48 protein-coding genes and 1 tRNA gene (1 of these 49 running past the window's edge) are annotated in these 57,671 nt (G+C 36.0%); 35 read left to right on the top strand and 14 right to left on the bottom strand.

Features of this window, described 5'->3' with window-relative positions; translation table 11 throughout:
• The 3 genes from B3P23_RS02305 to B3P23_RS02295 form a co-directional block, all read left to right on the top strand.
• A protein-coding gene (locus B3P23_RS02305; protein ID WP_293924200.1) for a malate dehydrogenase crosses the window boundary here: on the top strand, positions 1–383 show its 3' portion. It extends 556 nt beyond the left edge of the window; only the last 383 of its 939 coding nucleotides appear in the window; the start codon falls outside the window, past its left edge; it ends in the stop codon at positions 381–383.
• A gap of 29 nt (positions 384–412) precedes the next feature.
• The gene (locus B3P23_RS02300; RefSeq protein ID WP_248755841.1) at positions 413–958 is read left to right on the top strand and encodes a helix-turn-helix domain-containing protein; all 546 of its coding nucleotides are present in this window, start codon (positions 413–415) and stop codon (positions 956–958) included.
• A 62-nt stretch (positions 959–1,020) separates the two neighbouring features.
• Positions 1,021–1,464, top strand: a complete 444-nt coding sequence (locus B3P23_RS02295) for an aspartyl protease family protein (RefSeq protein ID WP_045753711.1) — start codon at positions 1,021–1,023, stop codon at positions 1,462–1,464.
• On the opposite strand, the gene B3P23_RS02290 is transcribed toward B3P23_RS02295, so the two are convergent.
• On the bottom strand, positions 1,450–2,670 hold the full coding sequence (locus B3P23_RS02290; RefSeq protein WP_045753710.1) for an MFS transporter: 1,221 nt from the start codon (positions 2,668–2,670) through the stop codon (positions 1,450–1,452). The two genes, B3P23_RS02295 and B3P23_RS02290, sit on opposite strands and share 15 nt — an antisense overlap.
• Before the next feature lie 169 nt (positions 2,671–2,839).
• Between B3P23_RS02290 and fsa the strand changes: the two genes are divergently transcribed.
• The 3 genes from fsa to rnr all read left to right on the top strand — a co-directional run bounded on the left by fsa (position 2,840) and on the right by rnr (position 6,702).
• Complete coding sequence (gene fsa, locus B3P23_RS02285) at positions 2,840–3,499, top strand: fructose-6-phosphate aldolase (protein ID WP_021188478.1); 660 nt, start codon at positions 2,840–2,842, stop codon at positions 3,497–3,499.
• A 100-nt stretch (positions 3,500–3,599) separates the two neighbouring features.
• Positions 3,600–4,058 carry a Fur family transcriptional regulator gene (locus B3P23_RS02280; RefSeq protein ID WP_045753709.1) on the top strand — a complete coding sequence of 153 codons (459 nt, stop codon included), beginning with the start codon at positions 3,600–3,602 and terminating at the stop codon, positions 4,056–4,058.
• Between the two features lie 514 nt (positions 4,059–4,572).
• Entirely contained in the window at positions 4,573–6,702 is a 2,130-nt protein-coding gene (gene rnr / locus B3P23_RS02275) for a ribonuclease R (protein WP_045753708.1), read from the top strand.
• Positions 6,703–6,813: 111 nt separating this feature from the next.
• On the opposite strand, the gene B3P23_RS02270 is transcribed toward rnr, so the two are convergent.
• Positions 6,814–7,380 carry a DUF1572 family protein gene (locus tag B3P23_RS02270; protein ID WP_045756102.1) on the bottom strand — a complete coding sequence of 189 codons (567 nt, stop codon included), beginning with the start codon at positions 7,378–7,380 and terminating at the stop codon, positions 6,814–6,816.
• Positions 7,381–7,627: 247 nt separating this feature from the next.
• Here B3P23_RS02270 and B3P23_RS02265 point away from each other — a divergent pair, with 247 nt between their 5' ends.
• The 5 genes from B3P23_RS02265 to rpsJ all read left to right on the top strand — a co-directional run bounded on the left by B3P23_RS02265 (position 7,628) and on the right by rpsJ (position 13,138).
• Positions 7,628–9,478 carry an acyltransferase family protein gene (locus B3P23_RS02265; protein WP_293924193.1) on the top strand — a complete coding sequence of 617 codons (1,851 nt, stop codon included), beginning with the start codon at positions 7,628–7,630 and terminating at the stop codon, positions 9,476–9,478.
• A 131-nt stretch (positions 9,479–9,609) separates the two neighbouring features.
• Entirely contained in the window at positions 9,610–10,023 is a 414-nt protein-coding gene (gene rpsL, locus B3P23_RS02260) for a 30S ribosomal protein S12 (RefSeq protein WP_002993550.1), read from the top strand.
• Positions 10,024–10,042: 19 nt separating this feature from the next.
• Complete coding sequence (gene rpsG / locus B3P23_RS02255) at positions 10,043–10,510, top strand: 30S ribosomal protein S7 (RefSeq protein WP_045756100.1); 468 nt, start codon at positions 10,043–10,045, stop codon at positions 10,508–10,510.
• A 128-nt stretch (positions 10,511–10,638) separates the two neighbouring features.
• Positions 10,639–12,756, top strand: a complete 2,118-nt coding sequence (gene fusA / locus B3P23_RS02250) for an elongation factor G (RefSeq protein WP_045756103.1) — start codon at positions 10,639–10,641, stop codon at positions 12,754–12,756.
• A gap of 76 nt (positions 12,757–12,832) precedes the next feature.
• Positions 12,833–13,138 (top strand): 30S ribosomal protein S10, encoded by a 306-nt coding sequence (rpsJ, locus tag B3P23_RS02245; protein ID WP_013667229.1) that lies wholly within the window; start codon positions 12,833–12,835, stop codon positions 13,136–13,138.
• 263 nt (positions 13,139–13,401) lie between these two features.
• Here rpsJ and B3P23_RS02240 read toward each other — a convergent pair whose 3' ends face one another.
• Positions 13,402–14,511: an AI-2E family transporter gene (locus B3P23_RS02240; protein WP_293924186.1), complete on the bottom strand. Its 1,110-nt coding sequence runs from the start codon at positions 14,509–14,511 to the stop codon at positions 13,402–13,404.
• Positions 14,512–14,637: 126 nt separating this feature from the next.
• Positions 14,638–15,291, bottom strand: coding sequence for a porin family protein (locus B3P23_RS02235; RefSeq protein WP_293924185.1), 654 nt, complete (start codon positions 15,289–15,291; stop codon positions 14,638–14,640).
• Positions 15,292–15,578: 287 nt separating this feature from the next.
• Between B3P23_RS02235 and B3P23_RS02230 the strand changes: the two genes are divergently transcribed.
• Together B3P23_RS02230 and B3P23_RS02225 are read left to right on the top strand one after the other, a co-directional pair.
• A tRNA-Cys gene (locus B3P23_RS02230) sits at positions 15,579–15,649 on the top strand.
• Between the two features lie 32 nt (positions 15,650–15,681).
• Positions 15,682–15,861: a hypothetical protein gene (locus B3P23_RS02225; RefSeq protein ID WP_045754327.1), complete on the top strand. Its 180-nt coding sequence runs from the start codon at positions 15,682–15,684 to the stop codon at positions 15,859–15,861.
• Between the two features lie 42 nt (positions 15,862–15,903).
• On the opposite strand, the gene B3P23_RS02220 is transcribed toward B3P23_RS02225, so the two are convergent.
• On the bottom strand, positions 15,904–16,620 hold the full coding sequence (locus B3P23_RS02220) for a copper homeostasis protein CutC (RefSeq protein ID WP_293924183.1): 717 nt from the start codon (positions 16,618–16,620) through the stop codon (positions 15,904–15,906).
• Positions 16,621–16,986: 366 nt separating this feature from the next.
• Between B3P23_RS02220 and B3P23_RS02215 the strand changes: the two genes are divergently transcribed.
• The 6 genes from B3P23_RS02215 (at position 16,987) to B3P23_RS02190 (ending at position 20,796) form a co-directional block, all read left to right on the top strand.
• Positions 16,987–17,391: a hypothetical protein gene (locus tag B3P23_RS02215; RefSeq protein WP_293924181.1), complete on the top strand. Its 405-nt coding sequence runs from the start codon at positions 16,987–16,989 to the stop codon at positions 17,389–17,391.
• 65 nt (positions 17,392–17,456) lie between these two features.
• Positions 17,457–17,750, top strand: a complete 294-nt coding sequence (locus B3P23_RS02210; RefSeq protein WP_248755834.1) for a Smr/MutS family protein — start codon at positions 17,457–17,459, stop codon at positions 17,748–17,750.
• Positions 17,751–17,802: 52 nt separating this feature from the next.
• Entirely contained in the window at positions 17,803–18,474 is a 672-nt protein-coding gene (locus B3P23_RS02205) for a response regulator transcription factor (protein ID WP_248755833.1), read from the top strand.
• A 68-nt stretch (positions 18,475–18,542) separates the two neighbouring features.
• Positions 18,543–19,826: a sensor histidine kinase gene (locus B3P23_RS02200; RefSeq protein WP_293924178.1), complete on the top strand. Its 1,284-nt coding sequence runs from the start codon at positions 18,543–18,545 to the stop codon at positions 19,824–19,826.
• A 69-nt stretch (positions 19,827–19,895) separates the two neighbouring features.
• Positions 19,896–20,327, top strand: coding sequence for a PepSY-like domain-containing protein (locus B3P23_RS02195; protein WP_248755831.1), 432 nt, complete (start codon positions 19,896–19,898; stop codon positions 20,325–20,327).
• 13 nt (positions 20,328–20,340) lie between these two features.
• A complete protein-coding gene (locus B3P23_RS02190) occupies positions 20,341–20,796 on the top strand; it encodes a PepSY-like domain-containing protein (protein WP_248755830.1) in 456 nt (151 codons plus the stop codon).
• A gap of 43 nt (positions 20,797–20,839) precedes the next feature.
• Here the strand turns inward: B3P23_RS02190 and B3P23_RS02185 are convergent, their stop codons facing one another.
• On the bottom strand, positions 20,840–21,841 hold the full coding sequence (locus tag B3P23_RS02185; protein WP_293924175.1) for a 3-keto-disaccharide hydrolase: 1,002 nt from the start codon (positions 21,839–21,841) through the stop codon (positions 20,840–20,842).
• A 277-nt stretch (positions 21,842–22,118) separates the two neighbouring features.
• On the opposite strand from B3P23_RS02185, the gene B3P23_RS02180 reads away from it, so the two are divergent.
• The gene (locus B3P23_RS02180; RefSeq protein WP_293924173.1) at positions 22,119–23,264 is read left to right on the top strand and encodes a calcium:proton antiporter; all 1,146 of its coding nucleotides are present in this window, start codon (positions 22,119–22,121) and stop codon (positions 23,262–23,264) included.
• Between the two features lie 91 nt (positions 23,265–23,355).
• Here the strand turns inward: B3P23_RS02180 and B3P23_RS02175 are convergent, their stop codons facing one another.
• From B3P23_RS02175 to B3P23_RS02165, 3 genes are read right to left on the bottom strand one after another with little or no spacing between them, the layout of a single operon-like run.
• The gene (locus B3P23_RS02175; RefSeq protein ID WP_293924171.1) at positions 23,356–25,824 is read right to left on the bottom strand and encodes a phosphocholine-specific phospholipase C; all 2,469 of its coding nucleotides are present in this window, start codon (positions 25,822–25,824) and stop codon (positions 23,356–23,358) included.
• Positions 25,824–27,323, bottom strand: a complete 1,500-nt coding sequence (locus B3P23_RS02170; protein ID WP_293924169.1) for a SusD/RagB family nutrient-binding outer membrane lipoprotein — start codon at positions 27,321–27,323, stop codon at positions 25,824–25,826. Before B3P23_RS02170 ends, B3P23_RS02175 begins: the two co-directional genes overlap by 1 nt.
• Before the next feature lie 12 nt (positions 27,324–27,335).
• The gene (locus B3P23_RS02165; protein ID WP_293924168.1) at positions 27,336–30,563 is read right to left on the bottom strand and encodes a SusC/RagA family TonB-linked outer membrane protein; all 3,228 of its coding nucleotides are present in this window, start codon (positions 30,561–30,563) and stop codon (positions 27,336–27,338) included.
• A 223-nt stretch (positions 30,564–30,786) separates the two neighbouring features.
• Between B3P23_RS02165 and B3P23_RS02160 the strand changes: the two genes are divergently transcribed.
• From B3P23_RS02160 to B3P23_RS02145, 4 genes are all read left to right on the top strand, one after another.
• Positions 30,787–32,181: an aminopeptidase P family protein gene (locus B3P23_RS02160; protein WP_293924167.1), complete on the top strand. Its 1,395-nt coding sequence runs from the start codon at positions 30,787–30,789 to the stop codon at positions 32,179–32,181.
• Positions 32,182–32,197: 16 nt separating this feature from the next.
• On the top strand, positions 32,198–34,366 hold the full coding sequence (locus tag B3P23_RS02155) for a S9 family peptidase (protein ID WP_293924165.1): 2,169 nt from the start codon (positions 32,198–32,200) through the stop codon (positions 34,364–34,366).
• Between the two features lie 355 nt (positions 34,367–34,721).
• On the top strand, positions 34,722–37,904 hold the full coding sequence (locus B3P23_RS02150; RefSeq protein WP_293924163.1) for a SusC/RagA family TonB-linked outer membrane protein: 3,183 nt from the start codon (positions 34,722–34,724) through the stop codon (positions 37,902–37,904).
• 4 nt (positions 37,905–37,908) lie between these two features.
• Positions 37,909–39,456, top strand: coding sequence for a SusD/RagB family nutrient-binding outer membrane lipoprotein (locus B3P23_RS02145; RefSeq protein WP_293924162.1), 1,548 nt, complete (start codon positions 37,909–37,911; stop codon positions 39,454–39,456).
• Between the two features lie 138 nt (positions 39,457–39,594).
• On the opposite strand, the gene B3P23_RS02140 is transcribed toward B3P23_RS02145, so the two are convergent.
• Together B3P23_RS02140 and B3P23_RS02135 are read right to left on the bottom strand one after the other, a co-directional pair.
• Positions 39,595–39,870, bottom strand: coding sequence for a hypothetical protein (locus B3P23_RS02140; protein ID WP_293924160.1), 276 nt, complete (start codon positions 39,868–39,870; stop codon positions 39,595–39,597).
• Between the two features lie 66 nt (positions 39,871–39,936).
• On the bottom strand, positions 39,937–40,632 hold the full coding sequence (locus B3P23_RS02135; RefSeq protein WP_293924158.1) for a hypothetical protein: 696 nt from the start codon (positions 40,630–40,632) through the stop codon (positions 39,937–39,939).
• Between the two features lie 374 nt (positions 40,633–41,006).
• Here B3P23_RS02135 and B3P23_RS02130 point away from each other — a divergent pair, with 374 nt between their 5' ends.
• The 4 genes from B3P23_RS02130 (at position 41,007) to B3P23_RS02115 (ending at position 47,542) form a co-directional block, all read left to right on the top strand.
• Positions 41,007–41,606 carry a TetR/AcrR family transcriptional regulator gene (locus tag B3P23_RS02130; protein WP_293924156.1) on the top strand — a complete coding sequence of 200 codons (600 nt, stop codon included), beginning with the start codon at positions 41,007–41,009 and terminating at the stop codon, positions 41,604–41,606.
• A 78-nt stretch (positions 41,607–41,684) separates the two neighbouring features.
• On the top strand, positions 41,685–42,881 hold the full coding sequence (locus tag B3P23_RS02125; RefSeq protein WP_248755815.1) for an efflux RND transporter periplasmic adaptor subunit: 1,197 nt from the start codon (positions 41,685–41,687) through the stop codon (positions 42,879–42,881).
• Between the two features lie 19 nt (positions 42,882–42,900).
• Positions 42,901–46,089 carry an efflux RND transporter permease subunit gene (locus B3P23_RS02120; protein ID WP_293924151.1) on the top strand — a complete coding sequence of 1,063 codons (3,189 nt, stop codon included), beginning with the start codon at positions 42,901–42,903 and terminating at the stop codon, positions 46,087–46,089.
• Positions 46,090–46,114: 25 nt separating this feature from the next.
• Complete coding sequence (locus tag B3P23_RS02115; RefSeq protein ID WP_293924149.1) at positions 46,115–47,542, top strand: TolC family protein; 1,428 nt, start codon at positions 46,115–46,117, stop codon at positions 47,540–47,542.
• A gap of 228 nt (positions 47,543–47,770) precedes the next feature.
• Here the strand turns inward: B3P23_RS02115 and B3P23_RS02110 are convergent, their stop codons facing one another.
• Entirely contained in the window at positions 47,771–48,349 is a 579-nt protein-coding gene (locus tag B3P23_RS02110; RefSeq protein ID WP_293924147.1) for an NAD(P)H-dependent oxidoreductase, read from the bottom strand.
• Between the two features lie 172 nt (positions 48,350–48,521).
• Complete coding sequence (locus tag B3P23_RS02105; protein ID WP_293924145.1) at positions 48,522–49,547, bottom strand: hypothetical protein; 1,026 nt, start codon at positions 49,545–49,547, stop codon at positions 48,522–48,524.
• Positions 49,548–49,830: 283 nt separating this feature from the next.
• On the opposite strand from B3P23_RS02105, the gene B3P23_RS02100 reads away from it, so the two are divergent.
• Entirely contained in the window at positions 49,831–50,580 is a 750-nt protein-coding gene (locus B3P23_RS02100) for a lysophospholipid acyltransferase family protein (RefSeq protein WP_293924143.1), read from the top strand.
• A gap of 52 nt (positions 50,581–50,632) precedes the next feature.
• Positions 50,633–51,016: a DUF6268 family outer membrane beta-barrel protein gene (locus tag B3P23_RS02095; protein WP_293924140.1), complete on the top strand. Its 384-nt coding sequence runs from the start codon at positions 50,633–50,635 to the stop codon at positions 51,014–51,016.
• A gap of 51 nt (positions 51,017–51,067) precedes the next feature.
• Here the strand turns inward: B3P23_RS02095 and B3P23_RS02090 are convergent, their stop codons facing one another.
• Entirely contained in the window at positions 51,068–51,634 is a 567-nt protein-coding gene (locus B3P23_RS02090; RefSeq protein WP_045752134.1) for a Crp/Fnr family transcriptional regulator, read from the bottom strand.
• Between the two features lie 336 nt (positions 51,635–51,970).
• On the opposite strand from B3P23_RS02090, the gene B3P23_RS02085 reads away from it, so the two are divergent.
• The 5 genes from B3P23_RS02085 to B3P23_RS02065 all read left to right on the top strand — a co-directional run bounded on the left by B3P23_RS02085 (position 51,971) and on the right by B3P23_RS02065 (position 57,037).
• The gene (locus tag B3P23_RS02085) at positions 51,971–52,750 is read left to right on the top strand and encodes an alpha/beta fold hydrolase (RefSeq protein ID WP_293924137.1); all 780 of its coding nucleotides are present in this window, start codon (positions 51,971–51,973) and stop codon (positions 52,748–52,750) included.
• 225 nt (positions 52,751–52,975) lie between these two features.
• On the top strand, positions 52,976–53,677 hold the full coding sequence (locus B3P23_RS02080; protein WP_108158627.1) for an ABC transporter ATP-binding protein: 702 nt from the start codon (positions 52,976–52,978) through the stop codon (positions 53,675–53,677).
• Entirely contained in the window at positions 53,658–54,605 is a 948-nt protein-coding gene (locus B3P23_RS02075; protein WP_293924131.1) for an HlyD family secretion protein, read from the top strand. Before B3P23_RS02080 ends, B3P23_RS02075 begins: the two co-directional genes overlap by 20 nt.
• 1 nt (position 54,606) lies before the next feature.
• Positions 54,607–55,740: an ABC transporter permease gene (locus B3P23_RS02070; protein ID WP_045755063.1), complete on the top strand. Its 1,134-nt coding sequence runs from the start codon at positions 54,607–54,609 to the stop codon at positions 55,738–55,740.
• Between the two features lies 1 nt (position 55,741).
• Positions 55,742–57,037 carry a TolC family protein gene (locus B3P23_RS02065; RefSeq protein ID WP_293924129.1) on the top strand — a complete coding sequence of 432 codons (1,296 nt, stop codon included), beginning with the start codon at positions 55,742–55,744 and terminating at the stop codon, positions 57,035–57,037.
• Positions 57,038–57,671: the final 634 nt, after the last annotated feature.

Below are 57,671 nucleotides of genomic sequence, written 5' to 3'. Positions count from 1 at the left end.
ATGCTACTTGGAACAGTATTCCTGTAAGTGATTTTTTGAACGAAGACGAGCAAGATGAAATCGTACAAAAAACAATGGTGGGAGGTGCTACATTGACAGCTTTAATTGGTACATCGGCTTGGTATGCTCCAGGAGCAGCAACTGCAGCTGTCGTCGAGAGTATTGTTCGTGATCAAAATAAACTCTTCACAGCTAGTGTATTTTTAGATGGAGAATTTGGACTATCAGATATCACTTTAGGTGTCCCTGTTATCATTAATAAAAATGGTTGGGATAAAATCGTACCTTTGAACTTGTCGGAAGAGGAAAAGCAAAAATTACATAAAAGTGCTGAGGCGGTCCGCAACATGAATAATGTATTAAAAGAAATTAACGTTTTATAAAAAATTATATGCAACTCTTTATTAAAAATATGGTCTGCAATAGATGCAAGATGGCTGTAGAAAATATATTTAAAGAGTTGCATATCCCTTATAGTGATCTTCAATTAGGTGTCGTTACCTTAGAAGGAACCTTGAAACCCGCACAACGCGAACATATACAAGAAAGCTTGCATGCTATTGGATTTGAATTGATAGATGATAAAAACACGCGTGTTATTGAGAAAATAAAACTAGTGATCATCGATTACACGCGTCAGCCATACCAATATTTAAATAGAAACCTTTCAGAGATATTATGTGATAACCTATTTCTGGAATATAGTACTCTGAGTGCATTATTTTCATCTGTAAGCGGAACGAGTATTGAAAAATATGCTATTTTTCAAAAGATAGAATACATCAAAGAGTTGTTAATTTATGATGAACTAACTTTGGCGGAGATCGCGGAAAAACTCAATTATTCGAGTACTGCTTATCTCAGCAACCAATTTAAAAAAAATACAGGTCTTACACCGACTCAATTTAAAAACCTGAATAACCCAACCGCACTTAGGCGAACCTTAGATCAGGTATAATAATTATGTTAAAAATATAATTTATCCTTTCGGTAAGCATATATTTTTTCTATGTTTGAAGTATGGCAATTATCCCACTAAGGCTTTTACAATTACAAGAACAAGGTACTCATATCCTAGTTGAAGTTACATTATTCAATACTGCTCATCTTATGGTCCTGGATACTGGAGCGTCAAAGACTGTATTTGATAAAAATCAATTGGAAACTATACATTCGGATCAATTTCAATTGGAAAGTACAGATACACTTTCATCTGGATTGGGCACTAATACCATGCAAAGTTTTTTGATCCATATACCGCATCTTAGTATGCAGGACTGGACCATCAAAAACTACAAAGCTGCTGTACTAGACCTGAGCTCAATCAACTATGCCTATGAACAGATGAATTTACAACCTGTAATTGGAGTGTTAGGAGGAGACATTTTAGCTCGTTATGGTGCTGTGATTGATTATAAAAAGAAGACGCTCAAACTGCTTAAAAGAAGGTTAAAACTTAAATAGTCTTTTATGGATATGCATCCTTAAATACAAATAGTAAGCGATAGCAATCAGTATTCCTGCTCCGCCCATAAAATATAAAACACTTCGCAACCCAAAATAGCTTGCTAATGCTCCTATTAGTAAACTTCCTATTGGAAAAACACCTTGGAACGCCATCACATAATATGATATTGCTCGAGCGCGGTACATGGGCATCGCATGCGTCTGTATATAAGTGTTGATACTAGAGTTCTGCATCATCATAGCAAAAGAAACGACTGCTGTATAGACTAAAGCCAAAACCAACACAGAGGAATGACCTAATAAGAATAAAGCCGCACCCATTAATAAGGCTGCACCCATTACTTGATAGCGCATATTTGTACCCGACTTCAATCTGGCCATATTAATCGCGCCAATCATTGCGCCAAGACCTGCAGCGCTTTCAAACCAGGAAAAGGTACCTGCATCACCATGGAACATCTCCTTGGCTACAGCAGGCAGCAACGAGGTATACGGAATGACCAATAGACTTGAAAAAGTCATGACAATGATGAGCGAAAAAATATGTGGAGATCGCTTCAAATAGAAAAAACCCTCAACTAATCCTTGCCAATTGCTTCCTTTACTTAAACTAGCAGTATTTTCAGTCACATTCATCATCCATAGCGTAATCAGAACAGGTATAAAACTCAAAAAATTGCTGCTAAAACACATCATTTCTCCATAAGTGCTCAAAAGGATCCCTCCTATAGCTGGACCGACCATACGCGCAGCATTGAATATAGAAGAGTTAAGTGCGATAGCATTAGGTAAATCTTTTCTATTATCAACTAGATGTACCATCAGTGATTGTCTGCCTAATACATCAAATGCATTGATTACCCCCTGTGCAAATCCCAAAATAGATAGCCATAAAACCGTTTCCATTTTTAGATATACCAATAATGTGAGAATCCCTGCTTGGATCATCAAACCTATCTGAGTCATAAACACAAGCCTATATTTCTTGTGCTTATCGACAAAGCTTCCTATAAAAGGTGATAATACTAAAGAAGGAAGCAACGATATAAATGAAACAAAACCTAGCCAAAATACCGAGTCCGTTAATTTATATACCAACCAACTAATGGCAACACGCTGCATCCACGTCCCCATCAATGAAATCGCTTGACCGATTATATGTAATCGAAAATTCGGGTATTCAAGAGAACGAAATATCTGCATATCAACATGTAATAGAAGTAAATGAAAATGGTAAGCTATTATGAACAGTTCATATTAAGCAATATTTGTGCAGTAATTTCAATTCAGCACAAGATTAGTGAATTTTAATCGATAACTTTGCCCCTTAAAGGTAAATAAACCAAACAATTAACAATCAATTCAATACGAGATGAAATTTTTTATTGACACAGCAAACTTAGAGCAAATCAAAGAAGCACAAGATTTAGGTGTATTAGATGGGGTAACAACAAACCCAAGTTTAATGGCCAAAGAAGGAATTAGTGGTGACGAAAATGTAATCAATCATTACAAAGCCATATGTGCTATCGTAGATGGGGATGTAAGTGCAGAGGTAATTTCTACAAATTACGAAGAAATGATCAAAGAAGGAGAGGCGCTTGCAAAACTAGATGACAAGATTGTTGTTAAAGTTCCAATGATCAAAGATGGTATTAAAGCAATTAAATATTTCAGTAAAAAAGGAATCAAAACAAATTGTACTTTGGTTTTCTCTGCTGGTCAAGCATTACTAGCTGCAAAAGCTGGAGCAACTTATGTTTCACCTTTCATCGGACGTTTAGATGACATTTCGACAGATGGCCTAGGGCTTATTGAAGAGATCCGTTTGATCTACGATAATTATAGTTTCCCTACACAAATCTTAGCAGCATCAGTACGTAATAGTGCACATATTTTAGGTTGTGCTAAAATTGGAGCTGATGTTATGACTGGCCCATTATCAGCTATCACTGCTTTATTGAAACACCCTTTAACAGATAGCGGTCTTGCTACTTTCTTAGCTGATCACGCCAAAGCTGCGGGTAAATAATTTGAGATAAAGCATTTTTATAAAACGGTCAAAAAGCAAGTAACATAAACTTGTTTTTTGACCGTTTTTTTATATAGGAATAATGATGTATTTTTGTATTATGAGTAAAGATCAACAACATGAAAAAGCAGTACTTGAGCCTGTCGATTTTACAGCTTTGCTAAAGCAATATCATTTAAAAGTAACGCAACCTAGACTCCGAACTTTAGAAACAATATCGACTAAGAAATCAGCAATTTCACAACCAGAATTGGAAAAATTAATTGGTAAAGAAATTGATCGGGTTACGCTATACCGTGTACTAGCTTCTTTTGAAGAGAAGGGTATATTGCATAAAATTTTTGATCTCAATGGAACGGCAACTTATGCCCTTTGTTCCACAAATTGTTCCGAACATAATCACCACGATCAACATGTTCATTTCATCTGCAGGCGGTGTAATTCTGTCTATTGTATGGAAGAAATCAATCTTCCAAAATTTAATCTTCCACAAGGTTACAAACTAGAAACAGTAGCTATAAATGCACTTGGGCTCTGTGATCATTGCACGGAAAACTAAACACGATACTGCTTCCAAATCGATGGTATTTGCTGGTTTTACTTTCTTTATGGAAATATCATTTTCCTCTAATTTATAGCAATGATCAAAGCTAATTATTTAATATATTTAAATGCTAAAATTTAGCAATTAAAAAAATAACCCACTCATTAAAAGGTTATTAAAAAACTCCATTAAATAATTTTTTTACAACTTATATTTTAGCAAAATATAAAAAGATCAGCTTAAAATATAAATACAAACGTCCGAAAAATTTCTTCATCAGAATAATTAAGCAAAAACAAATATAAACACCTATTTATCAACAGTATAACAAAGCTAAAGCAAATTAAAAATATACTCAAAAGAAAACATGAAACAAACAAAATACTATTGCCTCATTTTTCAGATTAATATGTGTATATTGTAAGTGATACAGGGATACAAAACAGCAATAATTTATGATCACAAATTTCAAGATCAACTACATGGCTCTCCCCTATTCAAAACATAATAAAAAGTAAAAAAAACACGTATGACGACAAAAAAAGAAAACCCATACCAAGAGGTTTTGACACAGCTCATCATCGACATCTTTGAGAAGTCAAACAACAAACCCCTCAACTATAAACAAGTCGCATCAAAATTGAATGTTCACGATTCCGATTCCAAAATAGCCATCGCCAATATCCTGACTGAGCACCCAAAAAATAGTCCATTTTTAGAGGTTGAAAAGGGAAAATTTAAGCTACGTCAACTCAAAGTTTACGTAACTGGGAAAGTTGATATGACTGCCGAAGGATCTGCTTATATTATACCTGAAGATGAATTCGAAAATGACATCTTTGTAGCGCCGAGAAAATTACGACAAGCTCTTCATGGAGACATCGTTAAAGTGCACACTTTTGAAAAAAGTAGAGGACGTAAAAAAGAAGGTGAAGTCGTAGAAATCATCCAACGTGCAAAAACAGATTTTACCGGTATCATCAACCTTTCTCAGAACTTCGCATTTTTCATTGCTGATGATCGCAAAATGTTACATGATATCTTCATTCCATTGGATAACCTTGAAGGTGCAAAAGATGGTGAAAAGGTAGTCGTCTCTATTATTGATTGGCCACAAGGGGCAAAAAATCCTATTGGAAAAGTAAAGACAATTCTTGGTAAAAAAGGAGAAAATAATACGGAGATGAATGCCATCTTGGCCGACTATGGATTTCCTTTAAAATTTCCGACAAAAGTCGAAGAAGAGGCAAATGCACTGCCTGATAGCTATTCCAAAGAAGAGATTGCCAGAAGAAGAGATTTTAGAAATATTACTACTTTTACCATTGATCCTGTTGATGCAAAAGACTTTGATGATGCGATATCTTTTCAAGAACTTGAGAATGGCAATTATGAAATTGGTGTACACATCGCCGACGTCTCACATTTTGTCATCCCAGACACTGAACTAGATAAAGAGGCCTACGAAAGAGGGACCTCAGTATATCTAGTTGATCGGGTGATTCCAATGCTTCCTGAAAGACTTTCCAATGGAGTTTGTTCACTTCGTCCACATGAAGATAAACTATGTTTCTCTGCAGTCTTTGAGCTCGATGAGAAAGCCAATATTGTAAACCAATGGTTTGGAAGAACTATCATTCACTCCGACCGGAGATTTTCTTATGAAGAAGCCCAAGAGGTCATTGAAACAAAATCAGGAGATTTTACTGCAGAAATACTAAAATTAAATGAGTTAGCCTATATTCTGCGAGAACGCAAATTTAAAAATGGCGCAATTGCGTTTGAAAGCGAAGAAGTAAAGTTCACTTTGGATGAAAATGGTAAGCCAACGGGAGTCTACACCAAGGTGAGAAAAGATGCACATAAACTTATTGAAGATTTCATGCTTCTTGCGAATAGAAAAGTAGCAGAATATATTGGTAAACAAGGTAAGGGTAAAAATAAATTACCATTTGTATATCGTTTTCATGATGTACCCAATCCAGAGACACTAGCAACATTTTCTCAATTTGCATCTCGATTTGGACATAAGCTAACTATAAAATCAGATAAAGAGACCGCGAAATCATTAAATGCGCTAATGACAAAAATTGAAGGTAGCAAGGAGCAAAACATGCTTACCTCTCTTGCAATAAGATCAATGGCAAAAGCGATCTACACGACAAAAGGAACAAGTCATTATGGACTTGCTTTTGATTATTACACGCACTTCACTTCCCCCATCCGTCGATATCCTGATGTAATGGTCCACCGATTATTGGCACATTACTTAGATGGTGGTAATAAAATCAATGTAGACCATTATGAAAAAATGTGTGAGCACGCTTCACAGATGGAGAAGAAAGCTGCTGAAGCCGAACGTGCTTCGATTAAATATAAACAAGCTGAATTTTTACAAGAACAAATTGGAACTGAATATACAGGAATTATATCTGGCGTAACTGAATGGGGAATGTATGTCGAAATCGAAACGAATAAATGCGAAGGTATGGTTAGATTACGAGATATTAACGATGATTTTTATGTCTTAGATGAAAAGAATTTTGCGATTATTGGTCAAAGAAAGAAAAAGAAATATCAATTAGGTGATGAAGTACAGATCAAAGTTAAAAAAGTTGATCTTGACAAACGTCAAATTGACTTTACTTTAATCAGTTAATCAAATCCTGAAACAATAACAACTACAGCCTCCAAATTGAGTTTCTTACTCTTTTTGGGGGCATTTTTCAACTAACTAACTAACTAACTAACTAACTAACTAACTAACTAACTAACCATCTAAATGGCGCAATATTTCATCTGTAAAATGTTCTGTTCGTTTTGATTGTATGAATCTAACCGAGTTATATACATCAGACTCTCCTCTTGGGATAGATAGAGAGCGCCAATCATTCCCTTTCATCATCTTCCCTAACATAACAATCTGTCCAACATGATAGGGATAGTGTGACAGTTGCCTATTAATAGCCTCTACAACAGTATGGCCTTGATTTCGAATATAAATTGTCTTACCCAAGTCTTCAAACTGCAAATTTTTCAACGTGACAAATAAGTTTTTCCAAGCTTCCTCCCATTCTTGCAACAGTCTCATTTTATCCTGATCAGCCAACTCAAACTCAGCATCTCGGTTACGCCATTCTTTTTCACCATCCGAAGTTAGAAAATCTGTAAATCGTGATTTCATATTCCCTGATATATGCTGAATCAATATCGCGACACTATTACTCTCTTGATTATACTGCCAAAACAACTGATTATCAGTTAATTGGTTTATAGTGCTATCAACTAAATGTTTATAGTACAAAAACAATTTTTGAACATCTTCTAAATAATTCATAACACAGCTATTTTACTTGATAAAAAACTCCTCCTATTTACTCTTTTTTGACAGATGTTTAAATTTAGTTAGAAAAAATCATCTTTTCTCAGCTATATTATAAAAATTGACAATTCATTGAAAAAAATCTTACTATAGATGCTTACTTAGATTTTTCAATACTGATTCGATAATAGATGAAAAAAATTAGTAGGTGAACTAAATTATTTTGCTCAGATTTGCAGCTTACAACAGGTCATATTTAATAATGAAATTTAGAAATGATATTGGAGCACTACGTGCATTAGCTGTATTAGCGGTACTTTTTTTTCATTTCAAAATCCCCTATTTTGATGGTGGATTCAGTGGAGTAGATATCTTCTTTGTCATCTCGGGATATTTAATGACGCATATTATTCTTAAAGGATTTGAAGACCACATATTTTCTTTCCGGCAGTTTTATATCAAGCGGATTGTACGCATCATCCCTGCCCTTCTTTTTCTAATTATTGGTCTAGCGATAATTGGCAATTTAATTCTCTTACCCAACGATTTACAACAACTTGGAAACAATTCCTTTTTCAGTATTCTTTTTATTTCTAATATAGATTACTACATCCATAGTGGCTATTTTGATCTCGCTTCGCAAAACAACATATTATTGCATACATGGTCTTTATCTGTCGAATGGCAATTTTATCTACTATATCCCGTACTCCTCTATCCATTTCGAAATTACTATCTGACAAACAAAAGGCAGTTCATTTATTTATTTATAAGCTTGATCATCCTTTCGTTCGGTCTGAACCTTTATTTTAATCATAGAGATCAATCATTCAGCTTTTATATGTTCCCAACACGCGCATGGGAAATGCTATTTGGTGGACTTGCATGCCTATGGGGGGCAGATATCCCCAAAAAAATACCAAAATTGTGGAGAAAATTATTTGCGTTCTTTGGATATAGTACCCTAATAGGATGCATTATTTTACTCAAAGAGGACGATATCAGTTGGCCGTCTTATTACACTCTTATTCCGGTAGTGGCTACATTTATCATCCTCCTTGTACAATATGACTTTAAAGCACTATCTTTCAAACCACTTCAATGGATCGGCAAGATATCGTATTCGCTATATTTATGGCATTGGCCAATCTATGTATTTACGATCTATTTGGGACTAAATCAGTCTTACACTATTATTACCATCCTTACTCTTTCCTTTATTTGTGCGTGCATCTCATTTTACACCATTGAGTCTAATAAAAAATTCAATCAAGTACGTTTCACTTTAGCTTCAGCGGTAGGAATTACTATAGCAGCCGCAGTCATGATGCTATTCCCATATGATCAATTGAAAATTAATAAGGAGATTGAACACCTCACTAATTACAATACAAATTATAGAAAACAACATCTTCCATTTCAGTTTAGAAAGGGAATCTGCCATCTGGATATAGACAATACATTCAGTCAATATAATTTTGACATCTGCGCTAACATTGCCCCTAATAAAAAAAATATACTTTTATTGGGTGATAGTCACGCTGGCGTTTTTGCACAAAGTTTAAAAGAGCAACTCGCAAAACAAGATATCAATCTGTTGCAAGCAACAGTATCTACAACCTATCCGTTATTAGATACAAAGGGGCCTAAAGCATCTTGTGAACTCATAGACTATATGTATCAGAAATTTATCCCTCAAAATGCAGCGCATATAGACGAGGTTATCCTTGTTGGTTTTTGGGGTTCACAACAATATCCAGATGAAACTTTAAAGTTCAAACTTCAAAAAGTAATACAATATTTTAAAGAAAAGAATATTGTACTGAAAATGATCGGACAAACACCTAGCTATTCTATCATTTTCCCCAATATATTGGCGTTACAAACTAAAAATAGCGCGGTAAAAGAAGCGAACTATCTTGATCCGAAGTCTGCCCATGTCAATAATTATCTTCAAACTTTTATTTCTAAAGATATTTATATAGATGTTTATAATCTACCTGAAGTAAATAAATATAACGGTCAAGACCCGTATATGCATGATGACGACCATTTGTCAAAATATGGAGCGGATCAGATTGTTGCTTATTTACTTAAAAACAAGTTGATCTAAAAGCTAAGTCAAAGATATTCAAGCAAAATGTGGAAAACTAATTGGCGAGGTGCTACGATTTAACAATAAAATCGTTATCTTTGCGAACTTATAATAATTTAAGAATTAAATTAAATAACAAAATCAGGTAAATGCCTACTATTCAACAATTAGTTAGAAAAGGTAGAGTAGCTCTGGTTGACAAGAGTAAGTCACCAGCGTTGGACTCATGTCCACAGCGAAGAGGTGTATGTACACGTGTATATACTACTACCCCTAAAAAACCAAACTCAGCAATGCGTAAAGTAGCTCGTGTACGTTTAACAAACGGTAAAGAGGTCAACGCTTACATCCCTGGAGAAGGTCACAATTTACAAGAGCACTCAATCGTTTTGATTCGTGGTGGTCGTGTTAAAGATTTACCAGGTGTACGTTACCACATTATCCGCGGTGCATTAGATACTTCAGGTGTAGCAGGTCGTAACCAACGTCGTTCTAAATACGGAACTAAACGTCCTAAACCAGGACAAGCAGCGGCTGCGCCAGCAAAAGGTAAAAAGAAATAATTAAACGGAGGAAAGAAAAATGAGAAAATCAAAACCAAAAAAGAGAATCATTTTACCTGATCCAAAGTTTAACGACACTCAGGTAACTCGTTTTGTAAACAATATGATGTATGATGGTAAAAAATCTACAGCATATGATATTTTTTACAACGCGATTGAATTAGTAGAGCAAAAAACTAGCGAAAGCGGTTTAGAAGCTTGGAAAAAAGCTTTAAACAACGTTATGCCAGCTGTAGAGGTTAAATCTCGTCGTGTTGGTGGTGCTAACTTCCAAGTTCCTATGGAAGTTCGTCCTGAACGCAAAATTGCTTTGGGTATGAAATGGTTAATTTCATATTCACGTAAACGTGGTGAAAAAACAATGTTCGAAAAATTAGCAGGAGAAATCATTTCAGCTTCTAAAGGTGAAGGTGCTGCTGTTAAGAAGAAAGAAGATACGCACAAAATGGCTGAAGCTAACAAAGCGTTCTCACACTTCAGATTCTAGTTTTGAACTTACACACACAAATATGATTACACCGATCTTAGGTAAACGTTTATTCTTTTATCAGGATCGGTGTACTTATTTAGACAAAAAAACATACGGCCTTATCTGGGCTAATGCTTAAAAATATTATGGCAAGAGATTTAAAATTCACTAGAAATATTGGTATCGCTGCTCACATCGATGCTGGTAAAACAACTACAACTGAGCGTATTCTTTACTACTCAGGTGTTAACCATAAACTTGGAGAAGTACACGAAGGTGCTTCGACAATGGACTGGATGGAGCAAGAAGCTGAGCGTGGTATCACGATTACTTCTGCTGCTACTACAGTTTTCTGGCAGTACCGTGGTAACAAATACCAAGTAAACGTTATCGATACTCCAGGTCACGTAGATTTCACGGTTGAGGTAAACCGTTCGTTACGTGTATTAGACGGATTAGTATTCTTATTCTCTGCAGTTGATGGTGTTGAGCCTCAATCAGAGACTAACTGGAGATTAGCGGATAACTACGCTGTTCCACGTATTGGTTTCGTAAACAAAATGGACCGTTCAGGTGCTGACTTCTTAAAAGTTGTTGGTCAAGTAAAATCAATGTTAGGTTCTGAAGCAGTAGCTTTACAACTTCCTATTGGTTCTGAAGATACTTTCACTGGTGTTGTTGATTTAATTAACAACCGTGGTATCGTTTGGAATGAGCATGATAAAGGTATGACTTTTACAGAGGTTCCTATTCCAGAAGATATGTTGGAAGAGGTTGCTGAATACCGTGAGCGTTTATTAGAAGCTGTTGCTGGTTATGATGAATCTTTGATGGAGAAATTCTTCGAAGACCCTAATTCATTAACTGAGCGTGAAATTTTAAATGCTTTACGTGCAGCAGTATTGGATAACTCTATCGTTCCTATGGTTTGTGGTTCATCTTTCAAAAACAAAGGTGTTCAAACTATGTTGGATTTAGTAATGGAATTATTGCCTTCTCCAATGGATTCAGAAGGTGTTAAAGGTACTCATCCTGATACAGGTGCAGAATTACTACGTAAACCAGATGTGAACGAGCCTTTCGCAGCATTAGGTTTCAAAATTGCAACTGACCCTTTCGTAGGTCGTTTGTGTTTCATCCGTGCTTATTCAGGTAAATTAGATGCAGGTTCTTATGTATTGAACACACGTTCAGGAAACAAAGAGCGTATCTCTCGTATCTTTCAAATGCACGCGAATAAACAAAACCCTATCCCTTTCATCGAGGCTGGTGATATCGGTGCTGTCGTTGGTTTCAAAGACATCAAAACTGGTGATACTTTATGTGATGAAAAACACCCTATCGTATTAGAATCAATGAATTTCCCTGAGCCAGTTATCGGTTTAGCTATTGAGCCAAAAACTCAAGCTGACATTGATAGATTAGGTATTGGTCTTGGTAAATTAGCTGAAGAAGATCCTACGTTCGTAGTAAAAACTGACGAAGAAACAGGTCAAACAGTTATCTCTGGTATGGGTGAGCTTCACTTAGAGATCTTGATCGACCGTTTGAAACGTGAATTCAAAGTTGAGGTGAACCAAGGAGCTCCTCAAGTATCTTATAAAGAATCTATCACGGGTACTACAGAGCACCGTGAAGTATTCAAAAAACAATCAGGTGGTCGTGGTAAATTTGCGGACATCAAAGTTGTTATTTCTCCAGCAGACGAAGATTACGATTTAACTAAATCACCTCTTCAATTCGTGAATGAAATCGTGGGTGGTAAAATTCCAAAAGAGTTTATCCCTTCAGTTCAAAAAGGATTTGAAACATCAATGAAAAATGGTGTATTAGCAGGATTCCCATTATCAGGAATGAAAGTTCGTTTGATTGATGGTTCATTCCACGCTGTCGATTCAGATTCATTATCTTTCGAATTAGCTGCTCGTTCAGCATACCGTGAAGCATTACCAAAATGTTCTCCAGTGTTAATGGAACCAATTATGAAAATAGAGGTTTTAACACCAGAAGAAAACATGGGTGATGTAATGGGAGATTTAAACCGTCGTCGTGGTTTGATGCAAGGTTTAGATAGCCGTAATGGTGCTCAAGTAATTAAAGCATTAGTTCCACTTTCAGAAATGTTTGGTTACGTAACACAATTACGTACGATCACTTCAGGTCGTGCAACTTCTACTATGGAATTTGATCACTTTGAAGAAGCTCCACGTAACGTAACTGACGAAGTTGTTGCAAAAGCAAAAGGTAAATTAAAAGGAGAATAATCCTTTCTAATATAAAGCAAACCGATCTCCTGTTGATAATAGCTCTAACGGGAGATCAATTTAAACAAAAATAAGAATGAGCCAAAGAATCAGAATCAAATTGAAATCATACGATTACAATTTAGTTGACAAATCAGCTGAGAAAATCGTAAAAACAGTAAAGCCTACAGGTGCAGTTGTTAGTGGTCCTATTCCATTACCTACTGAGAAAAAAATCTATACAGTTTTACGTTCTCCACACGTTAACAAAAAAGCGCGTGAGCAGTTCCAATTATGTTCATACAAGAGATTGTTAGATATTTATTCATCTAACTCTAAAACTGTTGATGCATTGATGAAACTTGAATTACCTTCAGGTGTTGAAGTAGAAATCAAAGTGTGATAGAATTGCACTGATTAAAAAACAAGAAAGGCTTCTAATGTTAAATTAGAAGCCTTTTTTATGACAGGTCACTACTTACATATGCTTTTTAACTCATCTTAGCCGCTATATTGAAATAATTATATAAAAGCAGGCTTCTACCCTAATCATTAAATAAATCGCTAAGTAAGCTTTAAATACCTAATGAGCAACAACAGTAGCGAAACCTAAATTGTTTATAATCTTCAAAATCTATTGATACCAAATAAGTATTAACATTCTACTTATTGATTCTTTTTAAGACTTATTGTTTTAACTTTATTCATATCTTTATCAGGCTTAGTATCCTCTTCTCCAAGCAAAAATCCCCAAGGTTTTAATTCTTTGACCCGATCCATCACGATCTTACAGATCGCCAGGATAGGTATAGCTAGAAACATTCCAGAAATACCCCATATCATTTCTCCCACAATAATCGCCATCATGGCAAACAAAGAATTTACTTTTACTTTAGATCCAACGACTTTAGGTACAATAAAATTGCTATCGATAAGATGTATAATAATAAGTGCACCGATCACGATGAGCACATGGGTAAATGAGGTAGTAGCAAAAGTAAGTAATGCAATAATTAAGATCGAGGTAAAGATCCCAATATAGGGCAACACGTTAAATACACCTGTAATAATGGCCAACAACAGACTGTATTTTACTCCTATTATACTCAATGCTGCAAATACTAAGGTAGATACAATCAGCATCTGCAAGAGTAATCCAATTAAATATTTTTTCACCACATATTGTATCTGTCCCACAACATCCAAAACAATATCCTGATGATCCTGATGATTGATCATCAGGAGAAATTTAACAATATGACTGCGGTAGATCAATAAAAAAAAAGTATACAGAAATGTAAACACTAGAAGTATAAAAAGAGAAGATAATGACAATAATGCGGTTCCTAATAATAACGTTCCACTATCGAGTGATTTTGTAGCTGTTTTATTAATGATATCCATTTGTTCACTATGCCTCACACCAAAACGATCTGTAACCCAAACTTGTACGTTATGAAAACCAACTAAAATTTGTTCTTTAAAAGCAGGCCAATCATCTTTAATCATTGATAATTGCGACGCCAGCATATAGAATCCAAAACCAACTAGACCAAAGAAAAGTAAAACGGTCACAATGCCTGCAATTGTGCGCGGGAATTTCAACTTGTTTTCAAAAAAATTACTGACTGGAACAAGCAGTAAAGCTAAAAGTAAACCCAATATAAATGGAACTAGAATTGTATCCCCTATTTTCGCAAGATAACCTAAAACTAAAATAGAAATTAATGTACAAGCTAATTTTAAGTAAAACGGTAGGCCTAAAAACTTTGTCATAGTATCATATATTTATAAATCTCAAACAACCTTACTAAATTAAAGTTTTAAAGGAAAATAAAAAACCCTTGCTAAAAAGCAAGGGTTTAATTTAAAATCATTTGATATAATCTTGTGAATTTGATATTATATTCCAAAGCCAATACCTACTGACCACACACGGTTTTTAACATCTCCTTTTCCGAAGAACTTAGATCCAGCAATGTTTGTTAGACCCAAACCATAACCAGCATTAATCGATATTCCACTTCCTAATTGATACCCAGCTAAAAAGTTAACACCAAAATCAGTGCCTTTTAATCTTTCATCCTTTCCGAATTTAAATTCATTAGTTACTGAAGTAGAAGCATCTCCATTCTTTAATTCGTATTTATCTTTTCCACTTAAACCAAAAGCTACATATGGACCTGCACCAACGAAAAATTTACCTTCACCAGCTGTTGGAAATTTCAACACAAAGTTAACAGGTACCTCTAACCACATAGTATTCTCTTTTACCTCATACGTACTGTTAGCACTCGGTTTATAATCTGCAAATTTTGCTCCTTTACCCTGTAAGGAAACTCCAGGCTGAATATAGAAGTTACTGGTTATAGGCGCATCTAAATAACCGGTAACATGAAAATTTACAGCTGATTTGGTGTCCGAAAGATCACTTCCTCCATAACTATAAGAAGGAATATTGACCCCTGCTTTAATACCATATCCTAATCCTCCTTGTGCATAAGCTCCAGCAGTTAATAAAAATGCTGCGCCTAATGTTAGTAATATTTTTTTCATCGCTCTATTATATTATTAGTGTTGTGATGGGTATTGCAAGTTACAAGCCAAACCATTAAAAGCTTCATTTACAATACGATAATCAAACAGGAACCATCATATTAACTGTATTAAAAAATAGACAAGTATTTATTTATCGGCAGCAGCATTATTAAAATAGTAAATAACACAAAATAATTTTCAAACAAAACAGCTTGATAATGATTTATTTAAAAAATAATTGCACAAGAGTCTTTTTTAATCCAAATATTAATTTTACTTTTGCATTCCCCTAGGGGAACAAATAGGGTCGGATGGCCGAGTGGCTAGGCTGAGGTCTGCAAAACCTCCTACAGCGGTTCGAATCCGCTTCCGACCTCGTTTTATTGAACAATAAAAAAATTTATCAAAATGGGAGTTACACGTTTAAAAAGAAAAGATAGAAGAAATAAAACTACTTCACGTGTTGAAGTTCAGTTCTTAAGTTTAGGTAGTAATGTTGAACTTGGTTCAAGATCTAAAATGAAGAAATCAAATCAAATCGTTAAAAACGATGCTATCTTAAACCAATTAGTTTCAGAAGCTAAATAGGTTAAAAAAATATTAAGAACAATAGCGTTGTAAATTACAACGCTATTGTTTTTTAAGGATGTCTACCAATTGGTGGACTTTTTCTTTTGATGTCATGTATATAGGTTCATTCATCCCTGCCACCTCCATTCTATCATAAGACATTTCTGAAGAGACCGTCTCTTTTGCGGAGCTATGTATTGCAGTCGCTCCAGTTATCTTTAAGATCATTTCGATATTATGACTGTCTACCCCGGCACCGGGCATAATAACAATTTTTCCGTTAGCATATTCGACCAATTTTTTAAGCAGCTCAACTCCATTCTCTGCTTTATTCTTCAATCCAGATGTCAATAGACGATCAATTCCCAATTCTATTAAAATAGCTAAAGAAGACATTGGATCCGCGCACTTATCAAATGCTCGATGAAAGGTTACATGCATAGGTCTTGCAGCATCGGCAAGAGCTTTTGTTCGCTCAAAGTCAACTGTTGCATCTCTATTCATTACTCCTATAACAACGCCATCGCAGCCTATCTCTTTACAAAACCTGATATCAGCTAGCATTTCTTCAAATTCCAAATCAGAATAAACAAAATCACCCGCTCTAGGACGAATAAGTACGTGCATGCCAATATTAATTAACTTTCTAGTTTGAACAATCTGACCATACGAAGGTGTCGTCCCACCGTTTTCTAAGTTTTGACAAAATTCAATCCTTGTAGCGCCTCCTTGCGCCGCATGTAGAGCTGACTGGGGTGAATTTGAGCATATTTCCAATTGATACCCGTTTATACTAATTTCTCTTCCCATATAGTGTATATATCTTAATCTCAAAACAGTTGAATAAAAAGGGAGAAAATTCAATCGAACTTTCTCCCTTTTTGTATTTAAGCACAAAATCCCAAATATGCTTAAGTAATAGATGTAGAGTCTTTCGTTAAAACAATTCCTCAATTTATTTACGCAACAAATGTACAATAAATATTATTTATAATATATGTTACCACTACAGTATATAGGAGCTATTATATCGTAAAATATTAATTATGAGACAACAAAACATTTACAATATTAATTTGTTTGTTTATATTGTAATAAAAAATGATATAAATTTTATTTATCTTGATTGAAAAAAGGCGTAATATGTCAATCGTATCAAAAGATTTTGAAATTCAAGAAAATCTCATTGTACTCATTGAAGATCTTCAAAATAACATTTATGATCTAAGAGATCGTATTGCTGACTACACCCATTTATATAATAAGACACGTCATACAGCTGTCGAGTGCGAAGTGCAAAATGAAGAAATTGCAGATATAATTGGCAAAAAACATCATTCTTTATATCATAAGATGAAATCACTTAATTATCTATTGGAAATTATTAATGATTATCGTGATTGCAATGGTATCTTCCAAGATCAACATGATATGATTATTCAAGTACAAGAAATCATGTTCGATTATGCTGAAAAGGAACTCTATGAAGAAGCTGCCACAATAAAAAAATGGTATGACCTAATTTATGTAGCTATTTATATACAGTAAACGAACTGATGACTTTATTTGTTAGTTCGTTAATCGTACTTTTGCTCGAATACAAATAGAGCTACATGAAAAAACCACCTGTACAAATAGATTTACATGCCGAAGCCTTCTTATCCGACTGGCAAGATTATGCTGCAGATGAATTAGCAAATGAATCATTGATCTATATGCGTGACATGTTAGATGCTGCTATATATTGGGATATGCCAGAAATAAAATTTGTACACGGTAAAGGTAAAGGTATTCTAAAAAAATTGGTATACGATGAACTAAAGCTTTATAAAGATCAGAAAGTCATATCGCATTTTCACCCAGCTTACCATAATGAAGATATCGTAGTGGTAATTATTGGATTTTGATTCCTAATTCTTTCCCAATTTGGATATTACTTTTGTACCATAATAAGTGTATATGAAAATATTATTGATTGAAGACGAAGCTGCTTTAAGTCAAGTTATTATGCAATCCCTTCTTGCCGAAAAATATCTTGTAGAACAAGCTTTTGATTATCAAACTGCCCTAGGAAAAATAGCTATTTATACCTATGACTGTATTTTGCTAGATATTATGTTACCAGGAGGTTCAGGTTTGCAACTTTTGGAGAAAATAAAAGAACTCGGAAAAGATGAGTCTGTGATTATCCTGTCTGCTAAAGACTCAGTAGATGATAAAGTAAAGGGTCTAGAACTAGGAGCAGATGACTATCTTGCTAAACCTTTTCATCTAGCAGAACTGCATGCAAGGATAAAATCGATCATACGAAGAAAAAATCAAAATGGCGATGATGTGATAGTTTATAAAAATGTAGCAGTTAACACTACCGACAGAAGTATACAGGTGAATAACAAACTAGTAAATCTAAACCGAAAGGAGTTTGATCTACTCTATTATTTCATCATAAGACCCACTAAGCTTATTCAGAAAAATAGTTTAGCTGAATCAATTTGGGGAGATCATATTGATCAAGCTGACAGTTTAGACTTTATCTATTCTCAAATTAAAAATTTAAGAAAAAAGTTGAAAGATAATCATGCAGAAATTGATATTCAAGCGGTATATGGCATTGGATATAAATTGATTTAATACAACCGAGTGAAATTAACATCATGATGTAGTACAATCAGCGCTCCCTATTATAACAATTTATTTTGATGAAAAAATCTCTCAAAAATTATACTTTACGCTATATCACGATTATCATTTTGATTGTAATTGCGGTATGGGCTACATTATTTTATGCCTATATAATTGAAGAGGTATATGATAATGTAGATGATGGTTTAAAAAATCAAAAAATTGAAATTATTCGTGCAGCCTATCAAGATGAATCGATCTTAAAAACAGATACTTTTGGAATCAATCAATTTAAGATTACAAAATCAAACGTTAAAAAGAAGCATCTAGAAAAAAGTACGTTCAGGAATGAACTTATTTATATGCCATATGATGATGATATGGAGCCCTACCGTGTACTAACAACCTATTTCTACGGTAAAGATAATCAACTGTATCATTTAGAAATTCGTACTTCTACTGTTGAAGAAGATGAGTTAAAATACGATCTTGCAACCGCATTGATCATCCTTTATTTCTTGATCATAATCAGTATATTTTTACTCAATACGTTGGTATTCTACCGAGCTTTTAAACCCTTTTATCAAATACTGGATAAACTAGAACAATATCAGTTTGGAAAGATTAGAATATCCGAACCCATTAAAAGCAATGTCCGAGAATTTAACCTATTGGATACAGAGATTGATAAAATGTTAGATCGTAATGAAAAAATATTTAAACAACAAAAGCTATTTATTGAAAATGCCTCACATGAGCTACAAACCCCATTAGCTATAAGTACTAATAAACTAGAATTATTATTAGAAGATGAAGAATTAGCTGAGCATCATTTAATCACGATCAGTGAAACCAAGGAATCACTAGAGCGTATGATCAAGTTGAATAAAGCATTACTTATGCTATCCCGCATTGAAAATAATCAATTTGAAGCTATTGAAAAAATAAACTTTAATTCATTGATCCATGAGATCTCTGAAGAGCTTACAGATTTGATGAGTTTCAAAGGAATTGATATTCAGATCAATGAACATGGTACATTTACAATAGATTTTAATGTAGACTTAGCTAAAATTCTATTATCCAATTTAATGAGGAATGCGATCAATTATAACAAATCACCATCTGGTCTCATTAAAATTGAGGTTTATCAACATCAATTTACAATTGCTAATACCGGTAAAGGCAAAGCACTAGTGGCAGAGCATATTTTTGACCGCTTTCATAAAGAAAACGATGCTGTAAATTCGAATGGATTGGGACTTTCTATCGTTAAAACAATTATAGAAACAAATAAAGATATAAACATAAGTTATTTATATTCAGAAAGTTTACACATTTTTAAAATACACAAACTATAATTCCCAATTCTTTACCAAATCGTCTACGAACTTTGTTATAAAATAAAAGGAGTATTTATTATGAACAAAATGAAAACAATAGCTATCATCGCATTAATGGCGTTATCGACATTTGGATTTGCACAAAAAAAAGTAATCAACAACAACCAATTACCAGCAAATGCGCAAACATTCATTAAGAATAATTTTGCGATTAATCAAATCAGCAGTACAATTGAAGAACAAGAAAGTTTATTTTCAAAGGAATATAAAGTTATTCTTAACAATGGTACAGAAATAGAATTTGATAAATCTGGAAATTGGGAAGAAGTCGATGGCCACAAGATTGCCATTCCTTTAAAAATTGTACCTAGGACTATTCAAAATTATGTGGCAAAAAGTTTTCCAAATACACAGATCGTAAAAATAAAAAAATCATTACGTAAATATGAAGTAGAGATTTCGAATGGACTTGAGTTGGAGTTTAATAAAAAGGGGCAGTTTACTAAAATAGATGATTAATTAAAACTAAAATATGAAAAAGCTAATTTTAACATGCACAGCTCTACTTGCATTTGCAATCATTGTGGTATCATGTGACAAAGATGATGATCATCAAGTCCCTGCTACATCTTTACCAGCATCAGCATCAACATTTCTTAACACCTTCTTCAAAGATGTCACCATTCGAAAAGCTGAGAAACAAACTCCTACTGCAACAAATAAAACCGCTTACAGTGTAGAGTTAGCCAATGGAATCGAAGTTGATTTTGATCAAGAAGGTAATTGGAAAGAGGTAGAATCCGACAATGATACCGCTATTCCAACAGGTTTTATCTCATCTACGATAGTCAGCTATGTGGATACAAATTATAGAACAGCACAAATCAGTGCCATCGATAAAGTTACTGCTGGATTTGAAGTCGAATTAACAAATGATGTCGATTTATTGTTCGATCCAAGTGGTCAATTTGTGAAAATAATCTTATAAAAATTAAAAGCCTCTTTCTACCGAAAGAGGCTTTTAATTTTTTTTATTTCTTAGCCGGTATAATCTTTATTTTTCTAAATTCTACCGGAGCATGATCTCCCTGTAAATATATAGGTCCTGGTTCGCCCTCTTTACTGTCCAATGCGCCCCCTGTAATACCTGGAATTTCTTGATTACTTATGACAGTCTTACCATTTGCGACAATAGTTACCAATCTTCCGACCAATGTAACTTCATATTTCTGCCACTGATCCGGTCCTAAAGTAGCCATTTCATTTGGAGCTAAAAAACCATAGATACCGCCAAAATAAAGACTTCCAGGATGCTGATCCTTAGGACTATCTTCTATTTGCAATTCATATCGCCCTCTCAGATAGATACCCGAATTTCCCCCTGATGTATAACGAAATTCTGCTTCCAGTTTAAAATCTTCAAATTTTTGATCCGTTACCAGATTAGCTCCCGCCTTTGCATTCGTCAAGACACCATCTTTCACTGACCAATTATTCTCTCCACCAATGGTTTTCCAACCTGTCAGATCCTTACCATTAAAAAGCTCAATAGCCTCTCCCCATTGAACAGTTCCTGTACGATTTAAATAAGGTGCTTTTTCACCTGTAAAGTTATAGCTAACACCTTTATTAGTCGTCACAGTACCTTTAATACCTGTAGCTGTTAATTCGCCTGCAATCACAAAGTCCCCTTCGCCACCTTCCCATTGTGGTGGTATAGCAAATGAAAATTTTCCATCCTCCAGTTTGACATGTGAAACTGGACGAGCGCTGCCACTATCGCCAACATAACTCCCCACTAAGGTATTAAATCCAGATAGTTTTACTTCAATCCATGATGGTACGACCTTTCCATCTTTGTCCACATTTAAATCCCAACGACCGATCAAATCTTTTGCTCTTTCTGGCACGACTTGTTTAGCTGGATTATGTTCTACTTCCGGTTCTTTTTTTTGATCTGCAGTTTGACATGAACTTACACTTGCTCCCAATAAGCAAAAGAGAACACTATATTTTAAACGATTTGTTAACATAGTTTTAAAGAATTGTGACAATGGTTTAGATTTATTATGATAATTATCAAAACGAATATACTAAAAATATCAAGTAATGAGTCGAATAGCTAGGAATCAAAACAAAAAAATTACCAACACATCCTTGAAAAATAATAAGATGAAGTTGTGATACAATAGAAATTGCGCTTTGCCCATAAAACAAATAATTCCGCTATTTATAGTTTTTATCAAATGTTAAAATTAATCCCACTTTTAGTAAAGATATTTGTATCAGTAATTTATATACCGCAGCAATATGAAAATAATACTGAATACAAAAACAATTATCCGACTACTCATCATATGGATTATTGTCATTGGACTGATGCTCTTTGATCAACAGATTTTTAGGACAACATTTTCTCCAATAGCAGCATTTACTATATTCATAGTTCTTTTAGCTACGATTTTGACCGCCTCATTTGGCGTAGTAAAAGAAGCTGATGAGCTTGCGCATAAGTTAGGTGAACCTTTCGGTACTCTTATCCTTACGCTCTCTATTGTAACGATTGAAGTCGTATTGATTGCTGCTGTTATGCTTGGTCCAGCAGAATCTCCGACAATCGGAAAAGATTCAATCTTTTCAGTCATGATGATTATCATGAATCTGGTGGTAGGACTCTGCATATTACTTGGAAGTGCTCAATACAAAGAACAGGAATATAACGCTCAAGGGACATTGTCATATTTTTCAATGATCGTAATACTTGGAGCTACTTCACTCTTACTCCCTAACTTTATACAAGGAGCAGGCAATGGTTCATATACTACTTTACAAGCGATATTTATATCAACTATAACTATACTCGTGTACATGGCATTCCTTTATTATCAATTAAAAGATTACAGCCATTTATATGTACAGCCTGAAAAAGGAAAGCTTGAAATTGAGTATCCCAAACAGGATCAAAATCCTATACATGATGATAGCTACAAATCTCAAAGCAAAAAAGAAATCTGGATTCGATCGGCTCTTCTTATTTTAATGATTTTACCAATAGTATTACTTTCGCATCAAATGGCTGTGGTGGTTGATTACGGAATAGCTACAGCAAAACTTCCAGTAGCACTAGGAGGAATACTTATTGCTATCATTGTATTTACCCCAGAATCTATTACTGCCATCAAAGCGGCAATCAACAATGAATTCCAAAGAAGTATCAATCTATGCCATGGCGCCTTTGTTTCGACCGTTGGATTGACAGTTCCTGCAGTTCTACTCATCGGGCTTTTAAAAGGAAAGTTGGTTTTATTTGGTTTAAGTGGCACAGAGACAATTTTATTCACAATGACGCTCTTACTAAGCTTGATCAGCTTCTTAGGTAAGAGAACAACACCTATTTTAGGTATCATTCATTTAGCCCTATTCGCCATCTATATGATGCTTGTTTTTAATCCATAAAAATAGGTTCCGTTCAAAAAATTGAACGGAACCTATATTGATTTACGCTATATACCCTACTATGTGTCCCTACAACATATATTCATACGCGCTACGAGCGATTAACAACATTTCCCATTAAGGGATCGGTTTTACTTGGCTTCCCATTTTCAATATGTCCTGCAAATACAAATAATAACTCAGGGTCTTCTTTACAAGTTACCTCCAGATCATACCAGCCATGGCTTGGGGTGAAGTCAAGTATTTTCGAATTTAAAAACGATTGCCCTATAGCAAAGGATTCAAAGCTGCCATACGATCTATCTCTGATTAAATAAGTATAATAATTATTAAGCTGTTTCAATTCCAAAGCTATTGCATCCTTTTTTTGATACTGTCTAACCACAATCGCATGCGGCCTTTCTTTATGTAACTTAAACATGCGGTAAAAGCCGTTAGGTCCATGCACCTCCATTTCGACATGATTGTCTTTCAATTGATCCATATTCCAGACATATTTTAACGGTTCATCTTCTTTGACCGCAAAATTCCAAACCTGACCGACTCCCAACGATCCATAATTCATATGTCCTCTTACTTGAAAAGGAACTCCGATTTTCTTCTTTGATTTAACAGGAACTGTAGTCTCAAAAGTAATTTCAAAACCATTATTGTCCAACTTGGCGTTGACATCCAATGCATAAGGCAATGCGCATGCAGACTTGATACCTTTCTCTTGAATAACTTTAATGGAATTGAATATACCATTTTCACGAATTTGCTCCAATTCAGAAGAATGCACCTGAACAAAATCTGTTGGCAATTTCTTTGATCGTGCTGTATATACACGCGCTACATATTCATCTCGATTGACAGTAAGTAAAGAATCATGAGAAGTATCACTCGCCTGACGAAATACAGACGTTAGATCACCACAGATCATTCTTCTCCATGAAGAAATATTTGTTTCTTTGATAAGTTTTCCAGTTTTTTTCTTTAGAAATTGTTCTAAAAACTGTAAACAAGATGTATGGTCGAAAACTTCCGAATTTACCCATCCACCTTTAGTCCAAGGTGAAGCAATTACTAACGGAACCCGAAATCCTAATCCTATTGGACTCTCCAGCTCAGAATCCATTTTCCCTGTTCTTTTACGCTCCTGTTCTTTAGTGACGTACTCATCAGCCGTATGAATACCTACGGCAGTCTTACCTGACTCTTTATTCCCTTCCATTGGCGGGACAAATGGTGAAATATGATCAAAATATCCGTCATTTTCATCATATGTCAAAATAAAGATTGTTTTTTTCCAGACCTCAGGATCCTTTGTCAAAATATCCAATGCTTCTGAAACATACCAGGCTCCATACCAAGGAGATCCAGGATGATCAGAGAAACGACATGGAGCTACCAACCACGATACAGTAGGTAATTTCTTTTCTTTGACATCTTTACGAAATTGATAAAATACATCTCCTGCAGGAACATCAACTTCCTGCTTGCCTTGACCATCATCATAGACCAATTTTTCTACCCGATGATAATCAGGATCTCCCACATTAGTTACAAAAGCTTTTTTATGAATCTCCTGATGTAGCTCTGATAACTTTGCGAAATTCTCTTTTGAAAAACGCTGTAAATCTTGTTTTAGATCCTCGATGTGCTTCTTTAGCTTGAATTCTTCAACTGTATCTTTTAAATCGATTACCTCTTTTTCCAACTGGTTCAATTTATATTCCATCCAAGTACGGTGTGCAGGATGATAACGTACACCGTATTGTTTGTGAAATTCCAGATTATTATCGGTAAAGTTAGCTAACCAATCCTCTTCCTCTCCTTCAAATCCTACGGGGATACTCAGTTCATTTTGATATACTTTCCACGATACTCCAGATTCCTCCAAGCGTTCTGGATAAGATTTCCAACTCACATCTTTGTAATTGATCTGTCCATTATCCACATGGGCAGTTGATTCTGGATCACGTGGATTTTCACGAACTGTTCCTGTCCAAAAATAGGACCGATTAGCACTTGTCCCTGTCAAGGAAGAGCAGAAATGCTGATCGCAGACCGTAAAAGCATCTGCAAATGCATAATAGAACGGTAAATCTGCCCGGTTGTAATAGCCCATCGTAAGTGGCATAGCTTTATAATCTTTAATACCTGAACTTTTAGCTTCCAGCCAATTGTCCATCCGACCACCATTACGAGCTGCAACCATATCTCGCCAACCATGCGGCAATGAACCCATCCAAGTAGATTTACTATTAACAATATCCAAATGAAAAGGAGCAAAATATTCTCCTTTTTTATTTCCCTGTACCCACACAGGAAGACCATTAGGTAATTTTAGTGCTCGAGGGTCATTAAAACCACGCACCCCTTTAAGAGTACCAAAGCAATGATCAAATGAGCGGTTCTCTTGCATCAAAAAGACAATATGCTCCGCATCCATATAGGTTGATCCCGCTGGTGCTTCAATTGCTAATGCGCGTTGAATTGATTCAGGTAACCAATTAACGACAGCTGTAGCGCCAGCCAATGCTGACGTTTTTTTTATAAATTGTCTTCGAGATTCCATTATTTCAACCACCAAGTCTGTAAGTTTATATTATCATTTCCAGCAAATTGACGTTTAATTGCTTCAGAGACTTGCACTGTATTATTATTGTATTCATCCTGAGGATACATCCAACGATAAGCTATCTTTACGTTATCGGCTTTAAGTAAGCTTGGATAACCTGTTCTTAAATGATCAAAATAGGCGGTATAGCCTCCTTGATGAAAAGAACGTAAGTACTTTTGCATTAGGATACGTTCCAGCTTTTCTTCCGAATTATTTGCGTTATCCAAATTAACCAATTTTTGTGACAAATAACTCTCTACACGAGTTGCATCAACATAAGCATTTAAATTTTTGGCATAATTCTCATAAAATTTAAAAGATGCCTTGATGCCATTCACATAACATTCTTTATCATTCCCTGTAATCCATCCTCTTACTATTGCCTCAGCAATGATAAATTGTAACTCCGAATATCCCATTAAAACCAGAGGTTCGGCAGTTGGATCTTTATAAAAGCGCTCGTGTACCTTAGACAATTTGCCTTTTACAGCTTTTTCATTGACTTCAGCATAAGGTACAATTGGATCACCTCCTTCGTAAGAACTAAAATCATCTAGTGCCTTACCAGCTTCTTTTCCTAAACGTGTTTGCGTAGCCAAAACAAATAAGCGTGGATCTTTATGAGCCTGCAATCGCTGGATAAATGTGGAGTCCATGTACATACCCGATCCATAACCACTAGAATTGAATTCAGGATACCGATTGCCTTCTTGATTTAAAAAAATTAGCTGTCCATCATCAGATCCTGCGGCATTGGTGATCAAAGTCTCTCCATTATAAATCTTTGCAAACTCAGATTTGATATCTACAGGAAAGTCAGCACTTTTACGTGATAGCGTAAGTAAAACTTTCAATCGAAATGAATTGATCAGCTTGCGCCATTTTTCAGAATTTCCTGCATAAATAATATCTCCATTAATTGGGTTATTATTTGACTTTAATAAATTATTAGCTTCGTCCAATTCTTTCAAAATTCCAACAAAAACCTCTTTTTGAGTATCATACTTTGGGATGTATAAAGAACCATTTTCTCCTTTTGTCGCTTCCGAATACGGAATATCACCAAAAGTCAAAGTTAAATTATAGAAATAATAAGCCCTGAAAAACTTAGCTAAAGCAATGTAATTAGTCGTCCCAATCTTTTCAGCTTCTTCAATCATCTTGGTGACGTTACGCAGAAAACCATATTGCTCAAAACTTCCCCTCTGCCAGTTATAGATTTGATTAGCATTTTCACCATCAGTCTGCACAATCATTTTTAATGCATATAAAGGAGAAGTACCATGCCAAGTACGAAAAGCATCCCATTCCACCTTGGTCAACAATGCCTGCGGATGAGTGATCAATGCTTCGTTAGGATTATTATTAACATCTGTCAATTTTTCGCATGACTGTAATCCTGCTCCTGCAAACAGAACCAACGCAAATATTATATGTTTGAAAACAAGTTTCATATTATGAATCGTTTAAAATTTAAAATCAAGAGATAAACCAATATATCGTGTAGATGGATCTTGAAGATTACCGTCATTTCCTACTCCAAAATCAGGATCTAGGTAGGGTACTTTTTTCCACATAGCTAAGTTGTAACCAAATACAGAAGCATCTAAAGCTTTCAGATGTTTTAATTTGAATATTTTGTTGACATCATAACCAACAGATACTCTACGGAGTTTAACAAATGAACGATCAAATACATTGGCAAAGAGTTTATTTTCTGCTTCTGTGACACGGGCTTGATATGGGTAGTTTTGACTCCAAGCCTGCCAATCAACAGCCCGAGTATTTTGGGCGTAGGTACGCGTATCAGAAGTAATATTACCATTGACATCTCTGGTCAGTTCACCACCTGTGACGATTACGCCTTCAGGTACATAAATAGGTTTTCCAGCATCATATTCTTCTTGTCTATACAGTACAGAAGAAGGATGTTTCCCTCCCCACCACATCTTTTCGATTGTAGTCGAATTCATGACTCCTCCAATAGATCCATCGACATCTATATTCACCGTAAAATTCTTGACCTTAAATCTATTAGCAAAACCAAATTGCCAATCGGGTTGAAAATATCCTAAATATTGCGGAAATGGATTACGGATTGGCATACCTGTATTGGCATTAAGAACCAACTGTCCATCGGCCGACTTCTCCCAGACAGTTGCATAATAACTATCGGCACGATCACCCTTTTTTAAGTTCCCCATTTTAGGTTGGTCATTGTATATCTCCTCCAATCTCCTTACTGCTCTCGACCAATTAACAGTTGAAGTCCACGAAAACTGTTGCTGTTTTACAATATTACCTGTCAGAGAAATCTCTAATCCTTTTGTACGGTACTTATTGCCATTAACTTTACGTGAGGTAAAAGCTGTAGCTTGTGATATACTTAGATCAATGATTTGGTTTTTATCGACAACGTCATAATAAGTTACATCTGCTGACAATCTATTTTTAAATAATGAAAATGCCGCACCAACTTCTAAAGAATTAGATTGTTGTGGTAATATATTAGGATTTACAATACCGGCAGGATAAGTCACAGAAGGTGTTGAACCGTATGTCACATCTTTTTTATAGGTAGCTAAAATGCTGTACGGATCTAAATCTGATGAAACTGATGCCCATGAACTGTATAATTTAATAAAATCAATTTGTTCCGGTAGTTTAAAGTAGTCAGACACTACAGAACTTAACGATACCGAAGGATAGAAAAAAGATTGATTCTGTTTAGAAAAAGTAGATGACCAGTCATTACGTCCTGAAAGATTAAGATAAGTTGATTTAAATAAATTCAAATTTACCGTCGCATAGGCACTACGAACTACTTTTTCATTAAATAAACTTTCAGCTTTGGCAGGTCCTTGCGTATTTCCTAAACTATAAATAAATGGAACCACCAATCCGTCTGTCGTTTGGTACAATTGTCGATATGTCTTTTTAAAAGTTGAAGCCCCTGCATTTAAGGTCAGTGCAAACTGATCTGAGAACTCCTTATTGTAAGTGGCCAAAACATCAGCATCAAAATTTAACTGGTTGCTATCCCAATTTTTATAATCACCATTTCTTGAATCACCGTAGTTCATATAAGACTTAGGACTCTGCATATCCTGAAAAACATTTTTTTGTCTAGCTGAAGCACGGCCCTTTAATGTGAAATCGGGCGTCACGCGCCAAGTTAATGCTGTCTGACCTTGCAATACGTCTTGATCATATACTTGATTAAGTTCGTAAGCTGCAAAATAAGGATTATTATACCATGCATAATTGTAATTTGCTTGACGATACCCTTCCTGCCCAGGAATATAGTGATGTTCATTGAGTTCCTTGCCATTGACATCATTTCCCATCCACAATAAGATGGTATACATATGGTTTTTAGGACCATAGTTATACCGAGGATAATTAGGTGATTTTACTTTATTATAAGATAGATTCAAATCCAGCTGCAATTCTGGTCTAAAGCGAAAAGAGGTGTTTAAATTCAGACCTCCCGTTGTCAGTTTTGTATTCGGCACCTGCCCTTTTTGAAAGGCATATTTTCCAGAACCAAATATGCTCACCTTTTCAGAACGGTAAGATACGGTCGCATTATTTTCTGTAATCAGACCTGTTCCTAAGAAATCTTCCAAATTATTGTGCGACACCCAATCTGTTGGTACTCTTTCATAACGTGACTTATCATCGTATTTCGTACCTTTCACGTCACCCCACCATGGCGTCACTTCACCTGTCACCTTATCCCGGATCGGACTGTTCCATTGCGGAACTTTAAGTCCTGCATTGAGCTTTGGACCCCATGTCATATCACCATCAGAAATACCTCCATCCGCTCCATCCCAAAATTCGTATTTACCATTTGATCCACTTCCAAATTTCTTTTGTGATTCAGGAAAAACGGTAAATCCTGCAGAAAACATATTGGTGGTACCAAAAGAAAACTCTAAACCTTCATTCTTAGCACTTTTTGTAGTAATTAATATAGCACCATCCTTACCTCTTAATCCGTAAAGTGACGAGGCAGCTGTACCTTTCAACACGTTGATGTTTTCAATATTTTGACTCGGTATATCAAAGAAATCTGTCTCTACCGGAATACCATCGACGACGATCAATGGATTTTTACCACGCAATTGAAACGAAGGAGCTTGGAAGATACCAGTCGGATTATTCACAATTAAACCTGAAACTTGACCCGTCAGCGCTGTACCGATGTTCATCGTTTTCGACTCCTTTAGGACATCCATTTTCACCTCTTGAGTTGCATATCCAATTTGCTTTTTTTGCTGTTTGATACCAATAGCTGTTACCACTACTTCATCCAATTTAGATGCATCCTTTTCTAGAACTATATCTAGACTAGTGTTTCCTGCCTCTACAAACTGAGTTTTATAACCCAGAGAAGAAATCCGAAGTCGATCACCAGCTTTCCCTTTAATAGCAAAATTTCCATTAAACTCTGTTCTAGTACTTTGTTTATTCGTTTCGTTGACGATAGTACCCCCATCTACTGGATTACCTTGTTGGTCACGGAGCACTCCTTTAATGAGTTCCTGATCTATAACAGTTCCCATGTACGTATGAGAAGCAATTTTGTTTGCCCAAACCATTTCTGTCTGCATCGCATATAAAAGTGCTGCACAGAGTGTCATTTGGGTACTTTTCTTAATTAAATTTAATGAGTATGGTTTCATCATGCTGAGCGATTTGGCGCAAAGTAATGACATGCATATTAACGAATAATGAAATCTGTATTAAGTTTAAAAGAGTAAACTAAAAACAACAATGTCTTAACATTGCAACCTCTTATTAACATTTTAGAACCGTAAAGTAACATATTAAAAAAAATAGCGCTTACGTATGTTTTTGTTCAAGTGTATTTTCATAGATTTATACTTAAATACAAAAAGATTCCCAATCATGTTTGAAAAAGATATATACATCAAAAGAAGAAATGAACTTAGTTCTAAATTTACATCCGGGCTACTTCTGCTTTTAGGAAATATTGAAAATCCAATTAATTTTGAGCACAACACCTACCCTTTCCGTCAAGACAGTAGCTTTTTATACTACATCGGGATTAAAAGTCCAAAGCTAGCTGCAGTTTTAGATATTCAAGCGGGTGAGACGGTATTGTTTGGTGATGAAATGACTATAGATGACATCGTATGGATGGGACAACAACAGACTTTAAGGGAAAAAGCACAATGGGTAGGAATCGCATCAGTTCGTCCTTTTCATGAGCTCCAACCGTATTTGGAAAAAGTGGTTAAAAATAATAATCAGGTACATTACCTACCTCCTTATCAAGCGCACAACAAGTTATTGCTGCAGCACTTATTAGGCTTATCTATTGACCAGATCAAACCATCGGTCGACATGATACAAGCCGTCGTAACACAGCGCAATATAAAAGCAGCGGAAGAGATCGCAGAATTAGAAAAAGCGGTGGACGTAGCTGTTGAGATGCATCGTCTAGCTATTAAAATGACTAGACCAGGTATGTACGAATATGAGATAAGCAATGCAATTCAACATCTCGCACAAAATAGACAAATGTCATTCTCATATCCTCCCATTGTGACCAAACATGGAGAGATATTACACAATCATATCCAATATCATAAAATTAAAGCTGGTGATATACTACTTAATGATTCTGGTGTCGAAACTGCTCTAGGATATGCGTCAGATTTAACACGATCATTTCCTGTAGGAAAACGATTTAACCCGCTACAAGAAGAATTATATGCTATTGTTTTAAATGCCTTTAAAACTGCTGAAGCAGCATTAAAGCCCGGGGTTGCTTTTAAAAACATCCATTTAAAAGCCTGCGAAGCACTTGCTGAAGGATTAATCCAGATTGGTTTCATGAAAGGAAACGCGCAAGATGCCGTCGCGGCACATGCCCATGCTTTATTCTTCCAATGTGGTTTAGGTCATATGCTAGGACTAGATGTACACGATATGGAAGATCTTGGCGAACAATATGTGGGATACACCGCAGACGAGCCAAAAGACACCAAAACCTTTGGCATAAAATCTTTACGATTAGGAAAAAAATTAGAGGCAGGTAACGTAGTAACAGTAGAACCCGGCATCTATATCATCCCCGAACTTACTCAAATGTGGGCACAGCAAAATTTACATCACGAATTTATTAATTACGATCTGCTCAATAAGCACCTTGACTTTGGAGGTATCCGCATAGAAGATAATTATGTCATCCAAGATTCGGGATATCATCGTCTTGGAAAATATTTGGAACGAGAAATCGATGAAATATATGCATTAAAAGATTTAGGTACAGACTAAAAAACCAAAATAAGAAATGAAAAAACTACGTATTATATTCTTTTTCACACTATTGTGTTATATCCCAAACTTGCTCCTGGCGCAGCGACTTTGGACTGAAGATGGTGGTCATTATTATGAATTTTCTGACAATGGAATCGAGATTGTCAACCCAATAAATGCACAACGCACGATTTTTTTACCAAGTGTAGCACTCGTACCCAAGGGTCAATCGGCTGCATTAAAAATAAGTGATTTCTCCATTTCACCAGATAAAGAGCATATTTTACTTTATACCAATAGCAAAAGGGTATGGCGTGAAGAAACCAGAGGAGATTATTGGGTTTATCAAAAAAAAACAAATCAATTGATCCAACTTGGAAAAACATTCCCTCCTTCTCAACTCATGTTTGCAAAATTCAATCCTCAGGGGACAAAAGTGGCTTATGTTAATAAATCCAATCACAATATTTATATTGAAGATCTTGCAACTGGAACCATAAAACAAATCACAAAAGATGGAACAGACCGCATCATTAATGGAACATTTGACTGGGTGTATGAAGAAGAGTTTGGATGCAAAGATGGTTTTCGTTGGTCTCCGGATGGAAATGCGATTGCCTACTGGAAACTTGATGCTAGTACGATACGCAACTTTTTAATGATCAACAATACCGACAGCATCTATTCTTATACGATACCTATCGAATACCCAAAAGTCGGGCAATCACCTAGTGCATGCTCTATATGGACTTACCAATTAACAACAGATGCGACGACATCTATACAAGTTCCTGGAGATGCTATTCAACACTACATTCCCCGTATGGAATGGAGTTTGGATAGCAAACAAATAATATTGCAGCAACTTAATCGCAAACAAAACGAAAGTAATATTTACTTAGTCGATGTCGCAACTAATACCCCTAAGAATATTTATACTGAAACAAGTGATTCGTGGATAGATATCAAATCACGATGGAATAATAATGACCCATCAGGTTGGGATTGGATTCAAAATGGCAAAGCTTTTATATGGGTTTCGGAAAAAGATGGCTGGCGTAAAATATATCAAATTGACCTCATGGGCAATGAAAAATTGATTACAAAGGCAGACTACGATATCATCAATCTAAAGTTAATGGATACCAAGGGGGAAACGATCTACTTTAGTGCATCGCCTACTAATGCCACACAAAACTACCTATATTCAGTTTCGACTAAAGGTGGTACACCAAAAAGATTAACTCCAGCAGGATATGCAGGCACTTGTCAATATGATATCGCTAAGAATGGAAAAATAGCCATATTCGACTTTAATAACCACAAAGAATATAAAAGAAATGCGGTAATCGAGTTGCCCAATCACAAGACATTGGTCGATTTTAATGAGTCTTTAATCAAAAAATCTGAAAATGGTATCGCTGAATTTTTTAAAATAACGACGATCGATCATATAGAATTAGATGGTTGGATGGTCAAACCACTTGATTTTGATCCAAATAAAAAATACCCTGTTGTATTTATGGTATATGGTGAACCAGCATCTCAAACTGTCCTTGATAACTTTGGTGCTGGTATGAATCATTTATATCAAGGAAGTATGGCTAAAGATGGGTATATCTATATATCCCTAGAAAACCGGGGTACACCTGCGCCAAAAGGCAGTCAATGGCGAAAAAGCATCTATCGTAAGATTGGGCAGCTCAATATTAGAGATCAAGCAATGGGCGCCAAAGAAATTCTAAAGTGGCCGTATGTCGATAATTCACGCGTCGCAGTATGGGGCTGGAGCGGCGGCGGATCTAGCACGCTAAACCTTCTGGGGCAGTATCCTGATATTTACAAGACAGGAATAGCTATTGCGGCTGTAGCAGATCAGTTGTTATATGACAATGTTTATCAAGAAAGATATATGGGATTACCTCAAGAGAATTTAGCAGACTTTCAAAATGGTTCACCTTTAAAATATGCAAAAAACATCAAGGGTAACTTACTTTATATCCACGGCACTGGAGACGACAATGTTCATTATCAAAATGCCGAAGTTCTCATCAATGAGTTAGTTAAAAACAACGTACAGTTTCAATTGATGTCCTATCCAAACAGAAGTCATTCTATTAATGAAGGAGCTGGAACAGCTCTACATTTAAAAACTTTGTTTACCAACTATTTAAAACAGCACTGTCCTCCAGGTGCGAGATAAGACACATAATTCTAAAATAAAAATATTCCAAAAAGTAGATATCTGTAGATATCTACTTTTTTTAAAGTCATGTATAAGCATGAATAAGTTTAGATACTTACACCCAACACATTTACAAAATGCCATTTAAAAGTAAATAAGATACTTTTTAACATTTTTTTAACAAAAAATCAGAAAACAAAGACTACTTATCAGGTGGATTTTATATATTTGCACCATTAACAATAAATAATGACAAAATATGCTACCTATATGTATATAAAACGAATGCTCCTAGGAGGTATTTAAGATTAATTATATACAAATATCTCCGACAACAAAACTACCTCACTTCATATATTACATTCTTATTAACATGACAAAACATACAACAAATTTTGTCGTAGCAGCCGCGCTTTGCCTCAGCTCAAGCACACTATACGCACAATCTACCATAAAAGGAAAAGTAATTGACGAGCACAATACTGCAATTCAAGGTGCTACGATTACCGATATTAATAGTAAAAAGCAAATTCAAACAGATGTAAATGGTCTATTTGAATTTCCCTCAAACGAAAATACGCTTACACTACAAGTACAATACATCGGATTTGAAACTAAAACGATTCAAGCAAACATTTCAGGTTTAAATACGATACAGTTAACACCTACCAGTTCACAGCTCAACGAAGTTGTTGTCACTGCATTGGGAATATCGAGAGAAAAGAAATCATTAGGATATGCCGTACAGGAAGTAAAAGGGACTGAACTACAAACTCGCCCTACCAATGCATTAAGTGCATTATCAGGAAAGGTTGCGGGACTTCAAATCACAACTTCTGGAGGTAATATGGGCGGTTCATCTTCCGTTACGCTTCGCGGCATTAATTCAATTTCAGGCAATAACCAGCCACTATACGTCGTTGATGGTACCCCTATTGACAATACGGACTTTAATTCAAGTTCTACGATCAATGGTAGTGCTGGAAAGGATATTGGTAACATGATCCAGGATCTTAATCCAGATGATATTGAAAACATCTCGGTATTAAAAGGAGCGACAGCGGCAGCACTATATGGATCGAGAGCCGCAAATGGAGTTATTATGATCACAACAAAACGTGCGTCAAAGGGTGAAAAGGTTGAAATATCTCTTAATACTGGTATTGACTTTGAAAATATCATCCGATTGCCCAAAAGACAACATCTTTATGGCCAGGGTTATTCGACCAATTTTCAAACTCAGAACATCAATGGAAAAGATTACAAGATTGTGGATTATGCATCCGATGAAAGCTGGGGGCCAAAACTAGATGGAACCCCGGTGTTACAATGGTATAACCTCAATCCTGAAGATGAAGTAAACTATCTGAATCCATCACCTTGGTTGTATCCAAAAAATGATGTAAGCTATTTTTTCAGAACTGGGGTAGCTAATACCAACAATTTTGCCATTGCAGGTAACAGCGGTAGCACCAATTACCGCTTTTCATACACCAATAAAAATGTAGCAGGTACCACTCCGAATTCAAGTTTGACACGAAATTCATTTAATTTTTCTGGTGGCACACAATTAGGTAAAATTAAAGTTACTTCTAACTTTAATTTTATCCGTAATTCTTCTGTTGGTCGTCCTTGGACAGGAGCATCAAATAGAAATATCATATTAGAAGCTTTCCAATGGGGTGCAGTACAAGTCGACTATAAAATACTTGAAAACTACAAACGTGCAGATGGCACACCACTAGCATGGAACCGCACAGGCTGGCAAAATACAACTGCAGCCGAAGCGACTCGTTTTATCGACAATCCATACTGGTCAGCATATGAATCTTACATGGAAGATAGTAGAGATCGTTTCTATGGAAATATCGGAGCTGAATATAATGTGAATAGCTGGTTAACCGTGGGTGCAAAGGTACACGGTGATATCTATTCATTGCAAGCACAGGACCGTATTGCCGTATACTCGCGAAGCACATCGCAATATGAAGAAACAAACAATAAACTCAATGAATATAATTATGAGTTTATAGCTACTGCTAAAAAGAACTGGGATAAATTTTCACTCGTTGCATTTGCTGGTGGAAATATCCGAGACAAAAGCTGGCAAAATAACTATGCTATAACCCAGGGAGGATTAATTCTACCTAATTACTACAATTTAAAAAATGCAAATTCTGTTAAAATAGATAATTTTAAGTATCACAAACGAATCGCTTCAGTTTTTGGAAGTGCCTCTTTTGGATATAATGATTTATTGTATTTAGATGCTACAATTCGAAATGACTGGTCTTCAACGCTTCCTTCTTCAAATTGGTCCTATATTTATCCATCATTAGCGGGAAGTTTTGTTTTTAGTAACCTAGAACCATTTAAAAATCTATCATGGTTGAGTTTTGGTAAAGTTCGCTTGGGTTGGTCGGATGTTGGTAATGATACGGAACCATATCAACTTACAAAATTATACGAGGCTGAACAATCTTTCGAGGGTTCACCTTCTTATACAGTACCTGCAATAAAACCAAACGATAACCTGCTTCCGGAACGGACAGGATCGTGGGAAACGGGTATCAACTTTAAGTTATTCAAAAACCGTCTAGGTTTGGACGTTACGTATTATAACAACACAACAAGAAATCAAATTTTCTCAGTTCCAGTATCTTCGTCTTTTGGATATGAATCCAAATATCTTAATGCAGGTAAGATGAATAATAAAGGTGTCGAAATTGTTCTTAATGGTACTCCGATCAAATCAGAAAACTTCAGTTGGGATGCAACAATAAACTGGGCAAAAAATAAAAACAAAGTTGTTAAACTGGACGACCAAGTCAATACGCTAAATTTAAGCAATTCCTTAGTCCAATTAGTGGCAAGAGAGGGACAATCTTACGGTCAATTTTTGGGTTATGATTTTGTTTATGCTTCCGATGGACAACGTGTTATTCAAGCAGATGGCACCTACATGAAGACCTCACAATTAGTACCATTAGGATCAATTCTTCCTGACTTTACTTTTGGTTTTCATAATAGCTTTCATTACAAAAACTTCAATTTAGGATTTCTAGTGTCTGGTCGTGTTGGAGGTAAATTCTTCTCACAAACCTATAAGGTAGGTATGTATTCTGGTATTCTGGATAAAACAGCCGCCAATAATATTCGTGAAACAGGAATTGTACTTGATGGAGTTAAAGGCGATGTTGCATTCAATAGCGATGGGACATACGATGTAACTAATATTCAACAAAACACTACAAACATTAGCGCTCAACAATGGGCACGTAATGAATACAATGGTCCAACCACATTTTCAATTTTTGACGCTACATTTGTTAAATTAAGAGAAGTTACCTTAGGTTATAATTTCAAATTGACCAACACCAAAGTCATTAAAAATATTGGCGTAAATATCTATGGTCGCAATCTTTGGAATATTTACACCAAAAGTAAATACATTGATCCTGAGTTTACTTCGAGTGGCGGTAATGTCCAGGGCATCGAAGGTGGAAATATTCCTTTGCCTATCACGTATGGTTTCAATTTGAATCTTAAATTTTAAAAAAATGAAAATAATTAATATAGTATATAGTTCAGTAATCGGTATTTCACTTGTTGCATCTTCATGCTCAAAGTCTAAATTTGCAGAGATCAATACCGATCCCAATCGCCCCACTTTTGTAACAACGCCGACATTATTAGTGACGGCTGAAAAACAATTAGTGAATGCGCTGCGCAGCGAAGATATCAGTTTAAGAGGGGCACAATTATTTTCGCAATACTTTGCACAAAATATTTACACAGATCAGTCTCGCTATCAAATACCAACAAATTACTCAGATAATTATTGGACAGCAACTTATAAATCACTAAATAACCTGAATGAAATTATTAACCTCAATTCAGATGAAAAAACAAAAGCAACTGCTTCCGCAGGAACAGCAGGTAGTAACGTCAATCAAATTGCCATTGCGCGCATTTTAAAATCTTATGCTTTCCACTCTTTAACTGATGTGTTTGGTAATATTCCGTATCAATCCTTTGGTAACGCTGATCCAGATTTTCAGGCTTTGCAACAGAATCCAGATAACTTGACTCCAAAATATGCTAGTCAAGAAAAGATTTACAAGGATATCCTCACTGAACTGCAACAGGCTTCAGATACATTAATCAAATATCAAGGAGAAAAAACATTTGGCACATCTGATGTTATTTACAAAGGCGATAATGGTAAATGGGCGAAATTTGCCAATTCCCTTCGTTTACGTTTAGCGACACGCATCAAAACAAAAGATGCCAACTTAGCAAACTCTCATATTAATGATGCTATAAAAAAAGGCGTATTCACCTCCAATAGTGACAATGCTGTATTTAAATATTCTAAGACTTCTCCAAATGAAGCACCATTATACCGCGCAACAGTTACGGCAAATCGAAAAGATTTTGCTATTTCCAATGTCATCGTAGAAGCTCTGCAGGGGAAAAGAGGCCCTTTTACAATCGTAGATCCTAGACTAACTAAATATGCAAAACCAACGACTGAAAATGGTAGCTATTTTGGACAGCCATATGGATTGCCTTTAGCTGCCGGCAATTTATTTCCCCTAGACAAGATTTCCTTACCTGGAGATATTATCAATGCGGCTGACTATGCCGAGGTATTACTGGAATATGCTGAAGTATCCTTCTTATTATCCGAAAATAACAATTGGGATCAAACTCAGTACATCAATGGCACACGTGCATCTTTAGAGAAATGGGGGGTAGCAGCAACAGACATTACAGCTTATCTAGATCAGCTGCCTGCAGCCAACAAAGAGCGTGTCCTATCGCAAAAATACTTGGCACTCTTTAACCAGAGTATCGAGTCTTGGTCAGAAGTGAGACGTACAGGATATCCACTATACTTGATCAAAAAAGGAGATGTGGTATGGAGTGGCACCATAGATGGAAAAACAGTAACTTACACCTTCAATCCTGAAGTCGGAAATGCTGTCCCTAGTCGTTTGGTATATCCAATAAAAGAACAGAGTACCAACAAAGCCAACTATCAAGCTGCACTAGCACAGCAAGGCGATGATGTCATCACGAATAAATTATGGTGGAACAAATAGTAGATTCTGATTGTACCGATCACTATCCGTACAAAAATAAGTACGCAAAAAAGCAACAAATATTTTAACACAAAAAAACCATTCTCGTTGAGAATGGTTTTTTTGTACCCTTACAATCGAAGAGCTAATGTCAAAACTTTATCGTGGCAGACTATCCGGACGATTCATCCGATACTTAGATGCTGTTATAGCCTGCAAAAAAGACTGAATATCTCCAATCTCATCCTTCGTTAAATTCAACTTCTTCATCAACGGATCTGTCACTGGATAGAGCGGATCGTTGGCCTTCTGTTCTGGTGTAGCCGTATTCATTTGCATGCCACTGTTATACATATTCAATAAACCCGTGATATTATCAAATAGACCATTGTGCATCCAAGGGTCAGTATTCATCACATAAAATAAATAATTCAAGTTCCATATATTTAAAGTTTAAAACAATAAGATTTAAATTAACATTATCATTATAAAACTTATTTATTAATAGGGGTATTTCATTGCAGGTCCCTTAAAATCTGATAAATAAACAGTGTCAGAAGGATCGTGTGTGTATAAAGCCCAAAGAAACTCTCTAGAAAGTCTTGCGCCATCATTGTTAGAAGAAGATGCATATTTAAATTTTCCCTCTCTCATATATAATTCTCCTGGTCTAAAGATGAAAGCTTGTTCACGAGTAACTATTCCAATATCCCCCCCTCCATCATAGTCGTCAGCTCTCCACCAGACATGGTTATCAATATTAACTATATATCCTTGGCTATGAGCAGATCCAACCAAAAACGCCTTATTTTTAGCACTTTTCACGCCAGAATTATCGTTTTCATAAGTTTCTTGTTCATCTGAAATAATAGTTAAAGCGGTTACTTCAATATGTTGATTTTGTAACAAAGTAAGTTTTATACTATCTAAATTTACTTGTTTACCCAGTTTATCATAATAAGTTTTTGATGTTGAATTATAAGTAATTTCGCCAATATTAACAAATTTTGATTGATTATCTTGGATGGGCAATACTTCTTGTTTTGTGCATGATGACAAATAAATAGTTAAAAGGAGTAACAAAGATGCTAGTGTTTTTCTCATAATATTTAATATAAAATTTCCAATATTAACAAATATAACAAGAAAAGTTTTTAAAAGAAATTTTACATACAAAAGAATTACATTTAATTTCATAATTATATTTATTCTGCATAGTGGTTTGTATTCAAAAATTGTATTTTTGAAATAAAAAGCTAACTATTAGTAATGGCTAATTTTAATAATGTCAAAATTTGTATAACTAATTTAGCATGGAATACATTACTAACTTCTTATAGTGCTCAGATAGCAATTTGGGTTAGTTAACCATTATTTTGTACTTTTATTGGAGAGAATAACAATTATAGTAGTAGTTATAGTATAAATGTAAGAAGGAGAAAATACAGGTTTATATAAGCCTGAAGGCATCTTAGTACACAATTTTATTTAATGACTTTGAGATGTCACAAATAAAAAGTAAAAATCACAATTTTGTACTAACACTGTTAAATCATTTATGCTAATAAAGCATGGCTAGTAAAGATCGCATACAACGTCTTAAAGACGAAAACCGCAGCAATATTCTTGACGCCTCTCTTCAGATTGTAAAAGAAGAAGGATGGCAATCATTGAGTATGCGTAAGATCGCCGATATCATCGAATATACGGCTCCCATGATTTATGAATATTTTGCAAACAAAGATGCCATCTTAACAGAACTTGCTAACCAAGGTTACAGACTCCTTGCTCAAAAAGTTAAAGAAGCAAAATCTACAGAAACTGATCTCGAAAAACAATTGGAAGCGATGTGGTTTAGCTATTGGGATTTTGCCTTTCAAGAACGCGAGCTTTATCAATTAATGTTTGGAGTTGGAACCGCATGCTGTGGATTTGAAAAAACATATAAATGTGCCGAATCACACGGTAAGATGATCAGCGATGTTATCCGCGAGATTATGAAAGAAAAAGATCCATCAGAAGAATTGATCTGTAGAAAGTACTTTACATATTGGTCGATTATACATGGATTGATATCGATCAATCTGGTTAATCAAGGTAATGGAGATATTACCAATCAACAAGTTTTAAAAGATGCGATTTACGGAATCACGCGTTCACTCACTGATTAGTTTTTTTTTATCCGAAATAATACAACGTTAAAAAATCTAACAGCGTTAAATACACCATATATCAATTTTTAATACAATATGAAAACACATCTATTACTAGATTTTAAGAAAATTTATGCGCCTCTACTTAACAGTGTTAAACAATTTAATACAGTAAAGTATCTTTATCTTCTATCGGCAATTTTCTTATACAGCTGCACTACAGGAACGAGCAAAACTATACCTCCACCACCTGCTAGCTTACCAGTGATGACCATTGCAAGCGGTCAGGAAACGGTCTATCAAGAATATCCTGCTAGTATTGAGGCATCTGCCAATATTGAAATCAGACCACAGGTAGAGGGTATTTTAGACCGCATCTTTGTAGATGAAGGGGCAAAAGTTAAGAAAGGTCAAGCACTCTTCAAAATCAATGATCGCCCATATCAAGAGCAACTTAACCAGGCGAAAGCCAATTTACTCTCTGCCCGAGCAGCATTAGAAAATGCTACATTAGAAGTAGAGAAAAAGACACGCTTGGTCGACAACAAGGTATTAACAGATTTTCAGCTCAAAACAGCAATTAGTGCCCGTAATGCCGCTCAAGCAAATGTACAATTGGCCATTTCAGCAATTGAATCCGCTAAAATCAATGTTGGATATACCTTGATCCGTGCTACGACAGATGGATACATCGGAAGATTACAAAAAAAACAGGGAAGTTTAGTTAGTCCAGCTGATTCCCAACCTTTAACAGCACTATCCAATGTACAAGATCTGCACGTTTACTTCTCTCTTGGTGAAAACGATTTCATCGCATTTAAAAATAATACAGCGGGTAACGACCTACAGCAAAAATTGAACAACCTCCCTCCTATCAACTTGGTGCTATCCGATCAAAGTATTTATGATCAGGTTGGAAAGATCGATATGGTAGATGGTCAATTTGACAAAAATACAGGAGCTATTACTTTACGAGCTACTTTCAAAAACCCCGAAGGAGTTTTAAGAAATGGAAATACAGGTCGTGTACGATTACAGAAGAAATATGACAATACCCTCTTGGTACCACAAATGGCAACACTCGAGATGCAGGATAAAATTTTCGTTTATACGGTTAACAAAGAAAACAAAGTAGTTCAACAGCCTATTACAGTCATCGGCAAAAGCGGATCCAATTACCTCGTGAGCAACGGCCTTAAAGAAGGAGACCGTATCGTCTATAAAGGAATTGATTTGCTTCAAGATGGTCAAGTGATCACCCCACAAGCATTACCGAAAGACAGCATCAACTAAACATAATACAACAAACAAAATGTTTAAAAAATTTATAGAAAGACCCGTACTTGCTACAGTTATCTCCATTCTGCTCGTCATATTGGGGATCATCGGAATCCTAAAACTTCCCTTACAACAATTCCCAGACATTGCCCCACCCGCAGTACAGGTGACGGCGCTTTATCCCGGAGCAAATGCCGAGACAGTACTTCGTGCTGTAGCCCCTTCTTTAGAAGAGTCCATCAATGGTGTAGAAAACATGAGTTACATGAGCTCCACAGCTAGTAATGACGGATCCCTCATGATTACTGTTTATTTCAAATTAGGAACTGATCCTGATCAAGCGGCAGTCAATGTTCAAAATCGTGTTTCCCAAGCGACCAGCCAACTTCCTAGCGAAGTCGTACAGGCAGGGATCACAACCGCCAAACAGCAAAACAGTCTGATCATGGTTTTGGATCTGTATACCGAAGACGAAAGTAAATACGATCAAACCTTTATTACCAACTATGCGCAGATCAATATTATTCCTGAACTTAAACGTATCCCCGGAGTAGGTCAAGCTTTGCCTTTTGGTGGAAGTAAAGATTATTCGATGCGTGTATGGCTCAAGCCCAATCAGATGGCTACTTACAAACTGACACCAGAAGAAGTCATGGCGGCCATTCAGGATAAAAACGTTGAAGCTGCTCCCGGAAAATTCGGAGAAAGCAGTAAAGAGGCTTTTGAATTTGTGATCAAATACAAAGGAAAACTAAATCAGCCAAGTGATTACGAAAATATCATTATCCGTTCCAATACAGATGGTTCGGTTTTAAGACTGAAGGATGTTGCCCGTGTTGAATTGGGTTCTTATACCTATGCCAGCCACACTCGCATCAATGGTAAGCCAGGACTTAATATTGGTGTGATGCAATTGGCAGGTTCCAACGCCAATGAAATTCAGATTGCGATCCAGGAATTTATGGAAAAAGCATCACTGAGCTTTCCAAAAGGTGTCAAATACTTAGTTCTTTATAATACGAAAGATGCTTTGGATCAATCCATCGACCAAGTTAAACATACTTTAATAGAAGCTTTTATACTGGTATTTTTAGTCGTATTCCTATTCTTACAAGATTTTAGATCAACATTGATTCCTGCCATTGCAGTTCCTGTAGCGATTGTCGGAACATTCTTCTTCATGCAGCTGTTCGGTTTCTCCATTAACTTGCTGACACTATTTGCCCTAGTCCTTGCTATCGGTATTGTGGTAGATGATGCGATTGTCGTCGTCGAGGCCGTACATGCCAAGATGGAGAATGAACATCTGTCTCCTAAGCTGGCCACCACATCAGCCATGAGCGAAATCACAGGAGCCATTATTTCCATTACTTTGGTGATGTCGGCAGTATTCCTTCCCATTGGATTTATGGAGGGGTCAACAGGTGTATTTTATCGTCAGTTTGCTTTTACTTTGGCCATTGCCATTGTTATTTCAGCAATCAATGCTTTGACTTTGAGCCCTGCACTTTGCGCACTCTTTTTAAAGCCTACGCATCATAACCAGTCTGATAAGAAGCAACTCAATTTTAAAGAACGCTTTTTTGCAGGCTTCAATGTTGGTTTTGATCGATTGACTAAAAATTATATCGGTAGTCTTCGCTTCTTGATTCGTTACAAATGGATTGCATTTAGTGCTTTAGGTGTTATTTTACTTCTGACTGTTGTTATGATTCGCAAGACACCAACTGGTTTTATCCCTTCAGAAGATCAAGGTTTTATCGCTGTATCACTTTCTATGCCAGCAGGAGCATCATTAGACCGTACATCCAGTGCATTAGCCGAAGCAGAACAACAGTTACAACATGCTGATTTCACAAAAACATTGAACGTTTTAGCTGGTTTCAATATTTTAACACAGTCAACGAGTCCATCTGCCGGGGTCGCTTTTATCCTCCTCAAATCGCATAAGGAACGAGGAGCCATAAAAGATATCAATGCCATCATGGCGGATGTTAACCAGAAATTATCTAAAATCAAAGGCGCTAACTTTTTCGTGTTCACTTTCCCTACTGTACCTGGATTTAGTAACGTTGATGGACTCGATATGGTTTTACAAGATAGAACCGGCGGTCAACTGGGAAAATTCAGTACTGTAGGACAACAGTTTATTGGAGAACTGATGCAGCGTCCTGAAATCATGATGGCCTTTACCACATTCAAAGCCGATTATCCTCAGTACGAACTACAAGTAGATGACATCAAGGCTGAACAGCTCGGTGTCAGTACGAAAAGTATTCTGCAGACTATGCAAGCTTACTTTGGTAGCTCACAAGCTTCAGACTTTAACCGATTCGGCAAGTATTACCGCGTTATGGTACAGGCAGATGTAAAAGACCGTACCGAACCCTCTTCTATGGACGGTATTTTCGTTAAAAATCGTCAGGGCGATATGGTACCGATCAATACGTTGGTTACCATGACACGTGTATATGGTCCAGAGACAGCATCACGCTATAACCTATTCAACTCCATTGGTATCAATGCGATTCCAAAACCTGGATACAGTTCAGGAGATGCTATTCGCGCGGTAGAAGAGGTGTCAAAGCAGCATCTCCCTACAGGATATACTTACGAATTCTCAGGTATGACCAAAGAGGAAATTGTTTCAGGTGGGCAGTCTACTCTTATTTTCATCCTATGTTTAATATTTGTTTACTTCCTGCTAGCTGCGCAATATGAAAGTTATATCATTCCTTTAGCGGTTATACTATCTATTCCGACAGGAATCTTCGGCGTATTTGCAGCAATTAGTCTAACAGACATATCCAATAATATCTATGTTCAGGTTGCCTTGGTTATGCTTATCGGCTTATTAGCCAAAAATGCCATTCTTATCGTCGAGTTTGCCATTCAGGGACGTAAAAGAGGGCTTTCGATAGCAAGTGCTGCTCTAAAAGCTGCAAAATTACGGTTAAGACCCATCATTATGACCTCACTCGCCTTTATTGTAGGAATGATCCCGATGATGACAGCCGTAGGACCATCTGCTCAAGGAAATCACTCCATCAGTATTGCAGCCGCAGGCGGTATGCTCAGTGGGGTCGTGTTAGGTCTTTTTATCATTCCAGTGCTCTTTATTTTCTTCCAATACTTACAAGAGAAAGTAAGTAAAAAGCCTATTGGACAACAAGAGTTGGACCGACCAGAAGGTGTTAGAGTGCCAGCACATACTAATGTTTAGTGAAATAATGACAAAATTGAAATACATGAATATAAAAGTAAACATACTGATGGCTTTCATCTTGCCCTTTGTTGTATGGTCTTGTAAAACAGAAAAAATCATCAGCAACAAAGATCTTGCCCCTGCCCTTCCTACACAATTTCGTGACCAGCAAGAAGAAGCAAAAGAAACGAGCATCGGTTCCATTCCATGGCGAGATTTCTTTCAGGACCGTATTTTACAAGATCTGATTGATAGTGCCATCCATCAAAATGTAGACATGCAGCTCGCCATCAAAAACATCGAGTCATCGAGACTGATGTTAAAACAGGCTAAAGCTAACTATTTGCCAAATTTGCAATTGCAGATAAAAGCAAACAGTACCAATCCATCCAACAATAGTATGAACGGATTAAGTCTAGGACAGTTTCTAGGTCAAAACCACGTTGAAGATTATACGGCATCACTAGGATTATCATGGGAAGCTGATTTATGGGGAAAGATAAAGAATCAGAATACAGTAGCATTAGCTTCTTATTTACAAACCGAAGAAGCAAAAAAAGCAGTGCAGACACAATTGATTTCTCAAGTAGCACAGGGATATTACCAATTGCTTATGCTTTATCAGCTACATGAGATTGCGCAACAAAATCTACGTCTTAGTGACAGCACCTTGCGCATTGTCCAACAACAGTATGAAGTTGGTGATATCAGTATGTTAGCTGTAGAGCAGGTGGATGCACAGCGTCTGGCAGCAGCAAGTCTCATCCCAGATTTCGAACAGCAGATCCATCTACAGGAGAATGCCATTCATATCCTGAGTGGTCGATTACCACAGGAGATTACAATCAAGGAAAAACTGGAAAATATTGAACTTCCAGACCATTGGTCTGCTGGAGTACCTGCCGATCTATTGAGCCGTAGACCCGATGTTAAGCAAGCAGAGCTTGCCGTCACAAGCGCTAAAGCCTATCAGCAATATGCAAAAGCAAGGATGTATCCTTCCTTGGTGATCAGTGCCGAAGCAGGAATTAATGCGTTCAAGAGCAGCAATTGGTTCAATATACCAGCATCTCTATTTGGCGCTATCGCAGGTAGTATCACACAGCCTATATTTCAGCGTCGTGAACTAAAAACACAATATGAAATAGCACAGATTGATCAAGAAAAAAATGTCATTCGATTCAAACAAGCAGTGATTACAGCAGTTGGTGAAGTATCTGACGCTTTAGTATCAATACAAAAATTAAAAGAAAAGCAGCATATCACACAGGAAAGAACCAATCGATTGAAGAAGGCTATTCAGCATGCCGATCTGCTTTTTGAAACGGGTATGGCGACTTACTTAGAAGTTATAACAGCACAAAGCAATATGCTGCAAAGTGAATTGGAACTGGCTCAAGTTAAGAAAGCCGAACTTGCTGCAGTGGTTGATCTCTACCGATCTTTAGGTGGAGGATGGACAGCTGATTAATAAAAAAGAATCAAAATTGAAAAGACGATCTAATGAGCGTCAATATGAGGCAAAGGAGAGGTTGTTAAAAAATACAACCTCTCCTTTTTTTATCATTTTTATCCGTACACCCTTTAAGGAAAGTATAAGCAACCAACTATTTCATTTTTCAATTGGTTGGCCGTTATAAAACTTACTGTGCTCCTTATTTTTTAAAAAATCAGTTTTTATTTTTTAAAATACTTTAACTTAAAGATTTCCTTTTCCCAATTTCGCTACTTTTTCGATCCAAGTTTTACGTAACTTTTCATCAGAAGTTTTAACAATGCCGATATAAGTTACTTTCACTGGAGATACACCACAGAATTGTAAGGTTGATTTTTTCAACTGGTTGACACTTGGTCGTCCATAAACAAGATGATAATACCATCCAGGTTGATCCATAGTCGTAATAATATGTGCTGTCTTTCCTTTCAAAAGCCGATCCCAAAAAACCGAATCGGGTCGATATTTAAAAGCCATCCCCGGTAAAAATAAGCGATCAATAAATCCTTTAGTTATAGCAGGAAGACCACCCCACCACACGGGATGAACCCAAACCAAATGATCAGCCCACAAAATCATTTCCCACGCCTCAAGTAAATCGGGTTCCAAGTCCATCCGCTTACTATATCCAAATTGCAAATTGGGATTAAAATCCAGATTTGCAATCGTAATTGCTCTGATTTCAGCTCCTGATTGCTTTGCGCCATCAATATAAGCCTTTACAAGAGCAAAATTGAACGAATCCGCATTAGGATGTCCATTTATTATCACTATTTTTTTCATTGAATTTATTTATATTCTTAGACAAAGGCAATCTCATCATTATTGACATCAGATAGTATTCATTTTGCACTTGCATCCTGTCCTAATTTCAAAAGTTTATAGCCTCCTATTTATACACTACAGTATGTTATCAACATCGAATTTAATAAAACCTGATCTTTTCCATTACCTATTAAATTACATTGACCGTTATCGTTTTATAATCAACTAGAAGATGATGTAAATCTTGTTTCGTATGCAATTCATGGGCAAAGTATATTCGATTTTCAACATGAGTATTAAATAATGATTCAATATGTAAAACAGTTGATAGAGCCGTCAGCTCAGCTTGACCTTTCTCACTCAGCACACTAATTTTCTTCTGTTTCCCATCACGAGCATATATCACCACATCGAAAACAGATAAATCACCATTTCCACTGGACGAGAAAACTTTTCTTCTGCTCTTGAGAGAAAGCCTCTTAAATATACCAAATCGTTGCATAGCACCCAACAGCCAAGTTATAAATTTAGAGTTGTAGGTCATTTTTACAGAGACATTCGGAATATGCTCGATTTTATGGAGAATATACAAATCAGGGACATCAAAATTATAGACTTGACGTCTTCCGATTCCGAAACCAAACTCAAAATAATCAGTATCTAAAAAGTGTGTGATATTCACGGGTTTATTATCTTCATAGCGTACAAATGGAGTGGCGACATTTTCAGCCATAAAATAGGCAGAGCTCTCTCCTGCAAGATCTTTGACGGAGTAATAGACAAATAGATCTACCTTTTCAATATCTGTATCATTAGGAATATGAGCCTTCACTAATCCGCTGACAATACCCCCCATCCATCCAGAACTAAACACAATTCGGCTATTAATGTCATGATCTACAACCGCGTGGTATGCCTTCATTAATGCTGGAGTTGGTTTTGTAATATCAATATAATCCAAACGATGCTTAACTGCAAAATGTAAAACATTGTCTTCGTTATCATTTACACTCAACACAATAAGATCTATTTTTTTATCTAAAATAGACTGAAAAGTACCTGGTTGATTGACATCGATCGTTAAATCATTATCTTCCACAGCGGTCTTCCTACTTCCCACGAAAAGATGAGCATCCGGGTTTCTTGATTTAAGTATCCTATAAATCGTCTTCCCGACCAATCCTTTACCCCCAATAATTAAAATATTTTTTTGCATCTTTTTTTGTACAAAAATATCGTTGAAAACTTACTCTTTACAGGACATATGTCTAAAAGGTAATGGTCGCTTAAGAACAGTTTTGACTATAAAGATTAATTTTTCTGGACAGTACTATAATCAATCGTAGACCTCTACTTTTTTATAAAAATGAATAAGGGTAAAGAAGCATCCGATTGTCATAGATAAAAAGGGATACTTATTGAAGTACTGATACAATAGGAATTATTATTTACACCAATCACAGTATAAAAATATTACAGAACAATAAAACACAATTATTATGTTAGGCTATTTCATTGGACAGATTTGCAAATATCGGTTAAGCATATGCGTACAAAATCTTGCACGCTCCTTTCCTCACCTATCTTATCATGAAATTAACACGCACCGTGATAATTTTTATAGAAATCTCGCCCGTATTATATGGGAAAATTTCAATTCCAGTCAGGTAAAAGTGCAATTATCGGAATCAGCACTTGAAATCATCAATAAGCTCCAGAAACAACGACGCCAAACTATATTTCTATTGGGACATTACGGAAATTGGGAGGTGATAGCAAAAATTCCACAATTGACCCATATACCAATACAAGCCTTGTATAAACCCTTAAAAAACAAAATTTTCAACTATTTAAGTTATAAAAAAAGAACAAAGCATGGTATGCGTCTATTACCTGCTCAGCATGCATTAAGAACACTTTTACGCGAAAAACAAACTCCTTCCATCACATTTTTTATTGCTGATCAATTTCCTGGACACGACAATGGAATTGCTGTTGAATTTTTACAGCAACCGACCTTTATGTTCTCAGGTGCCGAAAAACTAGCACGACAGTTAGATACTTATGTAGGGTATGTTTCCTTAAAACCTTTAAACAAACAAGTATGGGAACTTGATATTAAACCCATCTGTGATCATGCTGCTACGACATCAGAAGGATTGATAACAAAAAGATTTGCCTCTATGCTAGAAAAAAGTATACAAGAAGACCCTAGTTGGTGGTTGTGGACACATCGTCGTTGGAAATAAAAATAAAGGGTAAAGTACCTACCAATTGTCTTAATAAAAATGAAATTTCCCAATGGTCTTTCCTGCCCTTTACCTCAATTGGAAAACCGAAGGAAAATATGCGGTAAGGATAGCTCTAATGCAAGGTTTAGAAATGTCAGTAGGATACGATTTTACGAAAAACCTAAGATTGAATCTTATTGCAGAAATGAATGGGCAAACAGCCTTACTACAACAAGAAGGAAAAGACAAAATGTTTTCACATTTATATATGATTGCTGGTTTTCGCCCAGAAATAAAAATCGGAAAAAAGATATCAATACAGCTAACCATTGGCATGAATCTGTGGCGACCAGCTCAGATCACAGATAGAACATTGAAAAGTATGTTTCAAGATAAAGAATATTACTTCCGAGCATCTCCCTACGCATCTGCAGGTTTAAAGATGCATTTATAATAAAACTTAAGAGCTAGGTATCACGTCTATGAATCAATAGCACATGAACAACTAAAAAGTGATCTCTTTTCTAATACGGCTCAAATGACGTTGGGTAATTCCGAGATAAGAAGCTAAATAGTGTAACGGGATTTGTAAAATAAATTGCGGTTGATTTTTGAGTAAAGAAGCATATCGTTGTGCAGCAGTTTCCTTTTGCAATTGAAACACCCGCTTTTCCAATTCAAGATATTGCTGCTCTGCAATAACTTTAAGAAATTGGGTCCAGATCTGATTTTCAAGCACTAATTCATCAAGTTTATTTTTTTGAATCACCAACAGTGACACCTGAGAAATAGCCTGTATCGCTTCTACACTTGGGTTTCCTGTTATAAAAGATGAATAGGCCGCAATCAAATCATTTGGAAATCGAAAACAATACGTAATATCATCGCCCTTAGGAGTTGTATAAAATGAACGAAAAATTCCCGATTGTATAAATGCGACTTCATTACATCTTTGATTTTCACGAACAAAATAATCACCTTTATCCAAAACCCTCAATTCAAAAAGTTGAATCACTTTACTAATTTCCTGTTCTGTAAATATTTCAAAATCGCGAAAAAAATCTGCTATCATTACTGCTTATTATATATATTCTTCAGACCATCTAGCCTCTTTAATAGTACAAATCTACATTAATATTTTCAGCAATTGATACTATCATCTATTCAGCCATTTACTTCCGACAGTATGTAAAAACGTACGGCCATCATAAAAAGATACTGCAGGCACCAGTTTACAAAATCATAGGAGCAGCAGTTTACTCGGATGGAGTTACGAGCAATATTTATTATAAAATCGATCTCACTTACAACCAATATAAGTGATGCAAATGGATTTATAGTACAACCCTATAAATTAATTTTAGTAATTTTGAATAAGAACTGAAGCATTTATTAAAACAGATTAACATTGGAAGAACTACAATACAGCAAGATATATGGAGCACAAAACACAGGTATTCCTTTAGTGGTTTTACATGGATTATTTGGCATGTCGGACAATTGGGGGACTTTTGGTCGCAGTTTCGGTGAAAAAAGGCAGGTACATCTGCTGGATCTGCGTAATCATGGTCGGAGTTTTCATAGCGATGAGATGTCTATAGAAGCCATGGTCGATGATTTATATACTTATATCAAAGCAATTGGAGCAGATAAAATTGATCTTTTAGGGCATTCACTAGGTGGTAAAGTTGCGATGCAATTTGCAATCGACCATCCCGAAAAAGTAAGAAAGCTTATTGTGGCAGATATTGCACCGAAACCATATCCGCCGCATCATGAAGATATATTCAATGCCCTAAGTGCCGTAAATATTGAAAATGTCGAAAATAGAAAAGATGTGCAGACCGCGCTCGAAAAATATATCAAAGAGCCCGGTGTAATTCAATTTTTATTAAAAAACGTCTACATCAAAGAAAATAGAAAACTAGGTTGGCGTTTTAATTTAGATGTTTTAAAAGGAAAATATACTGATTTCATTACCGTAGGGATCAAATCAGGAGTATTTGAAGGCCCAACTTTATTCTTAGCAGGCGAAAAATCTCGATATATACTTCCAGAAGACAAGACAAACATCGAAATTCAATTTCCAAAAGCTACGATCAAAACTATTCCCAATTCCGGTCACTGGGTACAAGCAGAAAATCCACAAGCCTTCGACACTTTTGTTGCTGAGTTTTTGGATCAGTAACAAAACTTAGGACATGAACATCCCCATTTTAGAGGAAACGATTCTTGTACCAAAAAATCATTAAATGAAGCTTAAAAACACTCCTATACGTTAAGTACGGGAGTGTTATTATCAAATCCCAAAGATTGATTTTTTTTACATTTTCTTGGTGTCTAAAATTTTGTCGATATTCGTATATCTAAGGCAAACATGGCCTCACTATAGTTGTTTTTACTAAAATATGATATGCCAGAGCAAATCGTCACATTAGAAAATGTCAAAAAGATTTATAAGACAGGCGATACGACCATAACTGCATTAGACAGCACGACTATCAGTTTTGAAACGAATAAATTGACCTTGATTATGGGCCCATCGGGCAGCGGAAAGACTACGCTATTATCGATTCTAGGTTTTGTGATCTATCCAACAGAAGGTGAAGTCATATATAAAGGCAAGAAAGTGAGCGAATTAAAAGAATCAGATTTAGCGACATTACGCCTACATGAAATAGGCTTTATTTTCCAGCAGTTTAACCTTATCGAACCATTAAACGCTTTAGAAAATGTCATGCAACCACTTATATTACAAGGAATAAAAAAAAATGAGGCGACCAAACGAGCAAAAATAGCTTTGGAAGAAGTCGGATTAGTTACCCGTATGTATACGCTTCCAAAAAGACTCAGTGGTGGACAGAAGCAACGAGTGGCCATAGCACGAGCTTTAGTAACAAGTCCATCCATGATTCTTTGTGATGAACCTACAGCTTCATTAGATGCAAAAAGCGCTGAGAGCATTATGAAAGAGCTCAAAACACTAGCTTCTAAAAACAAAGTAGTCGTCATCGTCACTCATGATTTACGACTGCGCCAATATGCGGACAAAGTAATATATGTCGAAGAAGGAAAAGTTTCAGATGCAATTAGAAATGAAGAAGATTACAAATAGGTTAACGATCATGATGGTCATTGCCATGATTGCAGGTGCATGCAGTTCGGATAAGAAACCAAAAGCTACCCAAAGCAGCGACCAGATCCTAAAACAGGTAAGCGAAGTAAAGGCAATAGGAAAAATTATTCCAGCAGAAGATTGGGCCCTTATTGCTAGTACCACCCCAGCACTGATTAAGGAAGTATTGGTCAAAGAAGGTGATTCGGTAACAAAAGGACAGATTCTTATCCAGCTTGAGCAAGGAAATGCTCCGTTGGATATCAAACAAGAGCAGGCAAAGCTCAACAGTATAAAAGCTCAAAACGCAATATCACTGGAGGATATCCATAGAGGGAAACTACATGTGCAAGAATTGCTAGATAAATATGAAACTTCAAAACAACTATTTTCCAAAAATGCGGAGACAAGAGAAGTAATGGAAACAGATTACTCCAACTGGCGTCAAGAACAATTTATACTAGAAGGACTTCAAAAAAAATACAAAGCTCAACAGATTGCCGAAAAGGAACAATATTTACAGATACAGAAAACAAAAAATTTGGTTACAGATTTTACTATTCAAGCGCGTAAATCAGGAATCGTCATGGATTTAACGGCTCATGTTGGACAAAGTATCAGTAGTACGACTGAGCTTGGAAAAATAGTAAATGTAGTTGAACCAATTGTAGAGGCCGAAGTAGATGAATTATTTGCGCAAGACGTGAAAGTTGGTCAGTTGGTCACCATTTCCCAAGTGGGAAGAAAAGATAAAGCAATAGAGGGACATGTCATTTATACAAGTCCTATATTATCCAATAAATCCATCCTTTATGAAACCGCAAATGAAGGCGAAGACCGTCGTGTTCGAAAAATCAAAATACAGCTAAGTACGAACAACGAACTGGCCATTAACGCAAAAGTAGACTGTACGATCAAGATCAAGTAATATGTTGAGATTGGCCTATAAATTCATCAAATACGACCGAGCAAAAAGTGTCGGTATTATCACCGCTATTGTGATCAGTATATTTCTAATCGGTCAACAATTGGGACTTCTTTTTTTTCTAATGGGGCTAATGGGTAATCTAGTAGGAAACGCTCCTGTTCAAGATAACGATCTATGGATCATAGAAGCCCAGAGTAGCAATATCAATACAGTCAATAGTCTCGATCAGCGATTAGTACAACAAATCGGAAGCTTACCCGATATAGCGCAAACTTTTCCAGTGATCCTAGCACCAGCTCGAGCTACCTTTTTAGATGGAAAAACAGCTTCAGTGACTTTAGTTGGAGCCGATGCTCCAGATTATGTTATGGGTCCTGATCAAGATCGGATAAAAGAAGGGATATTATCCTCACTCACAGATCCAGGCTCAGTATCAGCTGAATTTTTTAGTTCAAAAACCTGGAATACCACCCTATTCGTCAACAAAGCTATTGAAATCAATGGACAAAGGGCTAAAATAAGTTTGATAACAAAACAAGCACAAGCATTCGGAGCCAGTCTGATGTACACCTCCACCAACAATGCAAGACTCTTAGGAAATGTCCCACCGTTTAAAGTGAATATCATCATTGCTAGATTAAAACCCGGAACAGATAAAGAAAAGATCAGTAATGAGATTACGCAACTATTTCCACAATTGCGGGCTTGGGATGCCAAAAAATTGCAAAAATCTACAATCAAAGAAATCTTGGTAACATCCAATATGGGCATGAGCTTCGGTACATTGGTCCTTTTTGCCATGATCAGTGGATTTTTCATCATTGGACTCACCCTCTATTCTTCAGCTTTAGACAGAATCAAAGACTATGGTACATTAAAAGCTATTGGAGCGAAAAAAAGTTATGTCAATAAGCTCATTATAGCACAAGCTTTTTTATATGCTATAATAGGTTATTTGATTGCCATGCTTTTACTTATCGGATTCAAGTTTGGTGTAGCAGGATCAGGTTTAGTTATTGACATTTCACCAATATTTGCTTTATTTTTATTATTGATCACTTTAATTATTTCAGTTGGCGGTTCATTATTTGCGGTTCGTAAAATTGCTAAACTGGAACCAGCGTCTGTTTTTTAGTATGAAAAAGATTGTAATCATTATACTGGCCATTTTTCCAATCTTCGTTCAAGCGCAGGCCTTGAGCATAGAACAATTATGGAACAATGTCGATCAAAGCCTCACTCACCAGCAAGATTTACTACGTAAAGAAATCAAAGAACAGGAATTAAAAGAAATAAAAAGCAATCGCATTCCAGTATTTTATATAGATGCAAATTTGCAGCGCAATCTCATTATTCCAACAACACCAGTACCCGCCATCGCTTTTGACCCCAATGCATTGGATGGAGCTATTATACCCTTAAAGTTTGCTACTAAATGGTCTTCTAAAGCTGGGATCCAAATGGAGTGGAGCTTATTTGATCCTAAACGACAGCTTAATGAAAAACAGCAGTCCCTAGAAATCCAAAAAGCGGAAATCATTAGAGATCAACATAAACAAGATTGGAAACATGATGCGACATTAGCATACGCTTCTGTTGTACTCACCACACAACAATATGAAATGGCATTAAAAGATTCTGCATCTTATGCGGATATTTTACAGATTAGCAAAGCGCGTTATGAAGCGGGACGACTTCCATCCAATCAATACCTTAGCGCCCAACAAGAATACGAGCGCAAACGCATTACTCTATATGAAGCATGGTCTGTTCTCATAGATGCAGACCTAGAGCTACGTAAATATACCAACTTAGAAAACACACAGACTTTAAGTTCAAATATCGAAGCTATCAAGGGCTTTGTCGAACACCTCAAAAAAGAAAATTTTGCCATCAAATCTATAGCGCTTGATCAGCAGATCAATCTCTTGCAGAGAAGGAGCATTAAAAAGCAACTACTACCGACATTAACTGCAAATGCCTATTTAGGAAAACAATATTTCAGCAATGAATTTCGCCTCGATAAAAATAATGCTTGGTATGGAAATAGTTATGTCAATATTGCACTCCGTATCCCCCTTTCTGCTTATTTCACAGCGCAACCTACATTAAAAAAAGAAATACTAAATGCTCATGTTTTGGAATTGCAATTACAAGAAGAACAGCACATTGACCAGATCAAAACACAGCAACAGAATACTAAAATTAAGACTGCCCAGCTGAAGATTGATCGCCTTCACCACATTGAAAAATTAGCCGCTCAAGCTGTAAAAGAACAAGATTCTGCCTATCGTGGAGGTAGATTGATCTTGACAGAATACCACGAATCAGTCATTAGTTACCAAAAAGCCAAAAAAGATATTTGGCAGGCAGAATACGATTTGATCAAGTTATTATTGGATGATTCAGACAACAATCCTTCTATTAATTAAAAATACATAAGTACAAAAACATCATCCTCGCTTTGACACTCTTGCATCAATCAAGATACACCTCATCGGATCAACATGAATATTTACCTCCCATATGCCTTTCGCCTCCATTGATCACCTTGGCATTCTGATTCCGATAAACCAGCAAAGACAATCTGTTACTTATGAGTAGCATCAGCAAATTGTTTAATCGTACATACAGAAGAGCCTTACGCACCACAGGACAAAATGTAACCATATTTTCAAGCTTCATCTTAAAATTGGAATACGTGTAGATTTGAGATGTGTATAAACCGCTTTTCATACGAACTACATCACTCTGATGACAAGGTTTGATAAAGAAAAAATCTACTATACACTTGATTAAACTTTTTTGTTTTACCATGATTTTAATTTTTTGTTGACAACACAAAGATGAAGAGTGGAAAGAAAAAAGATGTCCACAATGGCATCATATGACCAAAATGGCAGAAATAGACCTGATCAGGCGTTATATGACAGGATACATCATTTTTATTTGCAAATTAATCACAATTAACATACGAAAAGTGTACGAAGAGTGTACGGGGAGTGTACCGGGAGTGTACTAATTCCCTACCAATAGTGTACTGGATGTCTTATACTGAAATAGGTT

Origin of the sequence: Sphingobacterium sp. UBA6320 (assembly GCF_002440335.1) — a bacterium.
Lineage (GTDB): Bacteria > Bacteroidota > Bacteroidia > Sphingobacteriales > Sphingobacteriaceae > Sphingobacterium.
This window is presented reverse-complemented; position numbering and strand designations above follow the sequence as displayed.

Excerpts from the sequence above, each read along its gene's own strand:
- B3P23_RS02300 (WP_248755841.1), top strand. The coding sequence starts at position 413 with ATGGTCTGCAATAGATGCAAGATGGCTGTAGAAAATATATTTAAAGAG.
- B3P23_RS02295 (WP_045753711.1), top strand. The coding sequence starts at position 1,021 with ATGGCAATTATCCCACTAAGGCTTTTACAATTACAAGAACAAGGTACT.
- B3P23_RS02290 (WP_045753710.1), bottom strand. The coding sequence starts at position 2,670 with ATGCAGATATTTCGTTCTCTTGAATACCCGAATTTTCGATTACATATA.
- fsa (WP_021188478.1), top strand. The coding sequence starts at position 2,840 with ATGAAATTTTTTATTGACACAGCAAACTTAGAGCAAATCAAAGAAGCA.
- B3P23_RS02280 (WP_045753709.1), top strand. The coding sequence starts at position 3,600 with ATGAGTAAAGATCAACAACATGAAAAAGCAGTACTTGAGCCTGTCGAT.
- rnr (WP_045753708.1), top strand. The coding sequence starts at position 4,573 with ATGACGACAAAAAAAGAAAACCCATACCAAGAGGTTTTGACACAGCTC.
- B3P23_RS02270 (WP_045756102.1), bottom strand. The coding sequence starts at position 7,380 with ATGAATTATTTAGAAGATGTTCAAAAATTGTTTTTGTACTATAAACAT.
- B3P23_RS02265 (WP_293924193.1), top strand. The coding sequence starts at position 7,628 with ATGAAATTTAGAAATGATATTGGAGCACTACGTGCATTAGCTGTATTA.
- rpsL (WP_002993550.1), top strand. The coding sequence starts at position 9,610 with ATGCCTACTATTCAACAATTAGTTAGAAAAGGTAGAGTAGCTCTGGTT.
- rpsG (WP_045756100.1), top strand. The coding sequence starts at position 10,043 with ATGAGAAAATCAAAACCAAAAAAGAGAATCATTTTACCTGATCCAAAG.
- fusA (WP_045756103.1), top strand. The coding sequence starts at position 10,639 with ATGGCAAGAGATTTAAAATTCACTAGAAATATTGGTATCGCTGCTCAC.
- rpsJ (WP_013667229.1), top strand. The coding sequence starts at position 12,833 with ATGAGCCAAAGAATCAGAATCAAATTGAAATCATACGATTACAATTTA.
- B3P23_RS02240 (WP_293924186.1), bottom strand. The coding sequence starts at position 14,511 with ATGACAAAGTTTTTAGGCCTACCGTTTTACTTAAAATTAGCTTGTACA.
- B3P23_RS02235 (WP_293924185.1), bottom strand. The coding sequence starts at position 15,291 with ATGAAAAAAATATTACTAACATTAGGCGCAGCATTTTTATTAACTGCT.
- B3P23_RS02225 (WP_045754327.1), top strand. The coding sequence starts at position 15,682 with ATGGGAGTTACACGTTTAAAAAGAAAAGATAGAAGAAATAAAACTACT.
- B3P23_RS02215 (WP_293924181.1), top strand. The coding sequence starts at position 16,987 with ATGTCAATCGTATCAAAAGATTTTGAAATTCAAGAAAATCTCATTGTA.
- B3P23_RS02210 (WP_248755834.1), top strand. The coding sequence starts at position 17,457 with ATGAAAAAACCACCTGTACAAATAGATTTACATGCCGAAGCCTTCTTA.
- B3P23_RS02205 (WP_248755833.1), top strand. The coding sequence starts at position 17,803 with ATGAAAATATTATTGATTGAAGACGAAGCTGCTTTAAGTCAAGTTATT.
- B3P23_RS02200 (WP_293924178.1), top strand. The coding sequence starts at position 18,543 with ATGAAAAAATCTCTCAAAAATTATACTTTACGCTATATCACGATTATC.
- B3P23_RS02195 (WP_248755831.1), top strand. The coding sequence starts at position 19,896 with ATGAAAACAATAGCTATCATCGCATTAATGGCGTTATCGACATTTGGA.
- B3P23_RS02190 (WP_248755830.1), top strand. The coding sequence starts at position 20,341 with ATGAAAAAGCTAATTTTAACATGCACAGCTCTACTTGCATTTGCAATC.
- B3P23_RS02185 (WP_293924175.1), bottom strand. The coding sequence starts at position 21,841 with ATGTTAACAAATCGTTTAAAATATAGTGTTCTCTTTTGCTTATTGGGA.
- B3P23_RS02180 (WP_293924173.1), top strand. The coding sequence starts at position 22,119 with ATGAAAATAATACTGAATACAAAAACAATTATCCGACTACTCATCATA.
- B3P23_RS02175 (WP_293924171.1), bottom strand. The coding sequence starts at position 25,824 with ATGGAATCTCGAAGACAATTTATAAAAAAAACGTCAGCATTGGCTGGC.
- B3P23_RS02170 (WP_293924169.1), bottom strand. The coding sequence starts at position 27,323 with ATGAAACTTGTTTTCAAACATATAATATTTGCGTTGGTTCTGTTTGCA.
- B3P23_RS02165 (WP_293924168.1), bottom strand. The coding sequence starts at position 30,563 with ATGATGAAACCATACTCATTAAATTTAATTAAGAAAAGTACCCAAATG.
- B3P23_RS02160 (WP_293924167.1), top strand. The coding sequence starts at position 30,787 with ATGTTTGAAAAAGATATATACATCAAAAGAAGAAATGAACTTAGTTCT.
- B3P23_RS02155 (WP_293924165.1), top strand. The coding sequence starts at position 32,198 with ATGAAAAAACTACGTATTATATTCTTTTTCACACTATTGTGTTATATC.
- B3P23_RS02150 (WP_293924163.1), top strand. The coding sequence starts at position 34,722 with ATGACAAAACATACAACAAATTTTGTCGTAGCAGCCGCGCTTTGCCTC.
- B3P23_RS02145 (WP_293924162.1), top strand. The coding sequence starts at position 37,909 with ATGAAAATAATTAATATAGTATATAGTTCAGTAATCGGTATTTCACTT.
- B3P23_RS02135 (WP_293924158.1), bottom strand. The coding sequence starts at position 40,632 with ATGAAATTAAATGTAATTCTTTTGTATGTAAAATTTCTTTTAAAAACT.
- B3P23_RS02130 (WP_293924156.1), top strand. The coding sequence starts at position 41,007 with ATGGCTAGTAAAGATCGCATACAACGTCTTAAAGACGAAAACCGCAGC.
- B3P23_RS02125 (WP_248755815.1), top strand. The coding sequence starts at position 41,685 with ATGAAAACACATCTATTACTAGATTTTAAGAAAATTTATGCGCCTCTA.
- B3P23_RS02120 (WP_293924151.1), top strand. The coding sequence starts at position 42,901 with ATGTTTAAAAAATTTATAGAAAGACCCGTACTTGCTACAGTTATCTCC.
- B3P23_RS02115 (WP_293924149.1), top strand. The coding sequence starts at position 46,115 with ATGAATATAAAAGTAAACATACTGATGGCTTTCATCTTGCCCTTTGTT.
- B3P23_RS02110 (WP_293924147.1), bottom strand. The coding sequence starts at position 48,349 with ATGAAAAAAATAGTGATAATAAATGGACATCCTAATGCGGATTCGTTC.
- B3P23_RS02105 (WP_293924145.1), bottom strand. The coding sequence starts at position 49,547 with ATGCAAAAAAATATTTTAATTATTGGGGGTAAAGGATTGGTCGGGAAG.
- B3P23_RS02100 (WP_293924143.1), top strand. The coding sequence starts at position 49,831 with ATGTTAGGCTATTTCATTGGACAGATTTGCAAATATCGGTTAAGCATA.
- B3P23_RS02095 (WP_293924140.1), top strand. The coding sequence starts at position 50,633 with ATGGTCTTTCCTGCCCTTTACCTCAATTGGAAAACCGAAGGAAAATAT.
- B3P23_RS02090 (WP_045752134.1), bottom strand. The coding sequence starts at position 51,634 with ATGATAGCAGATTTTTTTCGCGATTTTGAAATATTTACAGAACAGGAA.
- B3P23_RS02080 (WP_108158627.1), top strand. The coding sequence starts at position 52,976 with ATGCCAGAGCAAATCGTCACATTAGAAAATGTCAAAAAGATTTATAAG.
- B3P23_RS02075 (WP_293924131.1), top strand. The coding sequence starts at position 53,658 with ATGAAGAAGATTACAAATAGGTTAACGATCATGATGGTCATTGCCATG.
- B3P23_RS02070 (WP_045755063.1), top strand. The coding sequence starts at position 54,607 with ATGTTGAGATTGGCCTATAAATTCATCAAATACGACCGAGCAAAAAGT.
- B3P23_RS02065 (WP_293924129.1), top strand. The coding sequence starts at position 55,742 with ATGAAAAAGATTGTAATCATTATACTGGCCATTTTTCCAATCTTCGTT.